The 57,671-nt window shown below is 70.6% G+C and carries 41 protein-coding genes (1 of these 41 running past the window's edge); 21 read left to right on the forward strand and 20 right to left on the reverse strand.

The genetic code is table 11. The annotated features are described in order from the left end of the window. Positions 1 to 709 (forward strand): zinc-binding dehydrogenase (locus tag D7Y13_RS00435; protein ID WP_120630614.1); only part of this gene is annotated, 709 nt, incomplete at its 5' end. 16 nt (positions 710 to 725) lie between these two features. Here the strand turns inward: D7Y13_RS00435 and D7Y13_RS00440 are convergent. Then, positions 726 to 2,006: an MFS transporter gene (locus D7Y13_RS00440; protein WP_120582106.1), complete on the reverse strand. Its 1,281-nt coding sequence runs from the start codon at positions 2,004 to 2,006 to the stop codon at positions 726 to 728. 89 nt (positions 2,007 to 2,095) lie between these two features. Here D7Y13_RS00440 and D7Y13_RS00445 point away from each other — a divergent pair, with 89 nt between their 5' ends. Beyond that, positions 2,096 to 2,584, forward strand: a complete 489-nt coding sequence (locus D7Y13_RS00445; RefSeq protein ID WP_120582105.1) for a MarR family winged helix-turn-helix transcriptional regulator — start codon at positions 2,096 to 2,098, stop codon at positions 2,582 to 2,584. A 15-nt stretch (positions 2,585 to 2,599) separates the two neighbouring features. On the opposite strand, the gene D7Y13_RS00450 is transcribed toward D7Y13_RS00445, so the two are convergent. Next, positions 2,600 to 3,745 carry an alpha/beta fold hydrolase gene (locus D7Y13_RS00450; RefSeq protein WP_120582104.1) on the reverse strand — a complete coding sequence of 382 codons (1,146 nt, stop codon included), beginning with the start codon at positions 3,743 to 3,745 and terminating at the stop codon, positions 2,600 to 2,602. 49 nt (positions 3,746 to 3,794) lie between these two features. Further along, positions 3,795 to 5,756 (reverse strand): S9 family peptidase, encoded by a 1,962-nt coding sequence (locus D7Y13_RS00455; protein ID WP_120582103.1) that lies wholly within the window; start codon positions 5,754 to 5,756, stop codon positions 3,795 to 3,797. A gap of 170 nt (positions 5,757 to 5,926) precedes the next feature. Here D7Y13_RS00455 and D7Y13_RS00460 point away from each other — a divergent pair, with 170 nt between their 5' ends. Then, positions 5,927 to 6,385, forward strand: a complete 459-nt coding sequence (locus tag D7Y13_RS00460; RefSeq protein ID WP_120582102.1) for a GFA family protein — start codon at positions 5,927 to 5,929, stop codon at positions 6,383 to 6,385. Between the two features lie 46 nt (positions 6,386 to 6,431). On the opposite strand, the gene D7Y13_RS00465 is transcribed toward D7Y13_RS00460, so the two are convergent. Beyond that, positions 6,432 to 8,087: an FAD-binding dehydrogenase gene (locus tag D7Y13_RS00465; protein WP_120582101.1), complete on the reverse strand. Its 1,656-nt coding sequence runs from the start codon at positions 8,085 to 8,087 to the stop codon at positions 6,432 to 6,434. A gap of 112 nt (positions 8,088 to 8,199) precedes the next feature. On the opposite strand from D7Y13_RS00465, the gene D7Y13_RS00470 reads away from it, so the two are divergent. The 6 genes from D7Y13_RS00470 to D7Y13_RS00495 all read left to right on the forward strand — a co-directional run bounded on the left by D7Y13_RS00470 (position 8,200) and on the right by D7Y13_RS00495 (position 12,840). Then, complete coding sequence (locus tag D7Y13_RS00470) at positions 8,200 to 8,442, forward strand: DUF1059 domain-containing protein (RefSeq protein WP_120582113.1); 243 nt, start codon at positions 8,200 to 8,202, stop codon at positions 8,440 to 8,442. A gap of 126 nt (positions 8,443 to 8,568) precedes the next feature. Next, complete coding sequence (locus tag D7Y13_RS00475; RefSeq protein ID WP_120582100.1) at positions 8,569 to 9,135, forward strand: DNA-3-methyladenine glycosylase I; 567 nt, start codon at positions 8,569 to 8,571, stop codon at positions 9,133 to 9,135. Positions 9,136 to 9,190: 55 nt separating this feature from the next. After that, positions 9,191 to 9,577: a VOC family protein gene (locus tag D7Y13_RS00480; protein WP_120531204.1), complete on the forward strand. Its 387-nt coding sequence runs from the start codon at positions 9,191 to 9,193 to the stop codon at positions 9,575 to 9,577. 107 nt (positions 9,578 to 9,684) lie between these two features. After that, positions 9,685 to 11,274, forward strand: a complete 1,590-nt coding sequence (locus D7Y13_RS00485; RefSeq protein WP_120582099.1) for an eCIS core domain-containing protein — start codon at positions 9,685 to 9,687, stop codon at positions 11,272 to 11,274. A gap of 3 nt (positions 11,275 to 11,277) precedes the next feature. After that, a complete protein-coding gene (locus D7Y13_RS00490; RefSeq protein ID WP_120531202.1) occupies positions 11,278 to 11,688 on the forward strand; it encodes a hypothetical protein in 411 nt (136 codons plus the stop codon). Between the two features lie 87 nt (positions 11,689 to 11,775). Then, on the forward strand, positions 11,776 to 12,840 hold the full coding sequence (locus D7Y13_RS00495; RefSeq protein ID WP_120630615.1) for a HEAT repeat domain-containing protein: 1,065 nt from the start codon (positions 11,776 to 11,778) through the stop codon (positions 12,838 to 12,840). Positions 12,841 to 12,849: 9 nt separating this feature from the next. Here D7Y13_RS00495 and D7Y13_RS00500 read toward each other — a convergent pair whose 3' ends face one another. Together D7Y13_RS00500 and D7Y13_RS00505 are read right to left on the reverse strand one after the other, a co-directional pair. Next, positions 12,850 to 17,025 carry an Ig-like domain-containing protein gene (locus D7Y13_RS00500; RefSeq protein WP_120582097.1) on the reverse strand — a complete coding sequence of 1,392 codons (4,176 nt, stop codon included), beginning with the start codon at positions 17,023 to 17,025 and terminating at the stop codon, positions 12,850 to 12,852. 118 nt (positions 17,026 to 17,143) lie between these two features. Continuing rightward, on the reverse strand, positions 17,144 to 17,764 hold the full coding sequence (locus D7Y13_RS00505; protein ID WP_120531199.1) for a LysM peptidoglycan-binding domain-containing protein: 621 nt from the start codon (positions 17,762 to 17,764) through the stop codon (positions 17,144 to 17,146). Between the two features lie 102 nt (positions 17,765 to 17,866). Between D7Y13_RS00505 and D7Y13_RS00510 the strand changes: the two genes are divergently transcribed. Beyond that, positions 17,867 to 18,934 carry a HEAT repeat domain-containing protein gene (locus D7Y13_RS00510; protein WP_120582096.1) on the forward strand — a complete coding sequence of 356 codons (1,068 nt, stop codon included), beginning with the start codon at positions 17,867 to 17,869 and terminating at the stop codon, positions 18,932 to 18,934. A 63-nt stretch (positions 18,935 to 18,997) separates the two neighbouring features. Here the strand turns inward: D7Y13_RS00510 and D7Y13_RS00515 are convergent, their stop codons facing one another. Continuing rightward, positions 18,998 to 20,206: a glycoside hydrolase family 19 protein gene (locus tag D7Y13_RS00515; RefSeq protein WP_120531197.1), complete on the reverse strand. Its 1,209-nt coding sequence runs from the start codon at positions 20,204 to 20,206 to the stop codon at positions 18,998 to 19,000. Positions 20,207 to 20,397: 191 nt separating this feature from the next. Here D7Y13_RS00515 and D7Y13_RS00520 point away from each other — a divergent pair, with 191 nt between their 5' ends. Continuing rightward, positions 20,398 to 21,291 carry a hypothetical protein gene (locus tag D7Y13_RS00520; protein ID WP_120531196.1) on the forward strand — a complete coding sequence of 298 codons (894 nt, stop codon included), beginning with the start codon at positions 20,398 to 20,400 and terminating at the stop codon, positions 21,289 to 21,291. Between the two features lie 28 nt (positions 21,292 to 21,319). Here the strand turns inward: D7Y13_RS00520 and D7Y13_RS00525 are convergent, their stop codons facing one another. From D7Y13_RS00525 to D7Y13_RS00540, 4 genes are all read right to left on the reverse strand, one after another. Next, a complete protein-coding gene (locus D7Y13_RS00525; protein ID WP_120531195.1) occupies positions 21,320 to 22,066 on the reverse strand; it encodes a type 1 glutamine amidotransferase domain-containing protein in 747 nt (248 codons plus the stop codon). A 108-nt stretch (positions 22,067 to 22,174) separates the two neighbouring features. Continuing rightward, entirely contained in the window at positions 22,175 to 25,396 is a 3,222-nt protein-coding gene (locus D7Y13_RS00530; RefSeq protein ID WP_147444149.1) for an Ig-like domain-containing protein, read from the reverse strand. Between the two features lie 168 nt (positions 25,397 to 25,564). Continuing rightward, positions 25,565 to 26,353 carry a LytR/AlgR family response regulator transcription factor gene (locus tag D7Y13_RS00535; RefSeq protein WP_233595258.1) on the reverse strand — a complete coding sequence of 263 codons (789 nt, stop codon included), beginning with the start codon at positions 26,351 to 26,353 and terminating at the stop codon, positions 25,565 to 25,567. Positions 26,354 to 26,378: 25 nt separating this feature from the next. Continuing rightward, positions 26,379 to 27,503, reverse strand: coding sequence for a sensor histidine kinase (locus D7Y13_RS00540; protein WP_120582093.1), 1,125 nt, complete (start codon positions 27,501 to 27,503; stop codon positions 26,379 to 26,381). Positions 27,504 to 27,607: 104 nt separating this feature from the next. Between D7Y13_RS00540 and D7Y13_RS00545 the strand changes: the two genes are divergently transcribed. Further along, positions 27,608 to 28,870, forward strand: a complete 1,263-nt coding sequence (locus D7Y13_RS00545) for a hypothetical protein (RefSeq protein WP_120582092.1) — start codon at positions 27,608 to 27,610, stop codon at positions 28,868 to 28,870. A gap of 42 nt (positions 28,871 to 28,912) precedes the next feature. Here D7Y13_RS00545 and D7Y13_RS00550 read toward each other — a convergent pair whose 3' ends face one another. From D7Y13_RS00550 to D7Y13_RS00570, 5 genes are all read right to left on the reverse strand, one after another. Next, positions 28,913 to 30,778 (reverse strand): SBBP repeat-containing protein, encoded by a 1,866-nt coding sequence (locus tag D7Y13_RS00550; RefSeq protein WP_120582091.1) that lies wholly within the window; start codon positions 30,776 to 30,778, stop codon positions 28,913 to 28,915. Between the two features lie 135 nt (positions 30,779 to 30,913). Next, positions 30,914 to 31,639 carry a hypothetical protein gene (locus D7Y13_RS00555; RefSeq protein ID WP_120531189.1) on the reverse strand — a complete coding sequence of 242 codons (726 nt, stop codon included), beginning with the start codon at positions 31,637 to 31,639 and terminating at the stop codon, positions 30,914 to 30,916. Between the two features lie 72 nt (positions 31,640 to 31,711). Beyond that, positions 31,712 to 32,419: a response regulator transcription factor gene (locus D7Y13_RS00560; protein WP_120582090.1), complete on the reverse strand. Its 708-nt coding sequence runs from the start codon at positions 32,417 to 32,419 to the stop codon at positions 31,712 to 31,714. Beyond that, positions 32,416 to 34,266, reverse strand: a complete 1,851-nt coding sequence (locus D7Y13_RS00565; protein WP_120582089.1) for a sensor histidine kinase — start codon at positions 34,264 to 34,266, stop codon at positions 32,416 to 32,418. Before D7Y13_RS00565 ends, D7Y13_RS00560 begins: the two co-directional genes overlap by 4 nt. Positions 34,267 to 34,278: 12 nt before the next feature. After that, positions 34,279 to 36,510, reverse strand: coding sequence for a YfbK domain-containing protein (locus D7Y13_RS00570; protein WP_120531186.1), 2,232 nt, complete (start codon positions 36,508 to 36,510; stop codon positions 34,279 to 34,281). A gap of 209 nt (positions 36,511 to 36,719) precedes the next feature. Between D7Y13_RS00570 and D7Y13_RS00575 the strand changes: the two genes are divergently transcribed. From D7Y13_RS00575 to D7Y13_RS00585, 3 genes are all read left to right on the forward strand, one after another. Then, entirely contained in the window at positions 36,720 to 38,339 is a 1,620-nt protein-coding gene (locus tag D7Y13_RS00575; RefSeq protein ID WP_120531185.1) for an NADP-dependent glyceraldehyde-3-phosphate dehydrogenase, read from the forward strand. A gap of 106 nt (positions 38,340 to 38,445) precedes the next feature. Further along, complete coding sequence (locus D7Y13_RS00580) at positions 38,446 to 38,943, forward strand: 6-pyruvoyl trahydropterin synthase family protein (RefSeq protein ID WP_120582088.1); 498 nt, start codon at positions 38,446 to 38,448, stop codon at positions 38,941 to 38,943. After that, positions 38,936 to 39,643 carry an SDR family oxidoreductase gene (locus tag D7Y13_RS00585; protein ID WP_120531183.1) on the forward strand — a complete coding sequence of 236 codons (708 nt, stop codon included), beginning with the start codon at positions 38,936 to 38,938 and terminating at the stop codon, positions 39,641 to 39,643. The genes D7Y13_RS00580 and D7Y13_RS00585 overlap by 8 nt, the downstream gene beginning before the upstream one ends. 4 nt (positions 39,644 to 39,647) lie before the next feature. Here D7Y13_RS00585 and queD read toward each other — a convergent pair whose 3' ends face one another. Together queD and D7Y13_RS00595 are read right to left on the reverse strand one after the other, a co-directional pair. Then, the gene (gene queD / locus D7Y13_RS00590) at positions 39,648 to 40,031 is read right to left on the reverse strand and encodes a 6-carboxytetrahydropterin synthase QueD (protein WP_120531182.1); all 384 of its coding nucleotides are present in this window, start codon (positions 40,029 to 40,031) and stop codon (positions 39,648 to 39,650) included. 86 nt (positions 40,032 to 40,117) lie between these two features. Continuing rightward, positions 40,118 to 40,648, reverse strand: coding sequence for a hypothetical protein (locus D7Y13_RS00595; RefSeq protein ID WP_120582087.1), 531 nt, complete (start codon positions 40,646 to 40,648; stop codon positions 40,118 to 40,120). 476 nt (positions 40,649 to 41,124) lie between these two features. Here D7Y13_RS00595 and D7Y13_RS00600 point away from each other — a divergent pair, with 476 nt between their 5' ends. The 3 genes from D7Y13_RS00600 to D7Y13_RS00610 all read left to right on the forward strand — a co-directional run bounded on the left by D7Y13_RS00600 (position 41,125) and on the right by D7Y13_RS00610 (position 49,108). Beyond that, the gene (locus D7Y13_RS00600; RefSeq protein WP_199732653.1) at positions 41,125 to 42,957 is read left to right on the forward strand and encodes a sigma 54-interacting transcriptional regulator; all 1,833 of its coding nucleotides are present in this window, start codon (positions 41,125 to 41,127) and stop codon (positions 42,955 to 42,957) included. Further along, on the forward strand, positions 42,954 to 47,483 hold the full coding sequence (locus D7Y13_RS00605) for an nSTAND1 domain-containing NTPase (RefSeq protein ID WP_120582086.1): 4,530 nt from the start codon (positions 42,954 to 42,956) through the stop codon (positions 47,481 to 47,483). The genes D7Y13_RS00600 and D7Y13_RS00605 overlap by 4 nt, the downstream gene beginning before the upstream one ends. A 155-nt stretch (positions 47,484 to 47,638) precedes the next feature. Then, a complete protein-coding gene (locus D7Y13_RS00610; protein ID WP_147444148.1) occupies positions 47,639 to 49,108 on the forward strand; it encodes an ADYC domain-containing protein in 1,470 nt (489 codons plus the stop codon). Positions 49,109 to 49,188: 80 nt separating this feature from the next. On the opposite strand, the gene D7Y13_RS47075 is transcribed toward D7Y13_RS00610, so the two are convergent. Then, on the reverse strand, positions 49,189 to 50,139 hold the full coding sequence (locus D7Y13_RS47075; RefSeq protein ID WP_199732652.1) for an SRPBCC domain-containing protein: 951 nt from the start codon (positions 50,137 to 50,139) through the stop codon (positions 49,189 to 49,191). After that, positions 50,136 to 50,528, reverse strand: a complete 393-nt coding sequence (locus D7Y13_RS00620; protein WP_120582084.1) for an ArsR/SmtB family transcription factor — start codon at positions 50,526 to 50,528, stop codon at positions 50,136 to 50,138. Before D7Y13_RS00620 ends, D7Y13_RS47075 begins: the two co-directional genes overlap by 4 nt. 182 nt (positions 50,529 to 50,710) lie before the next feature. Here D7Y13_RS00620 and D7Y13_RS00625 point away from each other — a divergent pair, with 182 nt between their 5' ends. The 3 genes in view from D7Y13_RS00625 to D7Y13_RS00635 are tightly spaced (each overlapping or abutting the next) and all read left to right on the forward strand, a layout consistent with a single transcriptional unit that may run on beyond the window. Further along, positions 50,711 to 55,843, forward strand: a complete 5,133-nt coding sequence (locus D7Y13_RS00625; protein ID WP_120582083.1) for a non-ribosomal peptide synthetase — start codon at positions 50,711 to 50,713, stop codon at positions 55,841 to 55,843. Next, positions 55,840 to 57,354: a condensation domain-containing protein gene (locus tag D7Y13_RS00630; RefSeq protein WP_120582082.1), complete on the forward strand. Its 1,515-nt coding sequence runs from the start codon at positions 55,840 to 55,842 to the stop codon at positions 57,352 to 57,354. Before D7Y13_RS00625 ends, D7Y13_RS00630 begins: the two co-directional genes overlap by 4 nt. Beyond that, positions 57,351 to 57,671 carry the 5' end (the start) of a cytochrome P450 gene (locus D7Y13_RS00635; protein WP_120582081.1) on the forward strand. The gene runs 906 nt beyond the window's last position, so the window shows 321 of its 1,227 coding nt (coding positions 1–321); its start codon is at positions 57,351 to 57,353; the stop codon falls past the right edge of the window. The genes D7Y13_RS00630 and D7Y13_RS00635 overlap by 4 nt, the downstream gene beginning before the upstream one ends.

Consider the following 57,671-nt stretch of genomic DNA (forward strand, 5'->3'; position numbering starts at 1 on the left):
GACGAAGGAGTCCTACGCGGAGTTCGCGCGCGCGTCCGTGGACGAGCTGCTCGAACTTCCGCCGGAGGTGTCGTTCGCGCAGGCGGCGGCGCTGCTCGTGCAGGGGCTGACGGCGTACCACGTGGTGCACACCGTGGGACGGGTGGAGGCGGGGCAGACGGTGCTCGTGCACGCTGCGGCCGGAGGCGTGGGGCTGCTCGCGGTGCAGCTCGTGAAGGCCGCGGGGGCGCGGGTGATTGGCACGGTGTCGGGCGAGGCCAAGGCGAAGCTCGCGCGTGACGTGGGGGCGGATGAGATTGTCCGTTATGACCAGGAGGACGTCGCGGCGCGGGTCCTCGCGCTGACGCAGGGACGCGGTGTGGAGCGCGTGCTGGATTCGGTGGGCGCGAGCACGTGGCAGGCCAGCGTGGACGCGCTGGCGCCCTTCGGCCACCTGGTGAGCTACGGCAACGCCAGCGGCCCTCCGCCGCATGTGGAGGTGGAGTCCCTGTACGCGAAGTCGCTCACGGTGAGCGCCTACTGGCTGCGCACCCCCACGCCCCCGGAGGTGCAGCGCCGGGCGCGCGAGGCGCTGCTGGCGCAGGTCGTGGCGAAGCGGCTGCGCGTCGTGGTGGGGTTGACGCTTCCCCTGGCCCAGGCCGAGGAGGCCCACCGCAAGCTGGAGGGCCGGGACACGGTGGGCAAGGTCGTGCTGGTCGGGGAGGGGTGAGGCTCCCCGGTCGCGCTCAGTGCGGTGAGGCCGTGCTCACGACGACTGGCTCCGTCCGCGCGGGCCCGCGGCCGATGCGCAGCACCACCAATGCCGCACCCAGGCAGATGACTCCGGCGACGACCCACGCGGGCGTGTACGTCTCCAGCGACGTGCGGATGACGCCCGCGCCCAGGGCTCCCAGGCCCGCGCCAATCTGGTGCGCGGCCACCACCCAGCCGAAGGCGATGGGCCCGTCCTCCGCGCCCACCGTCTGCGTCGTCAGGCGCACCGTCGGCGGCACGGTGGCGATCCAATCCAGGCCGTAGAACACCGCGAACAGCGGCAGGCCGAAGAGCGACATCTCGAAAGCGCTCGGCAGGTAGAGCAGCGCGATGCCGCGCAGGCCGTAGTACCAGAACAGCAGCCAGCGGTTGTCGAAGCGGTCCGACATCCACCCGCTCGCCGTCGTGCCCACCAGGTCGAAGATGCCCATCAGCGCGAGCAGCCCCGCCGCCCGGACCTCCGGGATGCCGTGGTCCATGCACGCGGGAATCAGGTGCGTGCCCACGAGCCCGTTCGTCGTCGCGCCACAGATGAAGAAACTCCCCGCGAGCAGCCAGAAGTCGCGGTGCCGCGACGCCCGGCCCAGCGCCCCCAGCGCGTTCGCCAGCGGATTGACGGTGGACACCTTCGCCGGCTCCGCGTCCGGCGCCGCCCCGAACGGCTTCAGCCCCAGGTCCTCCGGCCGGTCGCGCACGAACAGCGCGACCAGCGGGATGATCACCGCCACCACGCCCGCGACCGTGAAGGACACGGCGCGCCAGCCGTGGTGCTCCACCAGCATCGCCAGCAGCGGGAGGAAGACGAGCTGCCCCGTCGCCGTGCTCGCGGTGAGCAGGCCCATCACCAGCCCCCGCCGCGTGACGAACCAGCGCTGCACGACCGTCGCGCCCAGCACCATCGCCGTCGTCCCGGTGCCCAGGCCCACCAGCACACCCCAGAAGAGGACCAACTGCCAGGGCGCGTGGATGAAGTTCGTCAGCGCCACCCCCACCGCGATGATGCACAGCGAGACGAGCGTCGTGCGCCGGATGCCGAACTTCTGCATCAGCGCGGCCGCGAACGGCCCCACGAGCCCGTAGAGCACCAGGTTCACGGACACGGCCGAGGAGACGAGGGCCCGGCTCCAGCCGAACTCCCGCTCCAGGGGCACGATGAACACGCTGGGGGTCGCGCGCACGCCCGCCGCGCACAGGAGCACCACGAAGATGGTCGCGGCGACCACCCAGGCGTAATGGAGCCTTCCAGCCTTCATGACGGTGTCTCCTTGCGGCGGGCTCGACCGGGCCCGCGTATACTTCCCACCGGAGCGCGGGCGTGTCCCCCCGGCTTCACGGAACGGCGATGTCCCAAGACGACACCCTGCGCACCCTCTGCAACTGTCTGGCGCTGCGACAGGCGAGCCGCCACGTCACCCAGTTCTATGATCAGGTGCTCGCGCCCAGCGGCGTGCGGACCACGCAGTACTCCATCCTCCACCGCGTCCAGACCCAGGGCCCGCTGACCGTGAACGAGCTGGCCCATCAACTGGTCATGGACCCCTCGACGCTCACCCACAACCTCAAGCCCCTGTTGAAGGACGGCCTCGTCGCCCTCCAGGTGGGCCGCACCGACCGCCGCCAGCGCGCCGTGGACATCACCGCCGAAGGCAAGGACGTCTACCGCAAGGCCCGGCCCCTCTGGCTGCGTGCCCAGGCGGACTTCGAGCACGCCGTGGGCGACTCCCAGGCCTCCGCGCTGCGCGACCTGCTGGCCTCCGTCGCCCGGACGGGCCTGGGCCAATCCCAAGAAGAGACCCCCGCGCCCAAGGCCGCCTCCCGTCGCCGTCGTTGAGCCGGAGCGCACGGCTCACGCCCCTTCAAGGAAGGCGAGGAACGCGGCGACCTGATCCGCCCACAGCTCCGGGTGCGCCTGGGTGAGGTGGCCGAAGGAGCGCGCGTCGCCTTCCTGCACCACGAAGCGCCCGTGCTTCACGCGGGGCATCAGCGTCTCCAGCGTGCGCAGCGAGACGGGGTTGAACTCGTCGTCGGAGAAGTTGAGCGCGAACACCCGGGCCTGGATGGCGCCGAGCGCGGGCTCCGGGTCGTAGTCGGAGGAGGACTCGAGCGAGTACAGGACGTCATTGGCATCCATGCCTTCCGCCTGCGTCATCGCCGTCGCGATGAAGGCGTCCGCCGCCGCTGCATCCGGCAGCGTGGCCTGCAGGTGGGGCACGCCGTCGAGCATCATGCGGAAGACGGGGAACGCGTCGCGCCAGCCCCGGGGCGTGGTGGTGTAGAAGCCCGCCTTCCATTCCGGGTCGGTGCGGATCTGCCGGGAGACGAACCGGCGCCACAGAAGATTGCGCCCGGCGATGCGCGTGGGCAGCGCCACGATGGGCATCACGCCCTTCACCGCGTCCGGATACAGCTCGCTCCATTGCCACGCGTTCATCCCGCCCATGGACAGGCCCACGATGGCGTGCAGCCGCGCGATGCCCAGCGTCTGGGTCACCAGCCGGTGCTGCAGCTCCACCATGTCCCGGTAGCCGTAGGCGGGGAACTTCGTGCGCGCGCCGTCGCTCGGCTTGCTGGAGCGACCGTGGCCCACGTTGTCCGGGAAGATGAGGAAGTACTTCGTCGCGTCCAGGGGACGGCCCGGCGCGAACAGCGAATCCATGAAGGGCTTGCCCCGCAGCACCTGTCCGCTGGCGCTGGTCCAGTGCAGCAGGAGCACCGCGTTCGTCACCGCGCCGGAGGCATCCCGTCGCGGCGTGCCCAGCGTCGCGTAGTGGATGCGCACTTCCGGCAGCACCGTGCCGTCCCGGAAGCGGTGGTCCTGGAAGAACGCATCCGCTTCGCGCGCCTCCAGCGCCGTCGGAGCCGCCGGGGCGGGCACGGCCTCGGCGGCCTGCTCACGCGGGGGCGCGCTGGCGCACCCCGAGGTCAGGACACCCACCGTCAGCAGGAGGGCGCGAAGGGATGACGAGGCGGACGTCCGGCGTGCGGAGTTCATCACGCCGGAAGGATTGCCTGTATATGCAGCTATTGTAAAGCCACCCCCGTCAGGGCGTGGGGGCGGCCGTCGGCGCGGGCTTGAGGTAGCGGTCGAAGAACTTCTGGGCGCGCTCGTTCACCTCCACCTCGTTCTTCTTCTTCTTGAAGCCGTGGCCCTCGTCGGGGAGCAGGAGGTACTCGACGGGGACGCCGTTCTTCTTCACGGCGGCGACGATCTCATCCGACTCCGCCTGGGGAACGCGCGGATCATTCGCGCCCTGGATGACGAGCAGCGGCTTCTTGATGCGCTCCGCGTGGAAGAGGGGGGAGATCTCCTTGAGCATCGCCTCCTGCTTCTCCGGGTCGCCCACCTCCTGGAACATGGCCTGACGGAAGGCGCCCCACTCGGGCGGCATGCCCTTCAGGGTGCGCAGCCAGTTGGAGATGCCGAAGGCATCCACGCCCGCCTCGAAGGAGTCCGGGTGGAAGGTGAGCGCGGCCAGCACCATGTAGCCCCCGTAGCTGCCGCCGATGATGCCCACGTGCGAGCCATCCACGTACGGCAGGCTCGCCAGGTACTTCCGGGCCTCCACGACGTCGCGCAGCGGCTCCTTGCCGTGCTTCTGGTCATCCGCCTTGTGGAATGCTTTGCCGTAGCCCGTGCTGCCCCGGTTGTTGATGCCCAGCACCACGTAGCCCCGGTTCACCAGGTACTGGATGAAGTTGATGTAGCCCTTGCGCGTCTGGCCCCCGGGGCCGCCGTGCACCCAGACGAGCGCGGGAGCCTTCTGCTCGGGCGTGGCCTGGTGCGGCTTGAAGAGCAGGTTGGGGATCTCCAGCCCGTCGAAGGACTTGAAGCGCACCACCTGCGACTCCACCAGGTCCTCCGGATCCAACGCCTTGCCCATCGTGTCCGTCAGGCGCGTGGCCTTCTTCGTGGTCAGGTCGTAGACGTACAGGTTGGGGGAGGCGCGGTCGCCCTCGTGCAGGAAGGCCAGTTTCTTCTCGCCTCGGGAGAAGACGACCTCCGACACCGCGCCCTCCGGAAGCTGGGGCAGGGACAACTGCGTACCCGCCTTCACGTCGTGCAGCCGCACCTCCGTGCCCGCGTCCACGTTGAGGGTGGTGACGCGCCACGCCCCCGTGCGCGAGAAGGTGGACGCGACGATGTCCCAGTTGGCCTTCTCCACGTCCTCCCACTTCCCGGCCTCCTTCGCCGGGCGCACCAGGCGCGTGAACTCCGAACCGTCGTCCGTGAGCAGGTACAGCTCCCCGGACACCGGGTCGATGTCCGCCACCGAGTAGCTGGCGGTCCCCTGGTGGGGCGTGAGGTTCTTCAACGTCTTCGTCGCGACGTCGTAGCGCCACACGTTCCCGTCGGACGTGGTGAGGGCCTCCTCCATCACCACGAAGGACTCGTCGGGGGCGATGCCGGAGAGGGCGAGGCCCTTGTCGTTCTGGAACAGCAGCGTGCGCGCGTAGGTCTTCGCGTCATGGCGGTACAGGTCCATGGCGCCCTCGTCGCGTTCGTTGGTGACGATGTAGAAGGCGGACTCGTCGCGGCTGAACCCGAAGAAGTGCGCGACCCCCTTCTTCAGGGGCGTGAGGTCCCGCTCCTTGCCGTCCGGCGTGCGCACGTACACGTGCGTCTGCTCATTGCCGCCCTGATCGCGCTCGAAGAGGAAGCGGTTGTCGCGCGGGAAGGCCCCTACCAGCCGGACGCTGTCAGTCTTGGAGTTCGTCAGCGCGGTGGGCTTCCCACCCGCCACCGGCACGCTGGCGACGTTGTAGATGCCCGTGGCGTTCGACGAGAAGAGGATCCGCTTCTCATCCGAGGCGAACGCGGGGCCCGACACCTCCGTCGTCCCCATGAACTGCTCCATCGTGTACTGGCGCGACGGTCGCTGCACGGGCTTGAGCGCGGGGGCCGGGGCCGGCTTCTGCGCGGCGGGCGGTGGGGCGGCCACCGCCAGCAGGGGAACGAACAGCGTCGCGGCGAGGATGCGATGCAGGGGTTTCCGGACGTTCAAACGGCCTCCAGGGCAGCGTTGGACGGACAGGAATCTGCCCCAACCCCACGGGGAAGGTCAGGGGGTTCCTCCAGGACCCGGCAGGGGGGGCGGACAAACCTGACATAAGGCTGTCACTGCCCGGGGGGATAAGGGTCGGGTTCCTTCAACGCGGCACCGGAGACCTCGCCATGACCCAGACCCAGAACGACTCCCAGCAGAACCCCGCCAAGGCCGGCGTGCGGACCTACACGGGCGGCTGCCACTGTGGCGCCGTGCGTTACGAGGCCACCGTGAACCTGGCGGACGTGAGCCGCTGCAACTGCACGTTCTGCACGAAGTTCGGCAACATCGGCAACGTCTCCATGAAGCCGAGCGCCTTCCGGCTGATCAAGGGCCAGGAGCACGTGAGCCGGTACGCGCGCGAGGGGAGCCCGAACTCCCGCAGCTTCTGCAAGCACTGCGGCGTCATGTGCTTTGGCGCGGGCGACGTCCCGGAGCTCGGTGGGGAGTTCCGCTCCGTCGGCGTCAACACGCTGGATGACGTGGATCCCTCGCTGCTCACCTACCAGTACTGGGACGGCCGACACGACAACTGGCAGTCTGGCCCGCGCTCCAGCCCGTGGCCCTTCCAGCCCACGGTTTCTTGAGTCCTTCGGAGGGCAGGGGCTTTCGTGGCCCCTGCCTTCCGGAGCACTACACCCGGCCCGCGGCGTCGCGCCCGGCGGCGCGGCCGGAGAAGATGCAGCCTCCGAGGAACGTCCCCTCCAGCGCGCGGTAGCCGTGGACGCCACCGCCACCGAAGCCCGCCACCTCGCCCGCCGCGTAGAGCCCGGGAATCGTCTCCCCCTGGGCGTTGAAGACGCGGCCCGAAAGGTCGGTCTCGAAGCCGCCCAGCGTCTTGCGCGTGAGGATGTTCAGCTTCACGCCGATGAGCGGCCCCGCCTTGGGGTCCAGGATGCGGTGCAGCTTCGCGGTGCGCACCAGCTTGTCGCCCCGGTAGCCGCGCGCCTGGCGGATGGCGGCGATCTGCAGGTCCTTGCCGAAGGGGTTGTCCAACTGCCCGTCGCGGGCACGCACCTCGCGCTCCACGGTGGCGAAGTCCAGCAGCGGCGTCTCCGTCTTCGCGTTCATGCCGGCGACCAGCTCGCGCAGGTCGTTGGCCACCACGAAGTCCTCGCCCTTCTCCTTGAAGGCCTCCACCGGGCCCATGGCCTTCTTGCCCACGGCGCGGTTGAGGACGCCGAACCAGTCCTTGCCCGTGAGGTCCGGGTTCTGCTCCGACCCGGACAGCGCGAACTCCTTCTTGATGATCTGCTGATTCAGCAGGAACCAGGTGTGCTCATGGCCCGTCTTCATGATGTGTTCCAGCGTGCCCAGCGTGTCGAAGCCGGGGAACAGCGGCGGGGGCAGGCGCTTGCCGGTGGCGTCCAGCCACAGCGAGCTGGGGCCCGGCAGGATGCGGATGCCGTGGCGCGGCCAGATGGGGTTCCAGTTCCGCAGACCTTCGGTGTAGTGCCACATGCGGTCGCGGTTGATGAGGCGCCCGCCTGCGGCTTCGGTGATGGCGATCATCCGCCCGTCCACGTGGTCGGGGACGCCCTGGACCATGAACTTCGGCGCGGGGCCCATGTGCTTGGGCCAGCTCTTGCGGACCAGCTCGTGGTTGCCGCCGATGCCGCCCGACGTGACGATGACCGCCTGCGCGCGCAGTTCGAAGTCGCCTTCCGTCTTGCGGGAGCTGGTGACGCCGCGCGGGACGTCCGTGGGCTCCAGCTTCATGCCGCGAACACCGACGACGGCGCCCGCGGTGACGAGCAATTCGTCCACGCGGTGGCGGAACAGGAACGTGAGCTTGCCGGCGGCCTGCGCCGCCATCGCCCGGCGGATGAAGGGCGCGAGCACGCCGGGGCCGGTGCCCCAGGTGACGTGGAAGCGGGGGACGGAGTTTCCGTGGCCCACGCCGCCGTAGCCGCCGCGCTCGGCCCAGCCCACCACGGGGAACCAGGTCATCCCCTGCTGGTGCAGCCAGGAGCGCATCTCCCCCGCGGCGAAGCCGACGAAGGCCTCCGCCCACTTGCGGGGCCAGTGGTCCTCCTCGCGGTCGAAGCCCGCGGTGCCCATCCAGTCCTCCAGCGCGAGCGCGTGCGAGTCCTTGATGCCCATGCGCCGCTGCTCGGGCGAGTCCACCAGGAACAGGCCACCGAACGACCAGAACGCCTGCCCGCCCAGGTTCTGCTCACCCTCCTGGTCAATGACGGCGACGCGCTTGCCGGCATCCGTCAGTTCGGTCGCGGCGACGAGGCCCGCCAGCCCTCCGCCCACGACGATGACATCCACTTCCTGTCCCATGCGGTTGCCTCCTGGTGACGTTGCGCGCGCGGATGATAGGCGAAGCTTTCGCCGCAGTGGATTGCGGAGCCCATTTCACATGCGCACCTCAGGGGTAGGAGGTGAAATGGCCATGTCACGCAAGATGATGGATTGCCGGGAGACCCCCAGCGAGTCCAACTGCACGCTCACCATCACGGGCGAGGAGGACGAGGTGGTCCGGGCCGCGACCGAGCACGCCGTGTCCGTCCACGGTCACGAGGACGTTCCCGTGCTGCGCGAGATGATCCGCGTCTCGCTCAAGGATGAACCCGGGTTCCCGACCGGCGAATCCGTGCCGATTTCCGGCGCGGTGCAGCCGCCAGGGTTGCACTGAAGCCTCCGCTTGGAGGTCGGTGCGTCCTGGAGGAAGGCAGCAACAGGGCTGGTCGCCCGTTCAGTCCTCGTGGTAGCCCTGTCGCGCGTCCGCCTTCATGCGGGCGCGCGACCTTGAGGAGTGCGGATGCCACACCGTTGCGCCTGGTCCGAGGGCGACCCGCTGTATCAGGCCTACCATGACGGGGAATGGGGCGTGCCGGAGCGCGACAGCCGCGCGCTCTGGGAGCTGCTGATGCTGGAGGGATTCCAGGCGGGGCTCGCGTGGATCATCATCCTGCGCAAGCGCGAGGCCTTCCGGAAGGCGTTCAAGGGCTTCGACCCGAAGGTCGTGGCGCGCTTCACCGAGAAGGACGTCGAGCGGCTGATGGGCGACGCGGGCATTGTCCGTGCGCGCGCGAAGATTCAAGCGACCATCGGCAATGCCCGCGCGTACCTGGACATGGCGGAGGCGGGCGAGGACTTCTCCACGTTCGTCTGGGGACTCGCGGGTGGAAAGCCCCTGCGCAACACCTGGACGGGCAGGGGGGACGTGCCGGCGAAGACCGCGCTGTCGGAGGAGTTCTCCAAGGCGTTCAAGAAGCGCGGCTTCAAGTTCGTGGGGCCGGTCATCGTCTATGCCTGGATGCAGGCGACGGGCATCGTGGACGACCACGTGGTGGGCTGCTTCCGGCACGGCGTGCGGCACCGCTGACGTGGACCCCCGCCCTGAACTAGAACCCCGCGACCACGATTGGGAGAGACACGCAATGCGCATCAACATCACCAGCGTCATGGTGGACGACCAGACCAAGGCCCAGAAGTTCTACACGGAGGTCCTGGGCTTCGTGCTGAAGGTGGACATCCCCATGGGGGGGGAGCACCGGTGGCTGACCGTCGTCTCCCCCGAAGCCCAGTCCGGGACGGAGCTCCTGCTGGAGCCCATGGGGTTCGCCCCCGCGCGTGTCTTCCAGAAGGCGCTGTTCGACGCGGGCATCCCCCTGACGTCGTTCGGCGTGGAGGACTGTCAGGCCGAATATGAGCGGATGCTCAAACTGGGCGTGGTGTTCCGCAGCAAGCCCACGCCCATGGGCCCGGTCACCGTCGCCATGTTCGAGGACACCTGCGGCAACCTCATCCAGATGGTCCAGGTCTGAGCGGTTGAGGACAGGGGCCCATCGGTCAGGTGGCCCCCTGACTTGAGCTGACGCCGGGTTTGCTCCTAATACTCGGCTTTCCAGCTTGACTACAGGGGGATCTCACGATGCGGATCCAGACGAAGTTACCGTCGCCGGAGCCTCGCAAGGCGCTCGCGCCGGCGGGGAATGCTCCAGCCCGGCCGGCGGGCAATGCCGCCACCACGACCACGACCTCCGGCGCCACGGCGCGCCAGGCGGGGTACTCCGAACAGAGTGCGTTCGTGGGCAAGAAGCCGGATCCGACGTCCGCGTTCCAGCGGCAGTTCGGGGCGCTGGCGTCGGACAAGCCGCAGTTCCACGCCACGATGCGCACCGTGTACGGCGAGGGCTACAACGCCGCCCAGGCCGAGAAGTTCCGCCAGCAGGCCCAGGCGGGCGACTTCGGCTGGATGCCCAAGGTGAAGACGGTGTCCGCGGAGACGCTCCAGGGCGCCAACGGCGCCTATGACGCCGCCTCCGGGACGGTGCTCCTCAACGAGTCCCTGGATCCGTCCCTCGCGGCCTCCACCTTCGTGGAGGAGGCGGGCCACCACCTGGACACGAAGCTCAACACCGAGGACTCGGTGGGCGACGAGGGCGAGCTGTTCCGCCGCGTCCTGTCCGGCGAGAAGCTGTCCACCCAGCAGGTGGCGGACATCCGCGCGGAGAACGACAAGGGCATCATCCGCGTCGATGGCAAGGACACCACGGTCGAGTTCTTCAAGCCGCTCAAGTTCCTCGCCGACGGCGCGAAGGCCGTGGGTGGAGCCATCGTGGACGGCGCGAAGGCCGTGGGTGGGGCCATCGTGGACGGCGCGAAGGCCGTGGGCGGGGCCATCGTCGGCGGCGCGAAGGCCGTGGGCAACGTCGTCGGGGGCGCCGTGAAGGCCGTGGGGAAGGCGGCGGAGGCGGTGGGCGGCGCGGTGAAGACGGTCGGCGTGCGTTTGTTCGACGGGGTTCGCAGCCTCGCCACGGGCCTCATCAGCACCACGAAGAACTCGGTGCGCAACATCGGGGAAGGCCTGGGCACCTTCTTCGGCGGCGTTGGAAAGCTGTTCCAGGGCAAGTTCGGCGACGGCCTCAAACAGATGGGCCTGGGGCTGGTGAAGACCTTCGTGCAGACGCCCATCGACGCCCTGTTGATGGGCGGGGGCCGGGCGCTCAGCGCCATCCAGACGCTGATTGGCGTGGAGCCGCCGGCGCGCAAGCTCAGCGCCAATGAGATCAACACCCTGCGCGAAGTCTATGGGGACTCCATCGACTACTCCTCCATGCGCATCAAGGAGGGCAACGCGGGGCTGTTCAGCACTTCCGGCCGGGCCTTCACGCACGGAGACACCATCTACATCCCGCCCGGCGACATGCCGATGACGGACGAGCTGCTCGTCCACGAGTCGGCGCACGTCTGGCAGCACCAGAACGGCGGCACGGACTACATGAGCGAAGCGCTGTGGGCCCAGAAGTTCGGGGACGCGTACGACTTCGAGAAGGCCCTGGACGAGGGCAAGTCGTGGAGCCAGATGGACCCGGAGCAGCAGGGAGAGTTCCTGTCACGGGCCCACCGCGCGGACTACTTCAAGGACCCCAGCGCCGGCTTCCATTTCAACGGCAAGGACTACACGGCCCAGTTGGAGGCCGCGCTCGCGCAAGTGCGTGCTGGCGAGGGAGCTCCCTAGTCCATGAAGCCGACGCGCCTGTCCGCCCCGCTGCTGTGCGTGGGGCTGCTGATGCTGCTGACCGCCTGTCGCCCGGTCATCCAGGTGACGCTGGTGGCCGGAGCGCAGCAGCTTCCCGCCCCCCGTTTCGAGGTGGAGGATCCCGAGCATGCGGACCGCCCCCGCTACGACACCGTCCAGGTGCTGAACCGGGAGGGGGAGCTGTTCTGGCGGATGCGCGCCGAGCCGTTCGGTGACGAGAACAGCGTGCGGGCGCTGACCTACGGGGAGGTCCCCACGGGCTTCATCTCCGTGGAGGGGCCCCGGGCGCTCCAACCCGGGGGGCGCTATGCGCTCTTCGTGGTGGGGAGGAACCGGGGCTCCCTCCACTTCGACGTGGATGCGGAGGGCCGCGTCACCGCGGTTCCTCCGTGACGGCCCGGGTGGGGCGCGGGATGATCACCTGAACCCGCGCCGGTCGGAGGCCTTCCGACGGGCGTGCTCTCAGTGGAGGAGTGCCGCGTGGGTCGCGTCCCGACCGTGGATGAATGGGTGGCCCGCCTCTCCGCGCGGGATGCTCGCGCGCGCGAGGAGGCGCAGGAGGCCCTGGAAGAAGCGCTGGGGTCCGGTGAGGCGGAGTCGCGGGAGCGGACCGCCCGGGCGCTCATCCAGGAGCTGGGGCGCCCCGGGACGGCGGCCGCCAGTCCCATCCTGTTCCTGTTGCAGCGTGGCTGGTGGCCGCCTCAAGCGAGCCTCACCGCCAGCGCCGTCCAGGCCGTCCTGTCGATGCTGCCGCGAATGGAGGCCGGCTCCGCGGACCTGGAGCATGCGGCGCTGGTGCTGACCCTGGTGTGCAGGGTGGATGCTTCCCAGCTCTCCGCATTGGAAGGGGCGTTCGCGCACCCTCACCCGTCCGTTCGGAGCGCGATGGCGCGCGTGGTGGGGCGGCTGGGGCAGGACGCGCTGCCGGCGCTGCCCTGGGTGCTTGCCCTGCTGGACGACGAGGAGTCGGTGGCGATCTCCGCGCTGGAGTCGCTGGGGTCGCTCGCCGTGCTGGCGCCGGACGTCGCAGCGCCCCGGCTGCTGGAGCAGGTGCGCAGGACGGACGGCGTGCGCCTCTATCTGGCCCTCGTGTCACTGCGGGGCCTGCTGGAGGAGCTGCTGTTGGAAGAGCGGGCCGTGCCCTCGCTGGTGGGCCTGGAGTCCGCGCTGCTTCGCGCGCTGGATGAGCCGGAGCCGCCCATCCGCCAGGAATCGGTGTCCCTGCTGGGCCTGCTGGGCCCCGTGTCGCCGGTCGCGCTGGCGGCCCTGCGCGACCGGCTCCGGGATGAGAGTCCTTTCGTGGCGGCGGGGGCCGCCGTGGCGCTGCTCGGGTTGGGGGAGTCGTCAGCGGAGCCCCTCTTCCTGCTGAAGGGGCAGTTGGGGCTGGCGTCGTCGCCCGAGGTCCAGGAGGCCGCGCTGTCCGCGCTGATGTCGGTGGACCCCGCCCGGCTCCGCAGGGCGAAGGGGATGCTGGAGTCGGTGGTCGGTGACACGAGCGGAGCGACCCGTGTCACCCTGGACGACCTGTTGGCCTCGCTGGACTGAGCGCCGGCGTCAGTTGCCGGCGTAGGCGGACATGTTGCTGCCCGGGTAGCCCCCGGTCCCGGTCCAGGTGGAGGGCAGCGTCGTCGTCAGGCCCGGCTGCACCTTGTAGGAACCGGTGCCGCTCGTGTGCCGCCAGTAGACGTTGCCTCCGCCCGATGGACCCAGGACGGCCAGCCAGTACGTCGTGCCCGACGTCACCGCCTGCGACGTGAGGGTGCAGTCGTTCCACGCGTTGGCCGTCACCGTCGCGACGGTGCAGCTTCGCAGCAGCGCGCCGGGCGCTCCGCTTCCATTCGCATACAGGCCGAGCTGGAGCGTGGTGGCCGTGGTCTGTCCGTCCACGTAGATGCGCAGGCGCGTGACGTTGCCGGTGGCGCTCGCCACGTAGCTGAACGCCGCCGCGACGCCCGCGTTCTCGAAGTCGGACGCGCTCAGCACGGTGCTGTTGCCCACCAGGGCCGTGGGCGCGGCGGGGGTCGTCGCGCTGGCGTTGGCGGTGAAGGCCGAGGCGCCCGCGCCGTTGGTCGCCCGGACCCGGTACCAGTAGCGGGTGCTCGCGATGCGGCCCGTGTCACTGAAGGCCGTCACGTTGGCGCCCGGCGTCGCCACCTGGGCGAAGGTGCCCGGCGCACCGGAGACGTCCGGCGCCCGCTCCACCTGGAAGCCGCTCTCGTTGTTCGACGCATCGGTCCACGCCAGGTCCACCTGGCCGGAGGACACCGCCGTGGCCGTCAGGCCGGTGGGGGCCAAGGGCACGGTGACAGCGCTGCTCACGGTGATGGAGACGGTGCTGGTCTGGGTGCTCGCGGCGGGGTTGGCGCTGTCCACGGCCACGGCCCGCACCGTGTGGCTTCCCTGCGCGACGTTGCTCCAGGTGCAGCCGTAGGGGCTGGTGGTGCTGGAGCAGACCAGCGTCGTGCCGTTCGCGTAGAAGTCCACCCGCGCGATGCTCCGGCCAAAGCCGGCGGTGGCGGACGCGGCGAGCGCCACGGAGGCCGGCGCCGTGTACGTGGCATTGGCGACGGGGGAGGTGAGGGCCACCGTGGGCGGGTTGGACAGGGACAGGGGCACCGCGGCGGAGGTGGTGGCCTGGAGCAGGTCGTCGGTGGCCTTCGCCGTCACGCTGTGCGCGCCGTCCAGGAGCGAGCTGACCCCGCAGCTCACGGACGCCGAAGCCGGTGCCGTCACCGTGCACAGCAGCGTGGCGCCGTTGTCGAAGAACTCCACCTTCGCGAGGGTGCGGCCCGGCCCCGCCGTCGCGGTGGCCTGGAGGTTCAGGTTGGCGGGCGCGGTGAAGTTCGCATTGGTGACAGGAGACGTGATGGATACCGTCGGCGCGGAGGTGCTGCCCGCGGAGAGGCCATACAGGGACGCATTGGACGCGCCCGCGTAGACGGTGGAGCTTCCGAAGGTGGGGCCCGGCAGCGCGGAGAGGCCCGTCGGGGAATAGCGCATGGAGCCGGTGGGCTGATCCATGTAGCGGAACACGCCACCGCCGTTCGCGCCCAGCAGGGCCAGCCAGTAGACGGTGCCCGACGTGAGTGTCACCTGCGGCGCGGCGGTGCAGCCGTACCACTGGCCCGTCACCAGGGGCAGCGGATCCACCACCGCCGTGGTGCAGGAGGAGAGCAGGGTGCCCGGTGCACCGGACGCATCGCTGTAGATGCCAATGGACAGCGAGGCATTGGCATTGCCCGGCGCCGCGAACACCTTGAGCGTCCCCAGCGTCCCCGTCGCGACGGCGGTGTACTGGAACGCGTTCACCGAACCGCCATTGTCGGAGTCGTTCTGCGTGCCCACGGTGTCGACGCCCACCAGCCGCACGCCACCCGCCGAAGCGCTCACCGTGAAGCTGATGGGCGCGGAGTTCGTGACGAGCGCCGGGCTGCCGCTGTCGGTGGCGCGGGCGAAGACGTTGGAGTACGTGCCGGCCGTCGCGTTCCACGTGCAGGCCGTGCCGGTGGTCGTGAAGCAGAGCGACGTGGTGCCCTGGAAGAACTCCACGCGCGTGAGGGTCCGCCCCGCGCCCGCGCTGGCGTTCGTGCCCAGGGTCGTGCTCCCGGTCGGCAACGTCGCGCCGGACACCGGACTGGTGATGGTGACGGTCGGCGGGCCCGCGACGGTGAGGGCCACCGACGCGGAGCCGCTCTCACCCAGGCTGTCCACCGCCTCCGCGCTTACGGTGTGATTGCCATTGGCCAGGCTGCTCGTGGCCGTGCACGTGACGGGATTGGAGGCCGGCGCGTTGACGGTGCACAGCACGGTGGTGCCGGCGCGGAACGTGACGCTGGCGATGCTCCGTCCCGTGGTGGCCGTGGCGGTGGCCCCGAGGTTGAGCGTGGCGGGCGCGGTGAAGTTCTGCCCGGCCGAAGGGGCGGTGATGGCGACGCTGGGGGCCGTGGGAGGCGCCCCGGAGATGACGATGACCCCGCTGTTCGAGTGGCGGATGCGCAGCGCGTTGTTGCCGGTGTCGAAGGTCCAGCCGTCCGCGGCCAGGTCCGTGCGCTGCGACAGCGCGGTGCCGCCCGCCGTCACGGACGAGGGCACGAAGGCGAGGCGCAGCACCTCCGTCGCATCGGCGTCATAGGTGGTGTAGCGGACCTCGTTGCCGGGCCCGTAGGTGACGCTCTTCACCACGGAGGTGGTGCGCAGCAGGTGGTTCTGTCCTGCGGGCGCCCAGTCCGGCTGCGCACCCATGCCGATGACGAAGTGACGGATGAAGTCGCCCCAGCCGTCCGTGAACCAGACGTTGTTGGGATAGGGCCCGTCGATGGTCAGCCCGCTGTTGCGCACCATGTACGTGGCCCAGTTGAACGCGCGGAAGGCCTTGTCCTTCGCCGCCGCGTCCCCCGTGAGCTCCGCGTAGCGGGCGTTCACGGCGGCGTAGCGCGAGGTGTGGCTGCCCATCTTGTAGTGGAACGCGTACTGCTCCTTGATGGGGCGCGCGCCGAACTCGAGCGTGTCCCCGAAGTTCGTCTCGATGAAGGCGATGATGTTCTGCACGTGCGCCTGCCAGCTGGGGTCCAGGTCCGGGTGGTCCATGAGGAACTTGGCCGTCTCCCCCGGGACGAGCTGGTTCAGGTTGTTCGTCGCGTCCGAACCCACGTCCTCGAAGTACTGGGTCCAGTTCTGCGTCGCGATGGGGCCGTTGGAGCCGAGCAGCCACGCGAGCACGGTGGCCTTCGTGGACTGCCATTGAGACAACCGGGTCGCGCTGTAGCCGGGCGCGCCGTCGAGCGTGCCTGCCTGCCCCAGCCGGATGAGCTCCTGGTAGAGCTTGAGCGGCTCCACCACGTTGGAGGCGTAGTTGTCGACGATGTTCGTCCCGGTGCGCACGGTGTTGTCGGAGGCCCGCACGCGGTAGGGCCACGGCGACACGGTGGCGCTCGGGGTGCGCAGGTGGCTGGTGAGCTGGTTGGCTGCGTTGATGGCCATGTCCCGGTAGGCCGTGTTGCCATTGAACTTGAACGCCTGCACCGCGGCCCAGGCGAGCGCGCCCACCTTCTCCGGCTGGAGGTAGCCCACGCCGTCCCCCACGCCCACCGAACCTCCCGCCGCCGCGCCGGCATACGTCAGCGAGCCGCTGGCACCGCTCGCGTAGGGCACCTGTGACCAGTGGTCGCCCACCGCCGTCATGCCGTGCGCCAGGTGCCAGTCCAGGAGCGCCAGCGCGGTGGTCCTCAGCCGCGGATCATTCTTGTAGGGCGAATAGGTGAGGCCGGACTCCACGAGCATCGCGTACAGGCCAGCAGGGTTGTGCGGCCAGCCCACCGGCGAGCCCGCGGGGGAACACCCGGGGGAGGTGCCGCTGCACACGTAGGAGAACGCGTAGTACGCGGGCTTCGCCACCGACGGGTTCGTGAGGCCGCTCACGTCGGGCATCGCCAGCAGGTAGTCCTGGTTCAGCGACAGCACGTGGTCATACGCGGCGGACGCGCCGGGGTTCGCGGGTGGCGCCCACGACAGGAGCTTCCCCGTGCCGTCGCACTGCGCGGCGTGCTGGTCGATGCTGCCCCCGCCGCTACAGGCCACGGACTGGCGCACGGTGCCGGGCGGGGACGCTTCGGTGGACTCGGGAGCGCCGGAGGGCGCGACGCAGCCTGCGAGCAGGACGCAGGTGAGCGCGCCGAGGAGGCCCGCGCGGGAGGGGGAGCGGAAGGACCGCTCCGGGAGGGGGGAGTGCATGGCGTGTGTGTCCCTCGGGGCCGTGAGCGGAAGGCTTCACGAGAGGGCTCGCACCAAAGGCAACGGCCCCGGAGATTGCTCTCCAGGGCCGCCGGGGACTGCCTCGTGCTTCAGGGGCTCAGACGGGGATGAACACCCGCTGGGTGCCGTGCGTGCGGATGCCCGCGATGTGGTCGCTGGCTTCCCGGCCGTTGCCCAGCGTGACGGCGATGTGGCCGTGCGGGTTGCCCGGGCTGTTGTAGGCGTCGCTCACGATGATGGCGCCGGGGGGCAGCTGCTTGATCTGCTCGTCGGTGAGGCTCACCTCGCGGAAGCGCGAGTCCTTGGCCAGCACGTTCCCGTACATGTACGCGGACGGGAGCGGATTGACGTTCAGGCCCGCCGCCGCGAGGGCGCGGTTGACGCCCTTGGCGCACCAGCCGGTGGTGTTCATCGACGACGCCATGGACTGGGCGGAGGAGGCCAGCCGGCTGGCGTTCGCACCGAACGAGCTGGGAATTTCACCCATGGGCGCGGCGCCCGAAGCGCCGAAGGAGCCACCCGTCGCGGAGGACCGACCGCCGCCGCTCGCGCCACCGGACTGGAAGCTGTCGCTCTTGCCCGGGATGCTCAGCGAGTTGCCGGTGATGATCAGGTCGGGGTTCGAGATGCCGTTGGCCTTGGCCAGCGCCGACACCGTGGTGCCGAACCGACCCGCCAGCGCGGACAGCGTGTCTCCCCTCTGGATGCGGTAGCTCATGATGATGGTTCTCGTTCTTGGAAATCGGGAGTCGTGGCGGGATTATCGGCGGGAGGGGCCCCGGGTTGCGTCCTTCCCAGAAAACCCGCCCCAGGAGCACGCGTGAACAGCAGCCGGCCCGTGGACGAATGGGTAGCCCGCCTCTCCCTCCCCGATGCGCAAGCCCGGGCGGAGGCCCTGGAGGCCGTCGGGGAGGCGCTCGGATCCGAGGAGGTGGTGATGCGCGAGCGGACCGCCCAGCTCCTCCTGAAGGACCTGGCCCGGCCGGCCTCCACCGCGCATGGCCTCATCCTGTCCCTGTTGCAGGCGGACTGGTGGCCGCCCCCCGCGCGCCTCGCGGCCAGCGCGGTCCAGTCCATCACGGAGGCCCTGTCGCGCATGGAGGTGGCGGATCCCGCCGTGGGGGATGCCGCGCTGGTGCTGGGCAACGTCTGCCGGGTGGACCCCACCCAGCTTCCGGCCCTGGGCGCGGCGTTGGATCACCCTCGTCCCGCGGTCCGGCACGCCATGGCCCGCGCGGCGAGCCGGGCCTTCGACGAGAAGGGCGTGCTGTTGCCGAAGCTCATCGCGCACCTGGACGACCCGGAGGAGCGCGTGTCGTTCGCGGCGCTGGAGTCGGTGGGGGCGCTCGCGCCCGCGGCTCCGGACCTCGCGGGCGCCGCGCTGCTGGCCCAGGTGCGCAAGACGGAAGGGATGCGCCGCTATCTGGCCCTGTCCTCGCTGCGTGCCCTCCTGGAGCACTGTCGCCTGAAGGAACTGCCCCTGCCCGCGCTGGGGGGCCTGGAGCCCGCGCTGCTCGGCGCGCTGGCGGATTCGAACCCCGCGGTCCGGGTGGAGACGGTGTCCCTGCTGGGGCTGACGGGGCCGGTGTCCCCGGCCGCGCTCACCGCGCTGGGAGGTCTGCTCAAGGACGCGAACCCCGCCCCGGCCGCCAGCGCGGCGGTGGCCCTGTTGCGCCTGGGTGCCCCTCCCGAGGAGGCGCTCGCGCTGCTGGAGCGGCTGCTGCGGGCGGAGGACGCACCCGAAGGGCAGGGCGCCGCGCTGTCCGCCCTGGAGGCGGTGGAGCCCGCCCTGCTCGTGAAGGCCAGGGACATGCTGAAGAAGGTCGTCCGCTCCGTGAAGGGGCCGGTGAAGGAAGCCCTGAGCGAGCTGCTGTCGGAAGTCGGCTGATCAGCACCACCGGGCGCCGGAGCGGAGAAGGGAAACCCTTTTTTCCGCCCCGGCGATGGGTGGCTAGCAGCCCAGGTTGTTGCCGGGGCTCACGCCCAGCATGCCGCAGAAGCGCACGAAGGCGTCGATGCGGCTCTGCACCTGGCCGGGGTTGGCGCCGTTGCACTCCCGCGACCCGTTGATGGTGCGGATGGTCTCACCGAAGCCCGCGCCGTTGACGATGGCGTTGTGCGCCGTCATGGAGCCCGCGCCGTTCTGCGTGGTCCAGAACCAGAAGCCCGTGCGCCACGCCGCGTTCGCGTCCTGCGCGAGCAGGTCCGGGTTCGCCTGCAGCGGCAGGCCCAGCGCGTTGCCCGCCGCGCAGTAGTTGCCGTTCCAGGACAACTGCATGGGGCCGCGTCCGTAGTAGCGCTTGCCCGGAGCGCAGAAGCAGCCCGGCGGCCCCCACGACGTGTCGCAGTAATCCGCCTTGTTGATCTCCTCGATGTACACGAGGCCGCCCGTCTCGTGATTGACGTTGGCCAGGAAGGCGGCCACCTCCCGCTTGCGGGTGTCGGTGTCGCCCGTGGTCGCGAGCCCCGGGAAGCCCGACGCGGCGGCGATGAGCGCGTCGTAGGTGTAGAAGCCGTTGCGGCTGGGGAACATGGCGTTGAACGTGTCGCGGGTGAGGATGCCGCCGAAGCCCGTTCCCCCGCCGCCACCGCCGGAGACCAGGTCGAACGTCCAGTGCTGGTTGGCGGTGTTGCCGTAGGGGTACTGGAGCAGCGGCGTCCCGTTGTCCGCGGAGCCCCAGGATAGGTCCACCGCCATGTCCGTGTGCCGCAGGTGCATGCTGAACTGCGTGCCGCCCCGGTTCACGAACCGGAACTGCTGGTTGTTACCGCCCAGGTAGCTCCACTGGTGGATGATGGCGTTCTGCGCGGTGCTGACGTCCTTGACGTCCAGCCCCTTGCCGCTGTTCACGTTGATGATCTTGAAGTACCCGCCCGACGTGGGCGAGATGTGGAACTTCTGCGCGTTGGTGCCGTTGCAGTCCCACTCCTGCACCTTCGCGCCGTCCGCCGTGCTGGATGAAGCCACGTCGATGCACTTGTTCGTCATCGCCGAGCGGATGACGTAGTCACCCTCCACGATGGACGACACGATGGCGGGGCTCTCCTGCTGCCCCAGAGCCTCCGGAGCCTCCCCGGAAGGCTCCGCCCCGGAACAGCCTCCCAGCGCACCCACCATTCCCATCAACGACAGACAGCGGAACATCAGCGTGTTGGCCATGACGACTCCCGTGTGGCGAGGTCCGGCCAATATAGCCTGGATGGCGGCGAAATCAGGTTTTGGGGATTAATCCCGCGTCAATCAGGGGAACCCGAAACGTCGGGGATGAACAGGGGAGGTCTTCCCTGCTCGCATGGGGGCTGGCGTTGGATAGGATTGGGTCCCCCTCCTTCTCCCCCCGGAGATTCCAAATGCCTCGCAAGATTGGTGGCGGCTCCAGCTCCTTCAAGGCGCCGTCGTTGTCTCCGCCCGCGTCGCCTTCCCTCTCCAAGCCGAAGAACACCGTCGCCACCAGCGCGCCCTCGACGAGCACGAAGACGAGCCAGAAGCGCCCGCTGGACGCGGTGGACGGTTCAGCCTCCGCTTCCGGCTCCAACAAGAAGACGAAGGTGGATGCGGAGCCCAAGGACAACACGACCGAGGCCCGGCTGAAGCGGGCGGAGGTGCGCGCGAAGCGCCGCCAGGAGTCCACCGGCGCGGTGGACGCGTCGGGCGGTCGCAGTGGCTTCATCGGCACCGCGCAGGGCTTCCAGAAGATGGACCCCAAGACGGACGGCAAGCAGCGGGTGGAGACGCCCTTCGGCCCGGTGAACGCGAGCAAGTTCCCCACGACGGACCCGGCCTTCAAGATCACCAGCCAGAAGAAGGACTACGGCAAGCAGTCGGTGGGTGACCGCTACTCGCACCTGGTGCCGGCGCTGAAGGCAAGCGGCGCCAGCGACAAGGACATCGCCACGGACCTGCTCAACGCGCTGGATGGTGGCAAGCCGTCGGTGCTCACCGACAACAAGTCGAAGAACGCCGCCGCCAAGCTCACGGCCATCATGAACGTGTCCGAGCCCATGCGCGTCGGAGGCTCCGACAAGGCGGGGCGCGCGGCGCTGCGCATGGTGCAGGAGGGGAAGATCTCCCTGGAGGATGCCTTCACCGGCAACAACCCCTCGTTCCCCATGGCCGTCAAGCCGGACTACATGCGCCGCGCGGTGAACTACGAGGACAAGAACTACCGCAAGCCCATCGAGACGCCGACGCAGTTCAGCAAGATCGGCGAGTACATGTCCGACAGCAGCGACGACGAGTCCTGAGCCGTCCTGCTCGCGCAAGGACGCGGGCCTACAGGCGCGTGAGGAAGCGCTGGGCGAAGAGGTATGCGTCGCCCGGCCAGCGCGCGGACACGTACCGGCCATCCTCCACCACGAAGGCGGAGGTGTGGTCCGTCGCGGTGCCGCGCTTCGTGCCCGCGCGGGGGCCTCGCTCGAAGTGGCGGGCCTCCGCGAGCGAGGCGACCACCTCCTCCTCCACGTAGGCGGGGTAGGTGCGGTAGTAGCGCCCCAGCTTCCACGCCGTCAGCAGGTACGCGGAGCGCTCCATGTACTTGGGCAGGCAGGTGGTGCGCGTGCCGTGCAGCACGCTGCGGCCCGTGGCGGGGTCCTTCGCCCGCGCGAGCACCAGCACCCCGTGGCAGATGGCCGCGACGGGCCGCTGGAGCGCCCAGAACGCCGCCACCTTCGCCTGGAGCGCCTCGCTGCCCAGGTACTGCCGCATGCCCGGCGCGTGGCCTCCGGGCAAGAGCAGCGCGTCGAAGTCCTCCGGCACCACCGCGTCCCACGTCAGGGGCTTCTGGAAGCCCTCCGTCAGGGTGAGGTCGCCGTAGAAGCGGCGGGGCTCCGGATCCGCGCCCAGCTTCCCGAAGAGCACGCCCGTGAGCAGCAGCGGATCCGCGGCGGGCATGTGGCCCTTCTCCGTGGCGAACACCACGTGGTGGCCTGCGTCGGTGAGCATGCGCCAGGGCACCGCGACCTCCGTGACGTCGAAATCGCGGTCGGGCAGTGGGACGAGGACGCGGCGGGAGGAGGCCATGCCGCCAGTCAAGCCCGCCCCTCCGCCCCCTGACAAGCTGTCGCTTCGTCTCAAGGTGCCTCCCGCCCCATGCACCGGGCGGGAGGCCCTGCGTGAAGTCACGGTCCGTCAGTGGATCCGGCCGGCGGGCAGGTTGGAGCGGGGCGGGAAGCCCGGCACGGCGGGCCTGCGCGCGCCCTCCTTCCGCCACGGGGCGAGGAGCGCCTCTCCAACCCCACCCGTGGAGGACTTCAACGTGGGCGGCTCGCCGCACACCAGGGCGGACAGGTCGTCCCTGCGCCGCTCCAGGTCATGGAACACGCGCCCGGGACCCGCGCCCGTCGGATCCGGCGTGGGGGACGGGTTGTCGAGGAAGGGGGAGAGGAAGGCCTGCTGTCCCGCCGCGCGCGGTCCCACGTGGAGGAAGACGGTTCGGGTCTCTCCCGCGTGGCAGCCATTGCAGGTGTTCACGGAGAACTGGTGGCGTGCTTCCGGATTCACGCCGGACGCATTGAAGAAGAAGAAGAAGGGCGTGATGGCGGAGCCGGCCTGGAAGACCTGGCCCTGGAACGTGGCCGGCACTTCGTGCGTCCCCGCGAGGATGGCGACCTGGTTCTGGTTGATGTAGCTGGCCAGGAAGGGGGTGTTGTCGAGGAAGAACTCGGGCGTGAGCGCCACCGGGGCGGGGGCGAGGCCCATGGCCCCGAAGTGGAACTCGCGCAGCTCCCATTCGAAGTCGAGCGCGTTCTCGTTGGTGCGCACCTGGCTGATGGCGCTGCCCATGAACCGCCCGGGGGCTACGAATGCCTTGGTGAAGCGGTCCGTGAGGGCCTGGAGCTTGGGCCGGTAGTCCGGGTGCGCGATGCCCAGCCGGGTCAGCTCGTGCCAGTCACGCGCCCAGCGCTGGAGCTCCTCCGGGCTTCCTCCCGGGAGCGCGTATTCGAGGATGACGGTGAACGGCGTGGGATTGCCGGAGGGGTCCAACACCCCGAACACGAAGCGGCCCTCGCCCGCGGTCACGCCTTCCTGGCGCAGGTCGAGGCGGTTGACGATGGCGAGCAGTCGGAACGGCGCGGTGTTGAAGTCGAGCGGCTGGCCAGGCCCGCCGCTGCGCGCTTCCCAGGCATTCGTCACGAGGTCGCGGATGCCAGGGCGGGGCGGGATGACCGAGGCCCCGAGGAACTGGGGCTGTTCCCAGGTCCGCAACCAGGCGCGCACCAGCGGGGACGGATCCATGCCGCCGCTCATCTCGCGCATCAGCGTGCCGAACGTCCAGGCGCCAGCGCCGGTGGTCCGCACCGGGTCTTCCACCACGGACAGGTCGGTGATGAGCAGCTCCTGGGAGGGATTGACCGAACACGTCGCCGGGTCGCATGCGGTGGCGGATTCGCAGCCGTTGGCCGCGCTCCCATCACAGTCGAACGTGCCCACCCCGCAGCCCAGGCCGCAGGTGCCCGCGCCGCAGACCGCGTTGGCGGAAGCGGCCCCGCCGCACGTCGTGCCGCAGGTGCCGCAGTTCGCCTCGTCGGACAGCAGGTCGGCTTCACAGCCATTCGCCGGGTTGCCGTCACAGTCGCCCGTGCCCACCGCGCAGCCTGGCTGGAAGGACACGCAGCCGGAGCGGTTCCCCGCCGCGTCGCGCGCGGAGACGAAGAGCTGCGCATTCAATTGGGTGGGCAGCAACAGCATCATCACGACGTCGGTGGCTCCCGCCCTGGCTTCCGGATTCATGGGCGCGGGCACGGTGCAGGCGGCGTCCGTGAACAGGACCACCGAGGCCCCCGGTTCGGTCTGCGTGCGCACCGCCGCGACGAACGGTGGCAGGGAGAAGGGAATGACGCCGGACAGGAACGTGGGCGGCGCCGGAGCGACGTTGTCGTGCACGTAGGTGGCGGTCGCGGAGCAGGCGGAGAGGTTGCCCGCCGCGTCCACCGCTCGCGTGGAGAAGGACACGGAGGCATTGGCGGTGGCCGTGAGGGCCACCGTGAAGGCCCCCGTCGTCGCGTTCGCGCTGACGGTGGTCAGCGGTGTTCCCGCGCAGCCCGCGCCCGTGAAGACTCGCACCGAGGCGGCGGCCTCGGTCGTCCCGGTCAGCGACGGCTGGAGCTGGAAGGAGGGTGACGCCGGGGTAAAGCCCGTCAGCGCCGGTGCCCCGGGCGCGACGCTGTCATGCCGGTACACGGAGGCGGTGGAGCACAGGGACGTATTGCCCACGGCGTCCGTGGCGGTGGCGCTGAAGGAGCTGCTCGTGTTGGCCGTGACGGAGACCAGCCTGGAGAAGGCGCCCGTCGTGGCCGCGGCCGTCAGCGTGGCGAGCGGTGTGCCTTGGCAGGAGGCGCCCGCGAAGAGGCGCACGGTGGCGTTCGGCTCGCCCGTACCGGACAGCAGGGGCTGGAGGTTGGTGGACGGGGAGACAGGCGTGAACCCGGTGAGCGTCGGCGGCGAGGGCGCGATGCTGTCGTGCTGGTAGCTGATGCTCGACGAACACGCGGACGCGTTGTTCGCGGCGTCCGTCGCGGTGGCGGAGAGGGTGCTCGTGGTGTTGGCGGTCAGCGACAGCGTGGAGGAGAAGCCGCCATTCGACGCGGCCGTCACGGTGGCCAGCGGCGTGCCCTGGCAGGACGCGCCCAGGAAGAGCTTCACGGTGGCGCCCGCCTCCGTCGTGCCGGCGAGCACGGGGTTCGTGGTGGTTTTGGACGGCGACACGGGGGTGAAGCCCGTCAGCACCGGGACCGTGGGCGGCACGGTGTCCGTCTGGCATCGGAACAGCTCCAGTCCGCCCAGGGAGATGACCTCGATGCCGGCGCGGCTGTCGTTGTCCTCCGTGACGTTCAGTCTGTATTTGGCGTAGGCGCCGGGGGAGGTGACCGCGTACTCGCGCCGCTCGAAACCGCTCCAGTTGATTTCATTGGGGCGGGTATCGACCACGACCCACGCGCTGCCGTTCCAGCCCTGGAGGGTGAAGGTCCGGGGGGCGCGGGTGGTGATGCCGCCGTTGGCGTACTGGAGGGCGTAGTGGGTGACCGTCTTCGGGCCGTCCGCCCATTCATAGGCAATCCAGGCGGGGGCAACGCCCGCACTGGAGATCCACATCGAGTTGATGTTGCGGTCGAAGGTCTGCCACGCCTCGTAGGTGGTGCCGTACGCGCCGGAGCGGGTCACGGTGCCGCTGGGGAGCGTCGCGCCGGTCATCTGGGGGACGAGGCTGCTTCCACAGTCGAGTCCCTGCTGGCTGGCGCGCATCGCGAGCGGTGGGGGTGGGGCGGCTTCTTCTCCCTGACATCCCGGCGCCGTGGCCAGGGCCAGGGCGCCGGCCAGGAAGAGGCTTCTTCTGGAGGTGGGAACGCTCATGCGGTGCTCCTTGCTTCCATCGCTTCAGGTGACGGCCCGGGCGCTCTCGCGCGGGCTGCGCGAGCGTTGGGCCGTGCCGTGTTTGTACGGGCGCCCGTGAGCGCGCCGTGGAGCGATGTGTCGGAACCGCCGGAGCGGGGGATGAAACGTCCGCCGGGTGGGACGAACTCAGAACGACTGCCGCAGCAGGTCCTCCACCGCGGCCTTGCGGCCAGGGCTCAATCGCAGCCGCGTCCCGTCGCGGAGCACCACCACCCAGCCCTTGTCCACGTCCGGCTCCAGCTCCCGGATGCGGTCCACGTTGACGAGCACGGAGCGGTGCACGCGCACGAAGCGGCGTGGATCCAACCACTGCTCCACCTGGCTCAGGGTTTCACGGAGCATGGGCTTGCGCGTCCCCGCGTGCAGCACCACGTAGTTGCCCTCCGCCTCGCACCAGTCCAGCTCCTCGACGGGGATGAGCAGCACCTTGCCGCCTGTCTTCACCGCGATGCGCTCCACCGGGGCGCTGCCGCCGCCCGTGGGACGGACGGGTTCGGGGGGCGGGGCCCGGTGCTGTTCGAGCAGGGACGACAGGTGCTTGAGCAGCTCCCGGTCCCGGCCCTGGGCCCGCTGCCGGCGTGCGCGCTCCAGGGCGTCCCGGAAGCGCTGGTCGCTGAAGGGCTTGAGCAGGTAGTCCAGCGCGTTCGCCTCGAAGGCGCGCACCGCGTACCGGTCGAACGCCGTCACGAAGATGACCGGGGGCATGCGCTCCACGCCCACCTCGCGCAGGACGTCGAAGCCGTCCAGCTCCGGCATCTGCACGTCCAGGAAGACCAGGTCCGGCGCTTCGCGCAGGAGGTGGTCCACGGCCTCGCGGCCTCCCTGGCATTCGCGCACGTCGGTGACCTCCGGCGTCTGGGCCAGCAGGTGCCTCAGGCTGTCCCGCGCCAGGGGTTCGTCGTCCACGACCAGCACGCGCCAGCCTTCTCGTCGGTGCGCCTCAACCACGCGTCCCTCGGGTCATGTCTGTCTTCTCCTCCACGAAGGGCAGCTCCACCTTCGCGAGCACTCCGCCCCCGGGCAGGTCCTCCAGCGTCAGGCCGTAGCGCTCGCCATAGAGCTGCCGGATGCGGGCGCGGGTGTTGGCCACGCCGATGCCCGTTCCTCCGGCGCCTCCCGCGCGCAGGCCCGGACCGTCGTCCCGCACCTCCAGAAGCAGCCGGTTGCCCTGCCGCGCGGTGCTCACCTGGAGCTGCCCCCGGGCGGCCTTTCGCGCGATGCCGTGCTTGATGGCGTTCTCCACCAGCGGCTGGAGGATGAGCGCGGGCACCCGGGCCTTCAGCGTGTCCTGGCCGGGCGTCAGGTGGACCTCCAGGTGTCCGCCGAACCGGAGCTGCTCAATGCCCAGGAAGCGGCGCACCAACTCCAGCTCATCCTCCAGCAGGACTTCGTGGTCGCCCCGCCCTTCCAGGCTCGCGCGCAGCAGGTGCCCCAGCTCCGCCAGGGCCTCCACCGCCTCCGGGTTGCGTTGCTGGCGGACCAGCCCCGCCACCGCGTTGAGCGTGTTGAAGAGGAAGTGCGGATCCAACTGGGCCCGCAGCGCCTGGAGCCGGGCCTCCGCGAGCTGGACCGCGAGGCGCGACTCCGCCAGCTCCCGTTCGCGCAGGTGCCGCGTCGCGCGCAGGGCCGACCAGGCGGCCAGGAAGAGCAGGTACTCGAAGTAGCCCAGCGCGCCGCGCTCGAGCAGCAGGCGCCACAGGCCTTCGGTGAAGGACACCCCGTGCGCGCTCCATTGCTGGAGCGCCGACAGGACGGGCGCGAGCAGCAGCACGTGCACCTGGACGAAGCCCGCGCCCGCCACGAGCAGCAGGCCCAGGTGACGCAGCAGCCGGGGCCGTTCGGGGGGAATGCGTTGGAAGACGGCCAGCACCAGCGGCCCGAGCAGGGCCCACGCGCTGTAGGGCACGAGCGCGAGGGCGAGCTTGAGGAGGAAGTCGCGGGGCTCTTCCGCGTAGGCGCGCAGGGCATGGGGCACCGCGCCCAGGAGGCCCGCGGCCATGCCCAGCATCCAGACCCGCCGCATCGCGGACAGCCCGGCTGACTCCAGCGCTCCCCCCTGCTTCATGGCGTTCCCGGTCCCCTGGCGGAGCAGCCTAGCGGGAGGAACCGGGTTTCGTGAGGGGGGCTGACGGAAAGGGGCTTCCGCTTCGGCTAACGTCCCGCCGCGCCGTGACCCAGAGCGCCCCAGGGCCCGACCCTGATGATGATCCGCCCGCGCGTCCACCCGAGCTTCGGGACGGCACGCTGTACGTGCAGGGCGCGGAGGACGATGACGGCGAGTCCTCCAACGGCAAGCGGGAGGTGCGCGGTGGCCGTGCGTCCACGGTGCTCACCGCGCTGCTGGTGGCCGTGGGGCTCGCGCTGCCCGGGGTCGCGATCTTCCTGCGGCGTCCGCCCGCGCAGGGGCTTCCGGTCCCAGAGGCGTCCTCGGGTGTGACGGCCCTCCCGGGCGCTCCTTCCATGAGCGGAGAGACGCGCCCGGCGCAGGGCTCCTCCACGGAGGTGACGGCGAAACCCGGGACCGTGAGCCTGGAGCAGGTGCCTTCGCGTGCCTCCTCCACGGAGTCGGCCTCCTCGCGCGGCTCATTGAAAGGCTCGAAGCCCACTTCGGGCGGTGCGTCCGCGCCTCCGTCCCCTTTGGTGGGCGCACTGGCCCGGGGGGAGCCGCGGCCCCCGTCTTCCTCCGCGCATTCGAGCGAGCGACTGCGTGCGGACCTGGAAGACACGACCCTTCCTCCGGAGGCGCGGTCGCTGGCGGCGCTGGCGTTGCTCGATGCCCACTTGAACCGGGAGCGCTGGCGTTCACTGGCCATGGACGCCGAGCGCATCTCCCAATTGGACCTGCCCCGCTACCAGCTGCGCCTCCCGGCCGAGCAGGCCGCGTGGCTGCGGATCCACGCCGCCCGGAACCTGGAGCAATGGGACACGGTCCTGCGCATCGGCCCCACCTTCCGTCAGGCGTATCCGGACAGCCCCCTGGTGCCCGCGGTCGACGCCATCGTGCGGAGCACCCTCGTCCATCGCTCCAACGCGGAGGACAACCAGCGGGTGCTGCGGGCGGACCTCCGCGCCGAAGAGGACCGGGCCGCGCGGGACATCGCCCGACTCGAGGGATTGGGGCGACCTGCCACCGAGCCCCGCCGGAGGCTGGACTTCCAGCGCTGCCGCCTGCCCGCGGACAAGGGCTTCCACGCGGAGGCCCTCGTGCCCTGCCGTGCCTTCCTCGCGACCTGGCCCGTGGCGACCACCCCGGCGGAGCTTGGTGAGTATCGGGATGTCCGGGGCCTGGAGATCAAGGCCCTGGTCGGCCTGCGCCGCTACGCCGAGGCCCGCGAGCGCCTCGCCGCGTTCCTCGCCTCCGACCCGGAGGGCGAACCGCGAACCCGGGCCCGCGCCGTCATCCAGTCCATCCCCGTCGAAGCGGAGGAGTGACCGCGCGGCGCCCCGTGCGCCGCGCGGTCCCGGGCCTTCACCTCACGGCGCCGCGAGCTTCGTCACGAACGCGTCGTAGGTCCCCACCAGCGTGTTGCCGCCGAAGTTCCCCTCCGTATAGCCACCCAGGTAGAGGCTGCCGTTGAACTCCCGGTTCACGCCGTTGCTGTAGACGGGGGCCGGCCCTCCGGCTGGCGACACCGCCGGGTTCTGCTGGACCACCCACAGCCGGTTGCCCGCCGTGTCGAACTTCGCGACGTAGTTGTGCCCCTTCAAGACCGTGGTGTTGGTGAGGTTGCCCACGTCTCCCTGCGCGCCGCCGCTCACGTAGATGCCCGTCTCGTCGATGAAGATGCCAGAGGCCCAGATGCCGTTCGCGGCGCTGAACTCCCGGGTCCACAGCCGGTTGCCGGAAGGGTCGTACTTGGCCAGATAGGCATCCGAGCCCGGGGTGGGGTTCGGGTTCCCATCCAGACCGCCGCCGCTCTGGCCCGTCAGATAGACATTGCCCGCCGCATCCGTCGTCGAGCCATACAGCCACACGTTGTTGCCCGAGGACCCGAGCTGTCGGGTCCACTGCTTCACGCCGGCGCTGTCGTACTTGATGACGAAGGCGTCCTGCACGCCCTGCCGCGTGTTCCCGTCCAGCCCCCCGTAGGTCCAACCGGAGACATAGACATTGCCGGCCGCGTCGGTGGCCGCCCGCCGTCCCACCGTGTTCTGGCCGGCCGCGCCCATCTGGCGGGTCCACTGCCTGGTGCCCGCGGCGTCGTACTTGGTCACGAAGACATCCTTGTCGCCGGTGCGGGTGTTGCCATCCAGGCCGCCCGTCGCCGTGCCCACGAGGAAGGCATTGTCCGCGGTGTCGACCGCGACGTCATAGCCCTCCGTGGAGGTGCCGGCCACGCCCTGCTGGCGGGTCCACTGTCGGACGCCGGTGTAGCGGTACTTCGTCACGAACGCATCCCGGGAGCCGACCCTGGGCGTGCCGTGCATGGACCCGTCCGTGAAGCCGCCGACGTAGATCTCCTCCCAGGTCCGGTTCGTCGCGATGCCGTAGCCCAGCGCGATGCTGTCCGGCGCGCCAAGCTGGACCGACCAGATGCGGTCACCGTTCCAGTCGCGCGCGTGAAGGAAGGCATCCATCCCGCCAATCATGGGGTTGCCATCCAGGCCTCCCGTGGTGAAGCCCGTGATGTACGAGCGTCCCGCCGGGTCGCCCACCAGGTCATGCACACGCACGGGAGTCCCCACCGCTCCGGAGGTCCGCGTCCAGAGGGCCGTGACGGGGTTCGTGATGCCGTCGTTGACGCAGGTGATCAACTCCAGCCGGTTGAGGGAGATGACGACCACGCCCGCACGGGTGTCGTTGTCGTCCGTCACGTGCAGGCGGTACTGGCTGTAGGACGCGGGCGCGGAGAGCGTGAACTCCCGCCGCTCGAACCCGCCCCAGCCCGTCTGGTTCGTGCGCGTGTCGAGCACCACCCAGGCGGAGCCGTTCCAGCCCTGGAACGTCCAGTCCTTGGGCGCGCGCGTGGTGAGGCTGGGGCCGTTGGCGAAGGCGAGGGCATAGCGGTGGACGGCGGCGGTGCCCGCGGGCACCTGGTAGGCAAGCCACGCGGGCGTCTGGTTCACCGCGGAGATCCACAGCGAGGCACTGTTCGCGTCGAACGCCTGCCAGGCCTCGTAAGCGGCGCTGTAGACCCCCGAGCGCGTCACGCTGCCCGCCGGGGTCGTGGGGCCCGTCATCGCTGTCACCGCGGAGGAACAGGTGAGGCCCTGGGCGGTGGACTGGAACTCCTCCTCCGGCCCGGTGTCAGGCGTGTCCGCGCCCTGGCAGCCGGGCAGGGACGTGAGGACGAGCGCGCTCGCCAGGAAGGTGCTGCGGACAGCGGTAAAGGCTTTCACGGTGACTCCTCGGGAGTCGTGCGAAGGGCGCACGAGGCCCCCGAGGAGTACCGGCACGCCCCGGAGTGACGGGGCGTTATGTGACGAAACCGCCGGCGCGCGGGACGAAGGCGCCGGACGGAGGGATGGCTGGGATTACCGGGTCGCTTCGGTCATGCACGTGGCGAACGCGTCGGCCGGCGCGCAGAAGCCCCCGATGTTCTTCGTGAGCTCCTTCATCAGCGCGGCCTTCTTCGCCTTGAAGGTCTTGGTCTCGCAGGAGGAGACGGCCCACTGGTTCTTCTTGTTGCACATGGAGTCGGCGGCCCAGGCGTTCTTCTTCACGACGCACTCGTCGACGAACTGCTTCAGGCCCGGGGACTTCGCGACGGCCGGCGTGACGTGGGTGTCGAAACACGCCTGCACCTTCTTCGCGACCTCCGCGTCGACGCTGCCCTTGCCCACCTTCTTGCAGAGGTTCGTCTGCTGCTCCTGCACCTTCTGCTGCGCGGTCATGAGCTGGCCGATGGAGCACTGTCCCGCGGCCGCTCCCTGGGGCTGGGACATCGCCTTCCAGCCCGTCATGTGGACGACGGCACAGTCCTGGATGACCAGCGAGCGCACGCTGGCGGTGGCGCCCGAGGCCTCCAGGGCCTTCCACGCAGGACCGCAGACGGCGTCGTTCTTCTTGCCGGCGCCCTGCAGCCAGTTCTCCGTGTACATGACGACACAGTCGTTGCTGACCAGCGCCTCCGCGTTGTCGAGCTGGCCCGCCTTGGCCACCGCGTCGAACGCCGTGGCGCAGTCCTGCTTCTGGGCCTGACCCTGGAGCGGGAGGAGGGTGAACAGCGCGACAACGAGTGCTCCCGTGGATTTCAGCATGTCTTCGTGCCTTCCGTGTGTTCGTGCGGTCCATCCGCCGGCCCGGGCAGGCTAGGCACGCTACCCCAGGGCTCAGGGGCTCTTCTCCACCTCCATCCGATAGCCGACACCGCGCACGGTCTGGATGGAGAAGCGCGACGCGGGGGTCCACTGGAGCTTTCGCTTCAGGCTGGAGACGAAGTTGTCCACCGTGTGCGGATCCACGACGACATCCGCGCCCCAGACGGCATCCAGGATTTCGTCCCTGCGCAGGGCGCGCTCGCGCTCACGCACGAGGAAGGCCAGCAGGTCGAACTCCTTGCGCGTCAGCTCCACCTCCGCGCCCTCCGGCGTCACCACCCGGCGCCGGTCCAGGTCCACGCTGTAGCCCGCGAAGCGCAGCAGCTTCGTCGTCGCGATGCCCGCGCCCGCGCGCTTCACCTGGGCCCCCACGCGCGCCAGCAATTCCCGCAGCCGGTAGGGCTTGCCCAGGTAGTCCTGGGCGCCCACCTCGAAGCCGCGCACCACGTCCTCCTCCAGCGTGCGCGCGGTGAGCATCAGCACCGGCACGGTGGAGCCCTCCTCGCGCAGCGCGCGGCACAGCGCATAGCCGTCGCCGTCCGGCAGCATCACGTCCAGGAGGATGAGCTGGAAGTCGCGGCGGGCCAGGTGCTCGCGCGCCTCCCGCACCGTGGCGGCCTCCTCCACCGCGTAGCCTCCCTGGTGCTCCAGGTTGTCCCGCAGCGCGAGCCGCAGGTTCGGGTCATCCTCCACGACGAGCAGGGTGGGGGCGGCGTTCATGCGGTGCTCCGGGTCCGTGCTCCGGATGGAGTTTCAGGAAGGGTCAATTCGAAGGTGGTGCCTTCGTCGCTGGAGGCCGCCACGCGCAGCGTGCCCCCATGCAGCCGGGCGATGCGGCGGCACAGCGCGAGCCCCAGCCCGCTGCCGGGCACCTCGCGGCCGCTCCTGCCGGCCAGCCGGTGGAACTCGCCGAAGACGCGCTCCCACTCCGCCTCCGGGATGCCGGTGCCGTTGTCCGTGAAGTGCACCCGTCCTCCGGGCAGCGTCGCCACGTGCAGACGCACGGGGCTGCGGGTGTTGTACGCGCAGGCATTGCGCGCCAGGTTCGCCAGCAGCAGCCGCAAGAGCTGCGCGTCCGCGTTCAGCTCGCGCGCGTCCACGTCCGCCGTCAGCTCCACCGGCACCGGAGTTCCTGACGCCAGGTCCCGGCGCAGCCCGGACACCAGCTCATCCAGCCGCACCGGCGCGAGCCGGGGCACCCAGCGCCCCTTGTCGATGCGGTTGAAGGACAGGAGGTTCTCCACCAGGAAGCCCAGCCCGTCCGCCTCGTGGATGATGCGCGCGGGGTAGTCCTTCGCGTCCGCGCCTTCCGCCAGACGCCACTCCAGCGTCTCCGCGAGCAGGCGGATGGAAGCCAGCGGCGTGCGCAGCTCGTGCGACACCGTGGCCACGAAGTCGCTCTTCAGCTCCAGGAAGCGGTACTTGCGGTGCTGCGCCACGAAGGCCAGCGCCGCGATGGTGAGCGCCAGCGCCGCGCACAGCACCAGCATCAGCGACTTGAGCCGGTAGCGGTTCTCCAGCGCCACCTCGCCCTTGGCCCACGCGGAGGACTCTACCGCCACCGGCAGCGACGCGAGCACCAGCACCGGCGCGTCCCCGGGCAGGGACACGCGTCCGTCCGCTTCCAGCAGGCCCCGCTCGCGCATCTCGCGGGTGAGTCCCTCCATCAGGCCAGGCAGGTCCAGCGCCAGGCCCAGGGCGCCGTGTCGCTGGCGGGGCTCCAGGTACCAGCCCGTCCGCGTCAGCAGCGGCTCCGGAACGGACGCGGGCAGCTCCAGCGGCGTGGCGGCCAGCTCCCGGGCCCGCGCCTCGAAATCCGCCACCGGGACGCCCACGCGCAGGGAGAGCGCCGCCACCCGCCCGCGCAGGAAGTCGAAGTCCTCCGGCGTGAAGCGCGAGCGCTTGAGGAGCAGCAACCGCTGCAGTCCCTCCAGCCGTCCTTCGCCCTGCCCATCCCGCAGCCCGTCGCGCACCAGCGCCCGCATCAGGTCGGGCACCAGGTCACCCCTCGCCGCCACGTCCTCCAGCACCATCAGCAGCGACGGCAGGTCGCGCGTGGACGCGAGCACGAAGCGGGCCCGGTGTCGCGAGAGCGCCATCACCGCCTCCAGGGTGCCCTTCGGGTCCTTCGCCGCCAGGGCCCGCTCCACCGCCTGCATCTGCTCCAGCCGTTCCCGCCACGGGCCTTCGTCCTCGTCCGCGACCTCCTGGCGCGCTCGCAGCCGCGCGTAGCGGTCCTTCGCGGGCGAGTCCCCGGCGGTGTCGAAGAGGGCCAACCGGGGCAGCAGTTGTTCCTCCTGTTCGCGCAGGTACAGCCCCTGCGCGGCCACCAGCGGATCCTCCTTCGCGGCCTCCAGCGTGGGGCGCGCCGACTCCAGCCCTTCGCGCAGCGCCTGTCCCAGGGAGACGCGGGCGTACTGCTCCAGGACCTCGCGCCGGGCCTGGAGCGAGGCCCGCGCATCCTCGCGCTCAGCGGCGAAGATGCGCTGGAGGTAGCCCAGGCCGACCCCGAGCCCGGCGAGGCCGAGCACGAGGGCGACGAAGGTGGGCAGCAGCCGGCTGAACATTCGGGCGGGGCCTTACTTGAAGGTGGGGACGCGGTCGGCGTCCATGGTGCGCACCGGCGCGAAGGACTCGAAGCGGTCCTTGCGGCGGTCCAGCTTCCGCGCCTCGCGGATGAGCGTCCCCAGCTCCGCCACGTCCTCCTGGTCCTTCAGGGGCGTGCCCAGCTCCTCCCACAGCGATACGAGCGCGTCGTAGGTGAGCGGACGCGCCCAGTAGGAGCCGCGCAGCTTCTCCGCGAAGGCGGCCGCGACGTAGGACAGGCGCGTGGGCGAGGCGGCCTGCTCGAAGGCGGGGCGCATGAGGGAAGAGGTCATGTCCTTCTCGATGAGGCGCGAATCGCCGCCCTCGGGCTGCTTGTAGCGGATGCGCAGCGTGCCGAAGGTGGGCCGGGACGCTTCGCGCAGCTTCACCTCGTAGAGGGCGGTGACGGCGTGGCCCGCGCCCACCTCGCCCGCGTCCACGCTGTCGTCGGAGAACTGCTGCCGGGTGAGCAGGCGGTTCTCGTAGCCGATGAGGCGGTAGCGGGACACCGTCTTGCGGTCGAACTCCACCTGGAGCTTCACGTCCTTGGCCACCACCTGGAGCGTGCCGCTCAGGTTCTGCACGAAGATGCGGCGGGCCTCGTCCAGCGCGTCCACGTAGGCGTAGTTGCCCTCGCCCACCTGCGCCATCCGCTCCATCAGCGCGTCGTTGTAGTTGCCCATCCCGAAGCCCACCGCGGACAGGGTGATGCCCGCCGCCGCGCGCTCCTTCACCCGCGCCCACAGGCCATCCGCGTCGGTGATGCCGCTGTTGGCCACGCCGTCCGAGCACAGGATGATGCGGTTGATGCCGCCCTCCTGGAGGTGGTTCGCGGCCAGGGCGTAGCCCAGTTCGAGGCCCGCCTGCGCGTTGGTGGAGCCCTCCGTGGTGAGCCCGTCGATGGCGGCGCGCAGCAGGGACTTCTGTCTGGCGTTGGTGGGCCCGAGCACGAGCCGCGCCTCGCTGCCGTAGACGACGATGGACACCCGGTCCCGCTCATCCAGCGCGTTCACCAGCAGGTTCAGCGCCCGCTTCACCAGCCCCAGCCGGTTGTCCATGTTCATGGACCCGGACACATCGATGACGAACACCAGATGGCTGGGTTTGCGCTGCGCGTGGCTGACTTCGCGCGCCTTCACGCCGATGCGCACCACGTGGTAGCCCTTGCGCGCGGGGGACGGGAAGCCCTCCACGTTCACGCTGAAGGGGGCGTCCGGCGCGGCCGGGTAGCCGTAGTCGAAGCTGTTGACGAACTCCTCCACGCGCACCGCCTGTTCATCCGGCAGCGAGCCGCGCTGGAGGTAGGCCCGCGTCAGCGTGTACGAGGCCGTGTCCGTGTCCACGGAGAAGGTGGAGAAGCGCTCCTCCTCGGTGTCCACCGTGGGGTTCACCCCGTGGCCCTTGAAGTACATGTCGAAGAAGCGCTTCCCTGGCGGGGCCACGGTGCGCTCCGGTGGGGCGACGATCACGATGTCGTGGGTGTCATTCAACGGTCCCCGGGGGACCTCGGGGGCGCGGTACACCGTCTGTGGCGTGCCGTCCGGGACGACGATGTGCATGTACGGCAGGGCCCAGGCCGGAGCGCGCTGCCGGTCGTTCCTGCTGGATTCGCTCACGTAGTCATTCGTGCTCAGGCCATCAATCACGTAGCCCCCCTCGGGGACGCCGGACATGGCTGAGTCATGGAGGGAGACACCGTACGAATCGGACGCGGAGCCGGGCGCGACTTCTGCCAGGGACTCGAAGCTGCGCGCTCCCCCTTTGCCCACCGGGCGGGCCATCGCGATGCGCTTGATGAACTCCGCGTCCACGACGGCGTTGGAATTCGCGGAGTTCATGTCGACGAGGGGCGCCGCGCTGGTGCTGAAGGAAGGGTCGGGTTCCAGCTCCATGTCGACCCGTACGGTGCGCTGCTCCTGGAGGTGGAGGCCCGTCCGCGCGGACGGCTTGTAGACCTCCCTTTCCGCACGCAACGCGTAGACGCCCGCCGGAAGCGCCTCGATGCGGAAGTTCCCCTGGCCATCGGAGACCGCCACCCGCTCGAACCGGAGGCTCGGAGAGGTCGCGGTGATGACCACCTCGAAGACGGGCTTCTTCGTCTTGCCGTCGAGGACCGTTCCAAGGATGACGCCCGTGCTCACGTCGCCCGCGTCAGGTTGGGCCAGCACTGGCGCCGCGAACAGCAGCAGGAGCGCGAACAGGGGACTGCGAAGGAGGGACGTCATCGTGGGCCACCTCGGTGCCTCAGGGTGGAGCCATCATCCCGATGCACCCCGCATCGAACCGCACGGGAGGCTCGTCTCCTCATCATGGTTTCATCATGACGGGAACGCGGGCCCGGGCGCGAGCGTCCGGCGCCCACACCCACATCATCCGGCCCCGTCCGCGCGGGAAGTCGTGCCGGTGGCGGGGCGCTTGGTTAAAAAGGGCGCCCATGACGACGGCACTCGACGACCTGTTCCCCACCGACGCGCAGATTCCTCCTGGTGTCCGGCTCCCCGCCTATCTGGAGCAGCGCGAGTACCTCGTGGGAGGCGAGCTGCGCACCTGGGCGGGCGAACTCAACCCCGTGCAGAGCCCCGTGTTCCTCCGGACGCCGGAAGGGCTCCAGCAGAAGGTGATTGGCGCGACGCCGCTGCTCACCTCGCGCGAGTCCCTGGACGCGCTCGCGGCGGCGGTGAAGGCGTACGACCTGGGCCGGGGCGTGTGGCCCACCCTGAAGGTGGCCCAGCGCATCGAGCACGTGGAGCGCTTCCTCGTCGCGATGCGCGCCCAGCGCACGGCGGTCGTGAATCTGCTGATGTGGGAGATTGGCAAGACGCAGCCGGACTCGGAGAAGGAGTTCGACCGCACCGTCGACCTGATCGTCGAAACCATCCGCGCGCTGAAGGAGCTGGACCACACCTCGTCCCGCTTCGTGCAGGAGCAGGGCATCATGGCGCAGATCCGCCGGGGCCCGGTGGGCGTGGCGCTGTGCATGGGCCCGTACAACTACCCGCTCAACGAGACCTTCAGCACGCTCTTCCCCGCGCTGCTGATGGGCAACACGGTGGTGTTCAAGCCGGCGAAGTTCGGCGTGCTGCTGGTGCGCCCGCTGCTGGAGGCCTTCCGCGACTGCTTCCCGCCCGGCGTCATCAACATCATCTACGGCCGGGGCCGGGAGACGGTGGGCGCGCTGATGGAGAGCGGGCAGGTGGACCTGTTCGCCTTCATCGGCACCAACAAGGGCGCCAGCGAGCTGAAGCGGATGCACCCCCGGCCGCACCGGCTCAAGGCGGTGCTGGGCCTGGACGCGAAGAACCCGGCCATCATCCTGCAGGACGCGGACCTGGATAACGCCGTGAAGGAGTGCATCACCGGCACGCTGTCCTTCAACGGCCAGCGGTGCACGGCGCTCAAGCTGCTGGTGGTGCACCGGAGCATCGTGGACGCGTTCCTCGCGAAGTTCACGGCCGCGGTGGACAAGCTCAAGCCCGGCATGCCCTGGGACCCGGGCGTCGCCGTCACGCCGCTGCCTGAGCCGGGCAAGGCGGCCTACCTCCAGGGGCTGGTGGACGACGCCGTGTCCAAGGGGGCCCGGGTGGTGAACACGACGGGCGGCCAGTCGTCGCGGTCGTTCTACGCCCCCACGGTGGTGTACCCGGTGACGCAGGGGATGCGGCTCGCGAGCGAGGAGCAGTTCGGTCCGGTGGTCCCGGTGATGGTGTTCGACGACGACGCGGAGGCGGTCCGGCTGGTGGTGCAGTCGCAGTTCGGCCAGCAGCTCAGCCTGTTCGGCAAGGACTCGGCGCGCATCGGCCGGTTCATCGACGCGTTCTCCAACCAGGTGGGACGCATCAACCTCAACTGCCAGTGCCAGCGCGGGCCGGACACCTTCCCGTTCAACGGCCGCAAGGACTCCGCGGAAGGCACCCTGTCGGTCGCGGACGCGCTCCGGGTGTTCTCCATCCGGACGCTGGTGGCGACGAAGACGACGCCCGACAACACCACCCTGGTCCAGTCCATCCTCACCCGGCGGGAGTCGGACTTCCTCACCACCGACTTCCTCTTCTAGTCGTCTTCGGGTTGCCTGGGAAACGGAGGGCAGGGGAGCAGGTGGCGGACGGGGCCAGGGTGGTTCCGCTCCCTCCGCCCTTGGTGCTAAGCCCTGCGCCATCCCCATGGCGCGCACAACGACCATCGAGCTGCACAAGGAAGAGATGAAGTTCTCCGCGGGGCACTTCACCATCTTCTCCGCCACGCACCGCGAGAACCTGCATGGGCACAACTTCACCGTCTACGTCGCGTTGACGGGCGAGGTGTCCGAGGAAGGCCTGCTCGCGGACTACGGCCCGCTGAAGCAGGCCGTCATCACGCGGTGCAAGGCCTGGAATGAGACCTTCTTCCTGCCCGGCCGCTCACGGCACCTGCGCCTGGAGCAGGACGCGCAGGGCAACTACAAGGCGCACTTCAACGGCGAGGAGCTGCACTTCCTCGCGCGCGACGTGACGGTGCTGCCCGCGCCCAACGTGACGCTGGAGGAGCTGGCGCGCGTCTTCGGCGAGGAGCTGGTGGGCGACGGCGCCGCGATGGCGCGCGACCGCATCACGCACCTGTTGGTGAAGTGCGCTTCGGGCCCCGGTCAGTGGGCCACCTGGGAGTGGGGACAGCATGGCTGACTGGGCCCTCATCACCGGCGCCAGCCGGGGCATCGGACGGGCGACCGCGGAGCGCTTCCAGCGGGAAGGCTGGCGCGTGATGAACGTGTCGCGCAACCCGTGCACCGTGCCGGACGTCGTGAACGTGGAAGTGGACCTCGCCGTCCCGGGCTGGGAGGCGACGTTCGTCCCGGCGCTGCGGGAAGGTCCCGGCAGGGGCGGCGGCCGCGTGTGCCTGGTGCACAACGCCGCCCGCTACGTGCATGACGAGGCGCTGGCGATGGACGCGGAGCACTTCCGCCAGGTGCTGGAGGTCAACGTCGTCGCACCCCTGGTGCTCAACCGCCTGGTGCGCCCGCTGCTCACGGACGGCTCGTCCATCCTCTACGTGGGCTCCACGCTGGCGGAGAAGGCCGTGAAGGGCATCGCGTCCTACGTGACGACCAAGCACGCGATGGTGGGGATGATGCGCGCCACCTGCCAGGAGCTGGTCGGCACGCAGATCCACACCGCCTGCGTCTGCCCCGGGTTCACCGACACGGAGATCCTTCGGGAACACCTGGGCGGAGACGCGGCCGCCCGCGCGAGCGTGGCGGCACGGACGACCTTCGGGCGGATCATCACGCCCGAGGAGGTCGCGGACTTCCTCTACACCTGCGCCAGGACACCCATCCTGAATGGCGCGGTCCTCCACGCCAACCTGGGACAGGTGGAGACCTGAAGCGTCAGGCCGGCGCCGGGAACACGGTGCAGGAGGACATGCAGGTCTCCGCCACCTTGAGGCGGGAGACGCGCACGCCGGGGATGTCCAGGCGCTCGTAGAGCCACGCGGCCAGCAGCTCGCTCGTGGGGTTCTCCAGGCCGGGCACGTCGTTGAGCAGCCGGTGGTCCAGCTGGGCGTGGAGCGGCTCCCAGGCGGCGTTCAGCTCCGCGAAGTCGACAATCCAGCCGAGCTGCGGGTGCAGCGGGCCCTGGAGGGTGATTTCGATGCGGTAGCTGTGGCCGTGCACGCGGGAGCACTTGTGCCCCTGGGGCACGTGCGGCAGGTGGTGCGCGGCCTCGAAGGTGTATTCCTTCGAGATTTCGGTGATGAGGGGGGTCTTCTTCACGGTACGGCCTCCATGCGGCGGCCTTGTACCTTCGATATCCCCCCCCGTCCATGGGCCCCGGCGGGAGGGCCCGGACGCCTGGCGGCCTACTGGCGCGTCCCGATGAACAGGCGGCGCTCCTGGCACTTCTTCGCTGCATCGTCGCTCTCGAAGCGGAGCTCGCCCGAGTAGGTCAACGGCTGGCTGTCGGTCCGGGCCTCCGCTGAAAAGCGGCCCGAGACCTCGACAATGATCGGGGTGTCATCCGGCGCGAACGTTCCAATCGACAAATCGAGGCGCGTGTTGCTCGACTCGTAGATGCCGCCAGACAGCCCATGGCCCAGCAGTCGCCCCGTGACGTAACCGCTGTTGCCCTGGCGCTCCAGGACCAACTCCGTGGGCAGCGTCAGGCCCAGGTCCGTGCAGCCTTGCGACAGCGGGGGAGCCTCCTCGAAGACCAGGGCGTAGGTGCCCTGGACGTTACAGCCGTCCTCGCAGTCCGGGACGCCACCGCTCCCACAGCCCGGGTTGCCCAGGCCGCTTCCCATGGTCATCCCCCCGACCGCGAGGAGCAGCGGGATGCGCAGGTGCTTGAAGAGGCTCGGGGAACGGGGACCGCGGGAGGACGTGTCGTGCATGGGGTATCCGGATGAGGGACCGGACGGGTTCCGGCCGACGCGGAGATTACCGGGAGTCAGATGCTTGTGCCGTCACCGCCCTCGGTGCGCGGCCCCCGGTGAGGTGATGCCCCGGCAATGCCTGCCGGGCCATGGCAAGCCTTGCCAGTCCGTGACACGGCAAGGCTTGCCGGGCCGGGGGGCTCCCAGGGGGGAGGGCCTCCTGGCACCGCCGTTGCTCTACCGGGTTCCCGCCCGCCCTGCCGGCCCGCATGGCGCGATGCCGCGCGAGGGCGACCCACTCCCATGATGAAGAGCCGCACGTTCCTGTCGGAGTCAGTCCGTGTCCTCGCGCTGCTGGAGCTGCACGGCCGCCCCAGCCAACGCCAGCCGATGACGTCACGCCGATGAAGACCGGTCCGCGACCGGGGCGCACCCGTCCATCCCGTCCGGACTGTCCTCCTGGGCAAGGACGTGACAGCATTGGAATTCGCGCGATGTCCTCCCCGATTCCCAGTGCCCGTGAGACGCGTCCCCTCGGAAGGGTGGGGTCGGAGCCCCCGGACTCCGGTGCCGCCTACCTCCTGGTGATGGAGGGCGACTCCTCGTGGCGCTTCACGCTGCCCGCCGAGGGCACGGTGCTGGTGGGCCGGGACGAGCCGGCGGACCTGCGCCTGAAGGACGAGAGTGTTTCCCGGCGGCATGCCCGCATCCTGGTGACGGAGGAGGGAGCGCGGGTCGTGGACCTGGGCAGCCACAACGGCACGCTGGTCAACGGCCGGCAGGTGGAGGGGGCGCACCTGCTCCTGTCCGGGGACGTGCTGTCCTTTGGCGGGGTGGTGGCGGTGGTGCGTGCCCGCGTCCGTTCCGTGGCGGCCCGGCGCACGTTGGAGTCCGAGCGGCTGATGGAGCACCTGCGCGAGGAGGTGGACCGTGCGCTGCGCTATGGCCGGCCGCTGTCGGTGCTGGTGCTGGCGCTGCCGGACTCGCCCTCCGCAAGCCGTGAGTCGGTGGAGGCCCTGCTGACGGCGGAGGCGGGGCCGGCGGAGGCCGTGGGGTGGTTGGACGCCGCGCACCTGCTGTGCGTGCTGCCGGAGGTGTCCGGCGAGCCGGGCGAAGAGGAGTTCGGCGAGCGCATGGAGGCGCTGCTGACGGCGTTTCCCCGGGCACGGCTGGGCACGGCGGCCTGTCCCACGGATGGCTGTGACGCGGACACGCTGGTGGCGGTCGCGCGCACGGCGGCGCAGGCCGCGAAGCCGGGACGGGCGGCGGCGGCGGCGGAAGGGGCGACGCGGCTGGACCTGGCCGGGCGCACGGTGCTGGTGGCGGACCCCGCCATGTCCCAGCTCTACGCGCTCCTGCGCCGGCTGGCGGCCAGCGAGCTGCCGGTGCTGGTGTGCGGTGAGACGGGCGTGGGCAAGGAGAACGCGGCGTTCGCGGTGCATCACTGGTCGCGCCGTGGCACCGGGCCGTTCATCGCCGTGAACTGCGCCGCGCTCCCGGAAGGCCTGGTGGAGAGCGAGCTGTTCGGCAACGAGAAGGGCGCCTTCACGGGGGCGACCACGTCGCGCGCGGGCCTGCTGGAGAGCGCGCAGGGCGGCACCGTCTTCCTCGACGAGGTGGGGGAGCTGCCCGCGTCCGCGCAGGCCAAGCTGCTGCGCGCGCTGGAGGTGCGTCGCATCACGCGCGTGGGTGACACGCGCGAGCGTCCCATCGACCTGCGCGTGGTGGCCGCCACGCACCGCGACCTGGAGGCGGAGGTGGCGGCCGGGCGGTTCCGGGAGGACCTGTACTTCCGCCTGGGCGCGGCCACGGTGTTGTTGCCGCCCCTGCGGGAGCGCCCTCGGGAGGTGCCGCTCCTGGCGCGCGACTTCCTGGCGCGCGCGTGTCTGGCATTGGGGCGGCCGGAGCTGGTGCTGGCCGCGGACACGCTGCACGCGCTGTCGCGCCATGCGTGGCCCGGCAACGTGCGCGAGCTTCGCAACCTGATGGACTACGTCGCCGCGGCGGTGGCGGGGGACGTGGTGGAGCCGCACCACCTTCCGCCTCGCATGATGGGACGCAAGGGGGCCGCCCCGGTGGCTGGAGCGGAGAGCGCGCCGGAGGCTGGACGTGCTGTCGCCGCGCCCGAGGCAGGGGCGCGGTTGCCATTGGCGCAGGAGCTGCGTGAGCTGGAGCGCCGCCGGATGATGGAGGCGTTGGACGCGGCGGACGGCGTGCAGACGAAGGCCGCGGCGCTCATCGGCATGCCGATCCGGACGTTCTCCTTCAAGTTGAAGCAGCTGGGCGTGCAGGTGCGTCCCGGCCGTCGGGGACCCACGACCGAATGAGCTCGCCTCCCGGGCCGCTGTTGGAGCCTCCGCGCGAGTTCGAGGAGTACCGGCTGCTGCGTCCCCTGGGACAGGGGGCGATGGGGCAGGTGTTCCTGGCCCAGGACACGTTGTTGGACCGGCAGGTGGCGGTGAAGTTCATTGCCACGCCGGCGGGCCGGCTGCCGGATGCGACAGCCCGCGCGAGGTTCTTCCAGGAGGCGCGGGCCATCGCCCGGCTCCAGCACCCCAACGTGGTGGCCATCCACCGTGTGGGCGAGGTGCGCGGGCAGCCATACCTCGTGTCCGAGCTGATTCGAGGAGAGTCGCTGGACCGGCTGGCTCGACCGGTGGAGGGAGGGCTGGCGCTGCGGCTCGGCATCGACCTGGCAAGAGGACTGGCCGCCGCCCACCGCCGAGGCATCCTCCACCGCGACCTCAAGCCCGCGAACGCCGTGCTGTCGGAGGACGGCGAGGTGAAGCTGCTCGACTTCGGGCTCGCGGAGTGGAGTCAGTGGACGGAGCCCGCTGTTGCGCCGGAGAAGGATGGGACGGACGACGGTGCAGGCACGCGGTCGCTGACGGACGACACGGCGGCTCAGGTGCGCGCCGCGCAGGCACTCGGACTCGCGGGTGCGCGTGCGACGCAAGACCTTCCAGCACTGCCCACCGCATCTGAATCCCTGGCGCAGGCAGTGGCGCACGCCACGCAAGACGTTCTGCCGCGACCCACTGGGACTGACGACGGGGCGCAGCCGGGGACGCGTGCGACGCGAGACTTCTTGCCGCCGTCTTCCATGTCTGACGCCGCCGTGCATGCTGCGACGGGTGTAACGCGAGACTTCCTGCCGGCGCCTTCCGTGTCTGACGACATGGCGAATGCAGGGACTCGTGTGACGCAGGACTTGCTGCCTCCGCGCACCGTGTCTGGTGACACGGCGCCGGAGGGATTGCACTCGACGCAAGACTTGCTGCCTCTGCCCGCCCTGTCGGGTGCCAGGACGCAGGACGGGGCGCATGCCACGCAAGGCATGCAGCCTCTACCCACGCTTTCTGGTGCCAGGACGCCGGAAGGCTCGCGTGCAACGCAAGACTTGCTGCCTCTGCCCGCCCTGTCGGGTGCCAGGACGCAGGACGGGGTGCATGACACGCACGGTTTCAGGCCTCTGCCCGCCCTGCTTCATGACACGGCGCCGGAAGCCTCGCGTGCGACACACGCTCCTCGTTCGCTGCCCACCGTATCGGGTGACACGGCGCCGGAAGCCGCGCAAGACCCTCGCTCGCTGCCCGCCGCGACTTCCGCGCGCGGTGTCGCCGCGCCCCCCGCGACCGGTGGGAACAGCTCCTTGCCGGTTCCCGCCGCGCTCGCGGGCACTCCGCTCTACATGGCTCCCGAACTCTGGCGCGGCGAACCCGCGAGCCGGGCCAGTGATGTCTACGCGCTGGGCGTGCTGCTCTATGAGCTGTGCGCGGGCGTGGCACCCCACGACGGCGTGCCCCTGGAGGCCCTGGGTCGCGCGGTGGAGGAACATCCACCGCGTCCGCTCGCAGACGTGGCGCCCGCGCTTCCTCCGGGTCTGGCGGCCGTGGTGGACCGGTGCCTTTCCACGAACCCCGCCCACCGGTTCGCTTCCGGCGATGCCCTGCGCGAAGCCCTCGAAGCGCTGAGCCTTCCCGCCCGCGTGGGCGCGCTGCCCACTGGCAATCCCTACCGTGGTCTCCAGCCCTTCGAGGCCGCGCACCGGGGCGTCTTCTTCGGCCGTGAAAGCGAGGTGCGCGACGTGCTGGACCGCCTGCGAGGCGATGCCTTCGTCCTGCTCGCGGGAGACTCGGGCGTGGGCAAATCGTCGCTGTGCCGCGCGGGCATCCTGCCCGCCCTCGCCGCAGGTTCCCAGTCCGGGGAGGGTGGGCCCGCGTGGGCCGTCGTCTCCTGCACGCCGGGCCGCCGCCCGTTGGACTCCCTGGTGGAAGCCCTGGCCCCGTTGCTCGACGTGTCGGCCGAAGCCCTGCTCGCGACCGTGGAAACCGAAGAGGGCGGCGCCCTGGCGCGAGCCCTGCGCCGCCGTCCTCCCCACGCGCCCCAGGTGCTGCTCTTCGTCGACCAGCTCGAGGAACTCGTCACCTTCTCGGAGCCCGCCCAGGCGGCGCGCCTCTCCGAGGAGCTGGCGCTGGTGGTGCGCCGCGCGCCCCGGACGCGCGTGCTGGCCACCGCGCGCAGCGACTGTCTCACCCGCCTGGTGGCCCTGCCCGGCCTGGGCGAAGAGGTGCCCCGCGCGCTGCACCTGCTGCGAGCCCTGTCCGAACACGGACTGCGTGAGGCCGTCGTCGGCCCGGTCCGCGCGCTGGGCGTGCGCTTCGAGTCCCCGGAGCTGGAGCAGGCGCTCGTCACCGCCGCGGCCCGCACGGAAGGCGGGCTGCCGCTGTTGCAGTTCACGCTCGCCGCGCTCTGGGAGGCCCGCGACCGCGAGCGGGGCCTCATCCCCGCCACCGCGCTGGAGACCCTCGGAGGTGTCGAAGGCGCGCTGGCCCGTCACGCGGACGCGGTGGTGGCCCGGCTGCGGCCGGAGCAGCGCCCTCGCGCCCGCGAACTGCTCCTGGAGCTCGTCACCCCCGAGGGCACGCGCCTGCGCCGCACCGTCGCGGAGCTGCTGCGGGGCCCGGACGACGCGGCGGGGCGCTCGGTACTGGAAGGGCTGGTCCAGGGCCGGCTCCTCACCGCCGGCGAAGGCGAAGGCGGCGAGGGCGTCTACACGCTCGCGCACGAAAGCCTGCTCACCGGCTGGGACACGCTGCGCGGCTGGATGGGCGAGGACGAGCAGCGGCGCGCCGTCCGCCACCGGTTGGAGCGCGCCGCCGCCGAGTGGGACCGCCTGGGTCGTCCGGTGGAACTCCTCTACGCGGGCCGTCAGCTCACCGAGGCCTCCGACGTGGGCACGCGGCCCGGACGCTCGCGGGAGCAGGACTTCCTCGCCCGTTCCCGGCAGGTCGCCCGCCGCCGCCGCGCCGTGCGCTGGACCGCCGCCATCGCCGCGCCCCTGGCGCTGCTGGGCGCGGTGGTCGTCACGCGCCTTCAGGCCAGGGCCCAACTGGAGTCGCGCATCGCGCACCAATTGAGCGAAGCCCGGAGCGCCGTGGTCGCCGCGCACACGGCGGATGTGGAGGCGCAGCGGCTGCGCACGGAGGCCTTCGCGCACTTCGATGCGCTCGGGAGCGAGCATCGGGATGCCGCGGAGAAGGTGTGGTCCCACGCCCTGGAGGTGGAGCGCGCCGCGGAAGCCCAAGCGCTGCGGGCCCTGTCCGCGCTGGAGACCGCGTGGGGGTTGGACCCCGGCCGCGCCAACGTGAGGGACTTCCTGGCGGACCTGCTGGCGGAGAGGGTGGCTCGCTCGGCGCTCCACCAACAACCCGAAGCGCGTGAGCAGTGGTTGAAGCGCCTCGCGTTGTACGACGCCTCCGGAGTCCGGAGGGCGGAGCTGTCCGCGCCCGCGCGCCTCTCCGTCGTGACGTCGCCTCCGGGCGCTCGCGTGCGACTGCTCGGTCCGAAGCCAGAGGACGCGACGTCACCGGGGCGTGAGCTCGGGCAGGGCCCCGTGCGCGACGCGGGCATCCCGCCGGGTTCGCACGTGCTCCTGCTGGAGGCCCCGGGCCGCGCTCCCGTGCGAGCCCCCGTGCTGCTGCGGCCCGGTGAAACCCTGACGCTGGACCTGAAGCTGCCGCCGGTTTCGGCGGTGCCCGAGGGCTTCGTCTACGTGCCCCCCGGCCGCTTCCTGCAGGGCGCGTCGGAGAGCGAATACCTGCGGCGCAACTTCTTCTACGCCGCCCCTCTCCATGAAACGCGGACGGACGGCTACCTCATCGCGCGGCACGAGGTGACGTTCGGTGACTACATCGCCTTCCTCGCGTCGCTGTCCGCGAAGGAGCGCGCCCTGCGCCGCCCCGGCAACCGTCAAAGCCTCACCGGGGTGGAGCTGGTGGAGGAGTCCGACGGGCGCTGGCGCCTGGAGTTGAGCCCGGCCTCGGCGCACTACCGCGTGAGGGAAGGGGAGCCCGTGCGCTACGGGAAGCGGGACCGGCGCGCGGTGCAGGACTGGCGCCGCTTCCCGGTGTCCGCCATCTCCTTCGAGGACGCGCAGGCCTACGTCGTGTGGCTGGACCGCACCGGCCAGGTGCCCGGGGCGCGCCTGTGCACGGAGCGGGAATGGGAGCGGGCGGCCCGGGGCGCGGATGGGCGCCGCTACCCCGGGGGCGACGGGCTGGAGGCGGATGACGCCAACGTCGACCGGACCTATGGCCGGGAACCCCAGGGCTTCGGCCCGGACGAGGTGGGCAGCCATCCGCGCTCGCGCAGTCCCTTCGGCGTGGACGACCTGGCCGGCAACGTGTGGGAGTGGACGCGTTCGGACGTGGTCCCCGGCCATCCCTCCGCCCAGGGTGGAAGCTGGTACCAGAGCGACCTGAGCGCGCACTCCGCGAACCGGGACGTGGTGGAGCCCACCCAGCGCGAGGCCCTCATGGGCATGCGCGTCTGCGCCACCCCGCGCTTCTGAAAGCCTCCGGCGCGGCAAGGACCGCCAGCCCCCGGCAAGTCTTGCCGGCCACTCCTGCCAGCAAGCGTCGCCCGGCGCCTTCCCTCCCTCGGCGTGAGCCCTGGCACGCCGGCTGCTCTGTGCTCCGTCCGATCCCCTTGACCAAGGTGTCCGCCTTGAAATCCGTCTCCCGCTTTCTCCCAGCATGTCTGTCCGTCTGGTTCCTCGTCGCCTGCGATGTGCCCTCGCCGGGGGAGGCCACACCAGCACCCGTCCTCGTCACCCAGGACTTCGCGGACGGCACCGACGGCTCCCACTCACAGGGCAAGCAACTGCACGGGACGCCGCACGGGAGCGTCGCCTTCTCGGACGCCTCCATCCTGCGCAGTGGGGAGCGGCGGGGCGTGACGCTGGAGTTGGACCGGGGAGAACTCGTCGCGGACCTGGCGCTGCATGTGGAAGGCACCACCCCCAGCCTGGTGGGCTGCGCTTCCCCGAACGAGACCGGGCCGGACCGCTCCTGTGGTCTGACGGTGCTGGGCCAGGGCACCTGCACGCCCGGCGCGCGGTTCACGCTGAGCAGTGGGGCCCTCTGCCAGACCCGGCCGCCCGGAAGCTGCCAGGGTGCGCCGGTGATGCGGGTCTGCTCGGGGGAGAGGCCCTGTGAGGACCAGGACGCGAACCACCTCGTCACCGGGGCTCCCATCTGTGCGTCGTCGACGTGTCCCTCCGCCAACGTCCAGTGCCCCGCGAGTGGCGTCTACACGGTGCTCGCCGGCCCCTACACGCCGGGGACGCCCTGGAGCCTGACCCTGGGCGCCTCCCGGGGTGAGTTCCCCGCGACGCATCAGGAGCTGCGGGGCGACCGGTTGGTGGGACTCATGATGCGCTCCGCCAGCGGCCTGCCCATGCTGGAGGTGACGGCCGCCATCAATGCCCAGGATGTCGTCATCCAGGAGTCTCCCGGGACGTGGGACCCCAGTGGCTACACCTACCTGTACCGCGTGAAGTCCCTGGGCGCGCAGCCCCTGGGCAACATCTGCAACAGCAATCCCAATCCGAACGGCGGGGACGCCCTGGTCGTGCCGGTACGGGGGCTCTATGACAACCTCGGCGAGCGGACGGAGAGCTCCACCGCCTTCACGCTGGCGTGTGAGTACGCCGTCATCGCCAAGTGCTACCGCTGGGGCTACAAGCCGTGGCTGGACGGCGTCCAGGCCGGCAAGACGACGGAGGCGCACTGGGCCTGCACGCGCATGGCGCGAGCGGACTACTGCGGCGCTGGCCAGTACTACACGGAGGACGGAACCCCCATCCGCCTGTGGGATGGCATGAAGCCGCCCATCAATGCGGCTCCCGCCAATCCCATCCCGCAGCAGAGCATGTCATTCGAGGCCGGGTGGACGACGGACGGCGCCGTGTGCCTGAGTCACTGGCGCTGGAAGAACCTGGATGCCAACACCTGCACCAACCTGCACTGGCCCAAGTATGACGCGAACGGAAACGTCATCAATGACTGCCAGGCCACGGGCGGCGCCGAGGGGTGCTCGGCCATCTGCGACAACGCGGACGATGCGGAGCGGCTGTATGGCGCGAAGGTCTTCAATGAATCCGCCAGCAACGGGCCCAACGCCGGCATGCCGTAGCCTCGAACCTGTCCGGAGCGCGGGGGCCTTTTGACTCCCGTCATCCGCCGCGAGGAGGGGGGCGGCGGATGGCGGGGCTGTCAGCCGAGCAGGGGCCGGTTGAGCTCCGTGCGCCACGTCTTCGGATCCGGGCCCGACTCCGGGCCCGCGACGTAGACCTCCCAGAGGTCCTGGGCCGGCGTGAGCCCCTGCTGTTCAATCCACGCACCGAACTCGCCCCAGGCCTGTCCCAGGCCCTCGTAGGGCCCCTGGTAGACGCTGCGCGCGACCTTCATCGCGGGCCAGAGGCCGGGCTTGACGCGGCCCGCGGCCTTGACCGGCGTGGTGACGGGGACGCCAATCTCGAAGTCGAAGGTGTCGGGGGTGATGCGCAGGTGGTGGGTGAACCACGGCCCCGTGGGCTTGAGGCCCTGCGCGGCCACGGTGGCCATCAACTCGGAGATGCCCGGACCCATGACCTGCTGGATTTCGGCGCGGGGAATGGTGACGTGGATGACCGCGATGGGCTGGTCCTCCGTCTGTGTGATTTGTGGTGTGGCAATCCCTGACAGCGGGGATGCCAGCAATTGCTCGAGCATGTCGTAGCCCGAGGCCACCCCTTGCTCCATGGGGGAGCGCAGCACCTCGTCGCGGGCGTCCTTGGACTCGAACCGCATCGTGCTCGTGAGCGTCGTCTTCCCGCCCTCCTCGGTGAGGAGCAACGTGTTCAGCGCTTCGCCCGTGTACCAGGCGTCGTCGAACCGCTCGGTGTTCACCAGCCGCTCGGGCGCCACGATTTCGCGGAAGACCCCGCGGACGCCCATGTCCTTCCGGTCGGGTCCCCGCCACACGTAGCGATAGGCGCCGCCCACCCGCAGGTCGATGTCGCAGACCGCCAGCGACCAGCCCCGGTGCACCCCCAGCCAGCGCTTGAGCAGCTCCGGCTTCGTGTGCGCGTCGAACACGAGCCGGCGGGGCGCGTTGAAGACCCGCGTCATCGTGAGTTCGAGATCGCTGGGGGTGGAGACCTTCAGGTTTCCGGTGTTCTTCATGGGTGCTTCCTCCTCTTGCGCGGAGTGGGGCGCCGCGCTTCCTGTTCCTTCAAGTCCTCGAGCACGGCGTCCAGCGCCTGGAAGTTCTCCTCCCAGAACTGGCGGTAGTGCTCCAACCACCGGGTGGCCTCCGCGAGCGGCGCGGCCTCAAGCCGGCGGGGCCGCCGCTGCGCGTCCCGGCCGCGCGAAATCAGCCCGGCGCGCTCCAGCACCTTGAGGTGCTTGGAGATGGCGGGCTGGCTCATGGCGAACGGCTCGGCGAGCTCGCTCACCGACGCCTCGCCCGACGCCAGCCGCGCCAGGATGGCCCGGCGCGTCGGGTCCGCGAGCGCGGCGAAGGTGGCGTCCAGGTGACCAGGAGAGGGGCTTCCATAACCGGTGAGTTCCATGACCTATTGGTTATATAGGGCCGCTGCGTCCACGGGTCAAGGCAACGGAGCGCTTCGAGTCATCCGGTCGCCAACCAGGACGGCGCGGTGGATTTTCGCGTGTTAGAGGTCCGGGGAGGCGGCTGCCGGAGTGTTCCCCCGCGAGGCAGCCGCAGTGTGTGTCATTGCTTCCAGGAGCCCTTGTGTCCTCCACGCCCCCTGCCTTCCGGGTCACCGGAACCGAATACGAACGCCTGCTCGCGAGCCTCCGCCTGAAGAGCCCCTGGGCGCTCCAAGGTCACGCTCCGGCGGCGGTGCCGGAGGTGCTGGACGGCCTGGGGCAGTCCTCACGGGTCGACCCCGGACCGTGGCGGTCGGTGGTGGAGGTCATCGTCGCGCAGTGCCGACTGCACGCGGATCGGGTCGCGCTCTCGGACGGGTCCACGGAAACGACCTATGGACGGCTGGAAGAGCGCACCCGTGCGCTGGCCGCGGACCTTCGAGCGCGGGGCATCGGACGGGGTGACGTGGTCGCGCTCGTGCTGGAGAGGGGCCCTGGCTTCGTCGAGCTCGCGCTCGCCGTCTGGCGGGTGGGCGCGGCCTATCTCCCGCTGTCGCCGTCGCACCCCCAGGCGTGGCGGGAGGACATCGTCCGCAGGGCCGGTGTGGTGCTGGTGGTCGCCCTGGCGCCGGACAGCGCGGTGCCCGGGGTGCCGTTCCTGGCGGCGGGTGCCGAAGCGGTTTCTGTCGCGGCAGCGGAGCAGGACGCGGTGCTTGCTCCGGAGGACCTCGCGTACATCATCTGCACGTCGGGTTCGACGGGTGAGCCCAAGCTGGTGATGATCGAGCATCGCGGGGTCGCCAACCTCCTGCATGCCCAGCGGGACTTCCTGGGCGCGCTGGGGCCGGACACGCGGGTGCTCCAGTTCTTCCACCCATCCTTCGACGCGTCGCTGTTCGACCTCCTGCTGGCGCTGTCCAACGGCGGGCGGCTGGAGACCGTGGAGGCGGCGCAGTTTTCCGGTGAGCCCCTGGCCCAGGTGCTGGTGCGCCGGCGCATCACCCACGCGGTGCTGCCCGCGGCGGTCCTGCGCACGCTGCAACCGGGCGGCTTCCCCGACCTCCAGGTGGTGATGAGCGTCGGAGACGTGTGCCTCCCGGAGACGGCCCGGCAGTGGGGCGCGCGGCACCGCTTCGTCAACGGCTATGGCCCCACGGAGGTGACGGTGGCCAGCACGCTCCAGGCGGTGGGCGCCGTGGACGGCGAGCGCGTGCCCATTGGCCGTCCCATCTCCAACTACCACGTGGTTCTCCTGGACGAGCATCTGCGCCCCGTCCCGGAAGGAGCGCCGGGCGAGCTGTGCCTCGGTGGAGAAGGAGTCGGGCGCGGCTACCTGGGGCGGCCCGCGCTCACCGCGGAGCGGTTCATCCCGGATCCATTCAGCGGCCAGCCGGGAAGCCGGCTGTATCGCAGTGGAGACCTGGGCCGGCGGCTGCCAGACGGCACGCTGGAGTTCCTGGGCCGGCGCGACGACCAGGTGAAGATCCGGGGCGCGCGCATTGAGCTGGGGCAGGTGGAGACAGCCCTGGCCGCGCTGCCGGACGTGCGGGACGCGGTGGCCCTCGTGGACGGCACGGGGGAGCGTCTGCTGGGCTACGTGATGCCGGTCGCCGGAGCGGTGCTGTCGGGCGACGCGGTGAGCGCGGAGCTGCGGCGCCGGCTTCCCGGCTACCTGGTGCCGGATGCGGTGGTCGTCGTGGACGCGTGGCCGCTGAACACGAACGGCAAGGTCGACCGCGCCCGGCTGCCCCGGCCCCAACGGACGGAGCGGGCCGGCTACCAGCCGCCGGAATCGCCCGGCGAAGAGGCCCTGGCGGCCATCGCGGCGGGGCTGCTCGGGATGGAGCGGGTGGGGCGGCATGACAACCTGTTCGAACTGGGAGGGCATTCGCTGTTCGCCACCCAGCTCGTCGCGCGGGTGCGCCGCGTGCTGGGCGCGCAGTTGGAGTTGAGCGCGGTGCTCCAGTCGCCCACGGTGGCCCAGCTCGCGGCCGGGTTGAAGGAAGGGCAGGGTGGGGTGGAGCAGGGCCCGCGCGCGGGCGCGGCGGGGACGGCCCTCATGCCTTCGTATGGTCAGGAGCGGGTGTGGTTGATGCACAAGCTCAACCCGGATGCGCGGGCCTACCACTCGCAGTCGGTGTTCCGGCTGGTGGGGGCCCTGGATGTCAACGCGCTGCACGCGTGCCTCACCGACATCGTCCGGCGCCATGACGTGATGCGCACCCGCTTCCCTGAAGTGGATGGGGAGCTGCGGTGCGAACTGGAAGCGCCCTGGGAGGTGGAAGTCCCGCTCCAGGACTTCAGCGACGTGGACGAAGCGCTGCTGGGGGCCCGGGTGGGCGAGGCCGTTCGCGACGCGGTGCAGGCGCCCTTCGCGCTGGCCGAAGGCAGGCCCTTCCGTTGGCGGTTGCTGCGACTGGGCGCGGAGGAGCACGTCTTCGTGCACGTCGAACATCACATCGTCCACGACGGCTGGTCTTTCAACGTCTTCGTGCGCGAGCTGATCAACGGCTACGCCGAATCCGTGCGCCACGGACAGGTGCGACGCCCGGCGCTGGCCGTGCAGTACAACGACTACGCGCGCTGGCAGCGGGAGTGGGTGGGCACCGAAGCCGCCCAGGCGCAGCGCCGCTTCTGGCGTCAGGAGTTGGAAGGCGCGGAGACCCGGCTCCAGCTCCCCCGCCGCGCTTCGCCCGGGGGAAGACGGTTCCGGGGTGTGGCGCCCCGGATGGAGCTGGACGGAGACCTCGCGCGCCGCCTGCAGGCCCTGGCCGACAGGAACAACACGTCCCTCTTCACCACGCTCCTCGCGGCGTACTTCGTCCTCCTGCACCGGTACACCGGCTCCCAGGACCTGCTCGTCGGCTCCTCGGTGGCCAACCGGCGCTGGCAGGACACGGAGGGGCTGCTGGGCATGCTCATCAACACGGTCGTGCTGCGCGGCCGGTTGCATGGGCACCCCTCGTTCGAGGAGTTCCTGGCGCGGATGCGGCGCACCACCCTGGACGTCTACGACCACCAGGAGCTGCCCTACGAGCAGATCTTCGCGGAGTCGCCCGCGCGCCATCAGGGTGGGTTCAACCCGTTGATGCAGACGATGTTCAACTTCCACGATTCGTCGGTGGGCACGCTCGACGCGTCACCGCTCGACGTCACCTACGTGGAGGGGCTGGGCAACGGCTCCTCCAAGTTCGAGCTGGCCGTCGTCGCCGTACCCCTCTACTCCGAGCCCGGGCACATCCGCCGACTGGCCGGGGATCTGGTGAGCATTCCCCGCTCCGACACCCCCGTGCGCTCCAGTCCTCGCGCTTCCCTGAGCGGCATCCTGCTGTCGTGGGAGTTCGACTCCGACCTCTTCGAGGGCTTCTTCATCACCGGCATGCTGTCCGCGTACCAGCAACTGCTGCGCTCCATCACCGCCGCGCCAGACACCCGCGTGTCGCGGCTGGCATTGATGACCGAAGCCGAGCAGCGGGCGCTCGTCAGCGTGGGCCCCAGGCAGGAAGCTCCCGCGCATTGGGTCCCCGACCTGCTGGCCCGCTGGACGCGGCTCGCGCCCGAAGCTCCGGCCGTGACGTCTGGCACGTCCGTGTTGACGTACGGCGAGCTGACGCGTCAGGCGGAGCACCTGGCGCACCATCTGCGAGGCCTGGGCGTCGGGCGTGAGTCGTTGGTGGCGGTGTGCATCCCGCGCTCGGCGGAGCTGGTCGTGGCCCAGTTGGGCATCCTCAAGGCAGGGGCAGCGTTCCTGTCGCTGGATCCAGGCGCCCCTCCGGCCTACCTGGAGCCGCTCGTGCAGGACGCCGGGGCCCGAGCCCTGGTGACGACGGCGGCGCTGGCGGGCCGTCTCAGCGGCCTTCCCGTCATTGTGTTGGACGACCTTCCGCCGGTGTCCGGGCCGCCGCTGCCTTCGGGAAGCCCGTCGGACCTCGCGTACGTGCTCTACACGTCCGGGTCGACCGGCAAGCCCAAGGGCGTCCAGATCGAGCACCGCTCGGTCGCGTCACTCCTGCACCGGACGGCCCTGGCCGAGGACCTGGGGCCGGGCAAGACGATGATGGCGATGGCGTCGGTGTCCTTCGATGTGTCGGTGCTGGAGGTCTGGGCGGCGTTGCTCAACGGTGCCGCGGTCCACTTCCTGCCGCCGGGCTGGGACGTGCCGGGATTGGCCCGGTGCCTCATCGACCAGCGCATCACCCATGCGGTGATTCCCCCTGTCGTGCTGCCCCGGTTGGTGGCCGAGGCTCCGGAGGCCTTCGCGGGCCTGGACCGGGTGGTGGTGGGCGGGGATGTCTTCCCCGTGGAGGCGTTCCATGCGCTCAAGCGCGAGGGCTTCACGAAGGTGACGAACGCCTACGGCCCCACGGAGATCACCATCATGGCCAGCGCGTTCAAGCTCGACGACTGGCAGGACACCGAGGCCACGAACGCGCCCATTGGTCGGGCGCTGTTCAATGCGCACCTCGTGGTGCTCGACGAACGCGGGCAGGTGGCTCCGCCCGGGGCGGTCGGGGAGATCTGCATCGGGGGAGACGGGGTCGCGCGAGGCTACCGCCACAGGCCGGGGCTCACCGCCGAGCGGTTCGTGCCGGATCCGTTCGCGGCGCATCCTGGCGGTCGGCTCTACCGCAGTGGGGACCTGGGCCGGTGGCTTCCCGGGGGCGTCATCGAGTTCCTGGGCCGCCGCGATGAGCAGGTGAAGGTCCGGGGCTTCCGGGTGGAGCTGGCGGAGGTGCGCGCCGCCCTGGCCGCGCATCCGGGCGTGGTGGATACCCTCGCGGTCGTCGACTCGCGCGGGGAGGAGCCCCGGCTCGTGGGCTACGTGGTGGCGGAGGCGGGGACTCCGGTGTCGGCGCAGGCCGTGCGCGAGGACCTGGCGCGCCGGCTGCCGGGGCATCTCGTGCCGTCGGAGGTGGTGGTCCTGGAGGCGTGGCCGTTGACCCCGCACGGCAAGGTGGACCGGGCCCGGCTGCCCGCGACCCAGCGGAGTCCGGACGCGCCGTTCACCGCGCCGAGGACCGAGTCCGAGGTCCGCATCGCGGCGGTGGTCGCGGACCTGCTGGGCGTGGCCCGGGTGGACGTCCACGAGAGCCTGCTCGCGCTGGGCATGCACTCGTTGCAGGCGATGCGGCTGGCCTCGCGGCTGGGAAGGATGGTGGGCCGCGAGGTCGGGCTCGCGACGATCCTCATGGGGCCCACCGTCGCGCAACTGGCCGCCGCGCTGCCCGCGTCGCCGGTCGCCGCCACCACCATCAAGCGGTTGCCGCGCGCATGACGACCGTGTTCCCCATGTCGTTCGCCCAGCAGCGGCTGTGCTTCCTGCACCGGATGGATCCCTCCGGTGCCGCTCACGTCACGGTGCGCTGCCACCGCGTGACGGGACCGCTGGACCTTCGCGCCCTGCGGGAGGCCCTGGACGTGCTGGTCGCCCGGCACGAACCGCTGCGGACCGTCTTCCCACTGGGAACACACCAGCGCGTGTCTCCGGACGGGCGCGGGCACGTGGACGTCGTGGACGCGACGACGGAGGAAGAGGCCCTGCGACACGCGCAAGCGGAGGTGGCCCGTCCGTTCGACCTGGAGCACGGGCCGCTGCTGCGGCTCACCGTGGTTCGGCTGGAGCCCCGGGTGCACTTTCTCGTCTTCGCGGTGCACCTGCTGGTGGCGGATGGCTGGTCGTTGCAGGTCTTCTCCGAGGACCTGGCCCTCGCCTACCGGGCGGCGGTCCTGGGCGAACCCACCGGCCTGTCCGAGCTGCCCGTGCAGTACGCGGACTGGGCCGCGTGGCAGCGGGAGCAGCTCACCGCCGCACGGCGCGAGTCGCTGTCGCACGGGTGGCGCGAGCGGCTGTCGGGGGTTCCCCTCTTCCTGGACCTCGTCCCCCCACGTCCCGTGCTGGGGCAGGGACGTCGCGCGCACCGGGTCCTGCCCGCTGCGGTCGTCGACTCCGTGCGAGCCCTCGCGAGCGCCGAGCGTCAGACGGTGTTCACGGTGCTGGCCGCCGCGTGCGGCATCGTGCTCGGGCACCACGCAGGCCGTGAGCAGGTGTTGCTGGGGCTGGCCGTGGCCAACCGGGACCTGCCAGAGGTGGAGCGCGTGCTCGGGTTCTTCGTCAACACCGTCGTGCTCAAGGTGGACCTGCGCGGCGACCCCGACTTCCGCGAGCTGCTCGGCCGGGTGGCCGGGGCCACGGCGGACGCGTACGCGCACAAGGACCTGCCCTTCGAACAGCTCGTCGCGGACCTCGCTCCACCGCGAGACCCCACGCGGTCTCCCGTGGTCCAGGTGAACTTCGCCTACCACCCGGCGGGCACGGCGGGAGCACTGGCCCTGCACGGCTGCGAGGTGACAGAGCCCCTGCTGGACCTCCCCACCGCGAAGTTCGAGCTCACCCTCCGGGTCGAGGAACGCTCCGACGGTCTGTGCACCGTGTGGGCCGAATTCGATGAGAGTCTTTTCGACCTCGCGTTCATCGAAGGACTGCTGGCGGCCTACGAAGACATCCTACGGACCGCGGCCCCCGGTGCCCGGATGCCGCGGCTGCGCCCCGTTCGGACCGCGACGGAAGAACACCTTGCCCGCATCTTCGCCGACGTGTTGAAGGTCGCATCGGTCCACGCGCACGATGACTTCTTCCAGCTCGGCGGCCATTCCCTGCAGCTTGTCGAAATCGCGGCCCGGGTCCGGACCGAAATGGGTCAGGACCTCGGGTTGCGTGAGCTGTACCAGCATCCCACCGTGGCGGGCGCCGCTGCCCGGCTCGCGCGCACAGGAGCATCCCGATGAGCGATTCCTATCCATTGCCCAAGGACTGGCAGCATCCGTTGGATCCTCCTCCCGACTACAAGCGGTTGAGGCAGGAGGCCCCGGTGTGTCCTGTCCGGATGTGGGACGGCAAGACGCCGTGGCTGGTCAGTCGCTACCAGGACGTGCTCGCGGTCCTGAGCGATCCCCGGCTGGTCCTGGACTCCACGCTGCCGGGGTTCCCGCACATCTCGCCCTCGTCGTCGGCCCGGCAGGGGCGGCCCCTGCCTTTCTTCCTGCGGCCGGATGCGGAGTACCGGGTGCAGCGGGCCATGCTCGTGCAGGAGTTCCTGCCCCGG

Origin of the sequence: Corallococcus praedator (assembly GCF_003612125.1) — a bacterium.
GTDB classification, from domain to species: domain Bacteria; phylum Myxococcota; class Myxococcia; order Myxococcales; family Myxococcaceae; genus Corallococcus; species Corallococcus praedator.

What these genes read in the sequence shown, in the direction of transcription:
- D7Y13_RS00565 (WP_120582089.1), bottom strand. Translation starts at nt 34,266, where the DNA reads ATGTTCAGCCGGCTGCTGCCCACCTTCGTCGCCCTCGTGCTCGGCCTC.
- D7Y13_RS00530 (WP_147444149.1), bottom strand. Translation starts at nt 25,396, where the DNA reads ATGAGCGTTCCCACCTCCAGAAGAAGCCTCTTCCTGGCCGGCGCCCTG.
- D7Y13_RS00520 (WP_120531196.1), top strand. Translation starts at nt 20,398, where the DNA reads ATGCCTCGCAAGATTGGTGGCGGCTCCAGCTCCTTCAAGGCGCCGTCG.
- D7Y13_RS47075 (WP_199732652.1), bottom strand. Translation starts at nt 50,139, where the DNA reads ATGAAGAACACCGGAAACCTGAAGGTCTCCACCCCCAGCGATCTCGAA.
- D7Y13_RS00605 (WP_120582086.1), top strand. Translation starts at nt 42,954, where the DNA reads ATGAGCTCGCCTCCCGGGCCGCTGTTGGAGCCTCCGCGCGAGTTCGAG.
- D7Y13_RS00580 (WP_120582088.1), top strand. Translation starts at nt 38,446, where the DNA reads ATGGCGCGCACAACGACCATCGAGCTGCACAAGGAAGAGATGAAGTTC.
- D7Y13_RS00485 (WP_120582099.1), top strand. Translation starts at nt 9,685, where the DNA reads ATGCGGATCCAGACGAAGTTACCGTCGCCGGAGCCTCGCAAGGCGCTC.
- D7Y13_RS00470 (WP_120582113.1), top strand. Translation starts at nt 8,200, where the DNA reads ATGTCACGCAAGATGATGGATTGCCGGGAGACCCCCAGCGAGTCCAAC.
- D7Y13_RS00505 (WP_120531199.1), bottom strand. Translation starts at nt 17,764, where the DNA reads ATGAGCTACCGCATCCAGAGGGGAGACACGCTGTCCGCGCTGGCGGGT.
- D7Y13_RS00460 (WP_120582102.1), top strand. Translation starts at nt 5,927, where the DNA reads ATGACCCAGACCCAGAACGACTCCCAGCAGAACCCCGCCAAGGCCGGC.
- D7Y13_RS00585 (WP_120531183.1), top strand. Translation starts at nt 38,936, where the DNA reads ATGGCTGACTGGGCCCTCATCACCGGCGCCAGCCGGGGCATCGGACGG.
- D7Y13_RS00480 (WP_120531204.1), top strand. Translation starts at nt 9,191, where the DNA reads ATGCGCATCAACATCACCAGCGTCATGGTGGACGACCAGACCAAGGCC.
- D7Y13_RS00560 (WP_120582090.1), bottom strand. Translation starts at nt 32,419, where the DNA reads ATGAACGCCGCCCCCACCCTGCTCGTCGTGGAGGATGACCCGAACCTG.
- D7Y13_RS00620 (WP_120582084.1), bottom strand. Translation starts at nt 50,528, where the DNA reads ATGGAACTCACCGGTTATGGAAGCCCCTCTCCTGGTCACCTGGACGCC.
- D7Y13_RS00540 (WP_120582093.1), bottom strand. Translation starts at nt 27,503, where the DNA reads ATGAAGCAGGGGGGAGCGCTGGAGTCAGCCGGGCTGTCCGCGATGCGG.
- D7Y13_RS00570 (WP_120531186.1), bottom strand. Translation starts at nt 36,510, where the DNA reads ATGACGTCCCTCCTTCGCAGTCCCCTGTTCGCGCTCCTGCTGCTGTTC.
- D7Y13_RS00575 (WP_120531185.1), top strand. Translation starts at nt 36,720, where the DNA reads ATGACGACGGCACTCGACGACCTGTTCCCCACCGACGCGCAGATTCCT.
- D7Y13_RS00465 (WP_120582101.1), bottom strand. Translation starts at nt 8,087, where the DNA reads ATGGGACAGGAAGTGGATGTCATCGTCGTGGGCGGAGGGCTGGCGGGC.
- D7Y13_RS00630 (WP_120582082.1), top strand. Translation starts at nt 55,840, where the DNA reads ATGACGACCGTGTTCCCCATGTCGTTCGCCCAGCAGCGGCTGTGCTTC.
- D7Y13_RS00445 (WP_120582105.1), top strand. Translation starts at nt 2,096, where the DNA reads ATGTCCCAAGACGACACCCTGCGCACCCTCTGCAACTGTCTGGCGCTG.
- D7Y13_RS00595 (WP_120582087.1), bottom strand. Translation starts at nt 40,648, where the DNA reads ATGCACGACACGTCCTCCCGCGGTCCCCGTTCCCCGAGCCTCTTCAAG.
- D7Y13_RS00475 (WP_120582100.1), top strand. Translation starts at nt 8,569, where the DNA reads ATGCCACACCGTTGCGCCTGGTCCGAGGGCGACCCGCTGTATCAGGCC.
- D7Y13_RS00555 (WP_120531189.1), bottom strand. Translation starts at nt 31,639, where the DNA reads ATGCTGAAATCCACGGGAGCACTCGTTGTCGCGCTGTTCACCCTCCTC.
- D7Y13_RS00440 (WP_120582106.1), bottom strand. Translation starts at nt 2,006, where the DNA reads ATGAAGGCTGGAAGGCTCCATTACGCCTGGGTGGTCGCCGCGACCATC.
- D7Y13_RS00600 (WP_199732653.1), top strand. Translation starts at nt 41,125, where the DNA reads ATGTCCTCCCCGATTCCCAGTGCCCGTGAGACGCGTCCCCTCGGAAGG.
- D7Y13_RS00500 (WP_120582097.1), bottom strand. Translation starts at nt 17,025, where the DNA reads ATGCACTCCCCCCTCCCGGAGCGGTCCTTCCGCTCCCCCTCCCGCGCG.
- D7Y13_RS00525 (WP_120531195.1), bottom strand. Translation starts at nt 22,066, where the DNA reads ATGGCCTCCTCCCGCCGCGTCCTCGTCCCACTGCCCGACCGCGATTTC.
- D7Y13_RS00515 (WP_120531197.1), bottom strand. Translation starts at nt 20,206, where the DNA reads ATGGCCAACACGCTGATGTTCCGCTGTCTGTCGTTGATGGGAATGGTG.
- D7Y13_RS00450 (WP_120582104.1), bottom strand. Translation starts at nt 3,745, where the DNA reads ATGAACTCCGCACGCCGGACGTCCGCCTCGTCATCCCTTCGCGCCCTC.
- D7Y13_RS00490 (WP_120531202.1), top strand. Translation starts at nt 11,278, where the DNA reads ATGAAGCCGACGCGCCTGTCCGCCCCGCTGCTGTGCGTGGGGCTGCTG.